Genomic DNA, 57,671 nt, shown 5'->3' on the forward strand with positions numbered 1-57,671 from the left:
GCCAAGCCAGTAGTAGACACCGGGATACTTCTGCAGGAAACGGCTGAAGTCCTCTCCTCCGAGGCTTGGTGTGAGACTCGGCAGCGCCGGTTCACCATACATGCGATGCACTGTGGAATGGACCTGTTCTGCCCATTGCTCATCATTGACGGTTGCAGGATAGCCATCCATATAATTGATTTCCACCGCCACACCCATGGCATCTGCGACATTTTCCACGACGTCGAAGAACCGCTTCTTCACTTTATCTTTCATCTCATCGCTCTGTGTACGGATGGTGCCTTCCAGTTCAGCGGTTTCGGCAATGACATTATACTGGAAGCCGGCATTGAACTTTCCGACAGTGACGACTGCTGGATCAAATGGATTGGCATTTCTGCTGACGATCGTCTGCAGTGTAGTGACGATCTGATTGGCTGCAACAATCGCATCCACCGTGTCATGCGGCATTGATGCATGGCCACCGGAACCTGTCACCGTGATTTTGAAACGATCGGAATTACCCATGATCGGTCCTGCCATGACACCAAACTGACCCACCGGCAGCTGCGGCCATACATGCTGGGCAATCAGCACTTCCGGTTCATGTTCATCGAATACACCATCTTCCATCATCTGTCTGGAACCACCGGTTGGCGACTGCTCTTCTGCCGGCTGGAAGATGAGCAGAATCTTCCCTTCGATTTCATCACGTCTTTCGAGAAGATATTTCGCTGTACCGAAAAGCATTGCTGTGTGGGCATCATGACCACAGGCATGCATCACGCCTTCTGTTTCAGATGAGAATACCTCTCCTGAACTTTCGGTGATGGGCAGCGCATCGATGTCGGCTCTGAGACCGATGGTCGGTCCTGGCTTGCTTCCTTCGATAATCCCAAGGATACCTGTTTCTGCAAACCCTGTCCTGTAAGGTATTCCAATGGCATCAAGCTTTTCCTGGATGTGTTTGGATGTATCATATTCTTCGCCGCTGAGTTCAGGATTTTTGTGCAGAAGTCTCCTGAATTCAACGACCTCTTCTATTATTTGAGAATCAAGTTTCATATCAAAACACCTTTCATGAGATATTTAATAAGGCACTTTTAAATATTAACATATCTCATGTCTGAATTTTCATAACTCGTAGAAATCATCTCTTCTTTTCCTGTACAAAGAATCCTGTATTCCTATTCCATTCTGCAAAATAGATATCTTCAAGATCGTATCCCGTATCTCCTTTGACCTGTTTTCTCAGCCACTGCTCATCAAAACCGGCATCATTCAGCACAGTATATTCCACTTTGCCACCATCGACAAAAAGGTAGGCCAATTTATTTTCCTCATAATCATGCTCGAGTTCCTTACGTGAAGGCGGTTCTTGATCAGCATACTGGATGACAGACAATCTACCACTATTCTCGAGAATTGCATATTTGACGCTTTTCAATGAAAACACATTCTGCATGCGCAGCAGTTCTCTAACCTCATCGACATCCATCATATTCTTCTTCATCACTTTGATATCCAGCTCACCGTCGGAGATCAGCATTTGAGGCGTACCTTTAGTGATTCTTCTGAAACGTTCGTTCTTAAGCGCGAATGTTTCGACGATGAAAATGAGGAGCCCCCAATAGGCAAGGGCAAAAAGCATTTCGTAGAAAGGCATCGTTGTCTCATAAAGCGCTTCTTCTATCACACTGCCCAGAATGAGTGCATAGACGAAATCCAGAGGTGTAATCTGAGCCATCTCCTTTTTCCCGAGCAGCCGAAGAACAATCATGACGCCGATCAGACCGGTGGTCAATTTCACAACATAAGTAAGCATGTCTTCCATATTTCTCACAACGCTTCCCATCCCCAAGGGATTATATTAAATTATCCCCTGCACATGCAGGTGCAGAGGATAATCATTGTTATGAAGTTTTCTCAGCCTTAGACTTTTCTGTCAGTTCTATGACGCGCTACTGGTCCACTCTTCAACAGATAGATATGGAAGAGATATTCTCCAACTGCGATAACCACGGCAGAAATGATTGCGGCGACGGCCACTTCGCCTCCGGAAAGATCCGTCAGCCATAGACCCATCAGCCATACTACAAGGAAAGTAAGCACCAGATCTGAAATTGTAGCCATCATATTACCTGCTGCAGGCAGAATTCCCATATCTCCGGCAAAGTATGAGAGGATACCAAGAACGACTGTCGTTCCGAGAATCATCGGCCAGAAATCCATGCCGTAGAACGCTCCAAGAACTATCCATAATACGGCAAGTGTCATGACGACTTTGATCAGCATTGCTTTTACATGTTCCATCGTTCATCCTCCATTTCGTCCTTTTATAGTGTCTCTTTTCCACTCTACCCGCAAGTCTATGCGTCAAACATATTGTTTGAACCGATACAATCAAGGTTATAAAAAAATAAAGAACGGAGGATTACCATGAAACAGGAGCTGTTGAAATATACTGAAGGAAGGAACGCGCCACTGCCTGAGGGTCCATGGAGCATGTATCAGAGATGGGAAGACCTGATGTGCATGCATATTCCGGTAGAGCCGGAAGTGCTTCTGCCCCATGTTCCTGACGAACTGGAACTTGACATTTATGATGGCTCGGCGTGGATTTCCATATTTTCATTCAACGTACGAAATATGCAGCTGCGGGGGATGCCGAGATTTCCATATGTGCATGAATTTCTGGAACTCAATGTCAGAACGTACGTCAGATATCAGAATATACCCGGCATCTATTTCTTCAGTTTGGATGCTGCCAAAGTCATTCCGGTCATTGGTGCACGATTGGGCAGCCTCCCCTATTTCAAAGCTGGTATGAAAGCGGCAAAGCGAAATGAATGGACACATTTTTCGAGCCACCGGCAGCACGGTGTCCCCGCCTATTTCAAAGGGAAATATAAATCTGTCTCAGAACCGGAAAAGCCGTTGCTTGGTACACTGGACTACTGGCTTCTCGAACGCTATTATCTGTTCAATACGATCAAAGGGGCCGTTGTACATATAGGTATCCATCATCTGCCATGGAAGCCTGCCTATTCTTCAGTGCACTATGAGAACGGCGGCATCAACTCTCTTCTACCGGGGGATATTGAAGGAGAACCGGTACTCGCACACTATATCGAAGCGCTCGATGTCATATTCTGGCCGGTCAAACAGTCGGATCAGCCCTAGTCTCCGAGCCACTCATATGCCTGCTCCTCCTGGGCCTTATCAAACTGCTTCACTTCTATGCCGGGCAGGAGACCAACCAGCTTTGCACCGCCTTCCTGCCATGCGGCATCAGTAACAACCGCAAACTTCTTATACTGGTTCCAATGGCTGATATCCATGATTGTCCCTTTTACCATGCCGACCGGCCCCACACCATCAAAATCCTTGATGTAGACAAGTGCGCTGAGTTCTTTGTCATCGCCGTAGTGTTCTTTTATGAATGAAGCGGATTTCTCTGCATCCTCTTTCGTGACAGCACCATCGACATCGATGCGAATGACATTATCCAGTTCAGTTTCTTTAAGTGTAAGCATAATGGAACCTCCATATTATTTTCTTATCCGCTACCCCTTTCACGCTGAAGGAAACATTCCAACGGATATATTTGTCCAGTTCGACGTACAGGCGATACCAAAAAGAGACATGGGAAAATTCCCATGTCTCTTCTATTTCCTGTAATAGTATATGAATTCACCATCAAAATTGTTGCCGACGAAAGTATCGCCGTGCACCATCATCCAGTCCGTGTCCCTGAAGTGGACCTTCTCCGGTTCACCTTCAGGCTCGAAGGGGCTCGTCAGACTCAAATGCATGATATGACGTTTCTTTCCATTATATTTATAGGTCGTTTTGCGGATTTTGAAACCGAGCCGGAACTTGTCTTTAAGACTCGGGATATTCGCCGGCATGACTGTCGTAAGTATATTTTCAAAACGGCCATCCTTACGTGCCATTTCAATCAGTTCCCGCCCCATCTCGGACTGCATCCCCCTGCCTCTCTTTGCAGGATCGATGAAACTGATTTCCGAGTAGATTACGCTCTCCTTATTTTCTATGCCTACATCATCAGCCAGATGTTCATCTTCTTCTACAGAAGGCACATACATGGAGCGTGAACCAATCAGTCTGCCATCTTCATATACTCCGATGATGAAGCCCTGGGCGATGATCCGCTTGAACTCTTTTTCAGTCAACGTCTGGAGTACTTCCTTGTCTTCGAGATTATCATATACCTTTTTCTGCAGTTCAACCAGTTCAGGCAGGTCTCCGAGGTGCAGTGTTCTGAAGTCCATGGTATCATCCTTTCAAATATAAATTGTGCACAATATATTACGTTTAAAGCCTCGAGATTCGGATATATATGAGTAGAGGAGTTGGTGCATATGGCGATCTTGGTAAAGGTTAAGGACAGCACGAACGACAGGACAGACTTCAAGTACATCCAGGGTGACAAGATGAAGGAATTTATCAAGTCGGAGTACATACTTCGAGAAATAACACCTGACGAAGATAAATTCATCCAATTCATCTATCCAGGGCATACGGAAACATTTACACAATTCAAGATTCATTATATAAGAAGACGCTGAATAGGCGTCTTCTTTTATTTAAGAACTTCTTCCAGCCAGCTGAACATGAGTGGTACCCACTGTGCTGCACGCGCGTCGGCCATCCCTGTCGTTTCCGTGGCCAGGCTCAGACCATGGCTGCCGCTTTTGAAAGTGTGAAGTTCCCATGACACTTGATGCGCTTCCAAAGCTTTGGCAAAGTCGAGGGAGTTTTCCACAAAGACGAGCTTATCCTCCACAGTATGCCAGATGAAAGTGGGCGGCGTATTTTCCGAGACGTGGGTCTTGATATGCGCGCGTTCAACCACGCCCTCTTTGATGGCAGGTCCGAATATCATTCTCGATGCAGTCGACATGTATCTCGGATCTCCGATGCCTCTTGCTTCTGCAATCTCCCTATTGAGCATGTAGTCCAGAATCGGATAGGCGAGAATCTGGAAGTTTGGCCGATACCATCTGGATTCCGTCCCTGCCAATTCACGCAACCATTGTGAATGCCAATGGACACCAAGGCTCGCTGCCAGATGACCACCGGCGGAAAAGCCCAGCACACCGATCCGGTCCGGGTCCACATTGAATTCATGACAGTTTTCGCGGATGAAGGTGATCGTCTCAGCCAGTTCGAGCAGTGGTCCTGGAAACTCGGAACCGAGTACCGTTTCATGTTCCACCATCGCAGCTTCCTGGTACAGCTCATCCCTATTGACCCTTCCCTTTTCTTTTCTCATTGCCGTACCGATTGTGGAATACCTGAGTATGAAAACATGATACCCTTTTGCCAGAAACTCATATCCAACAGGTTCTGCTTCCCGGTCCGATACATACATATAGCTGCCACCCGGACAGATTACGACTGCCGGTCTACCCTCTTTCTGATGGACTGCATCTTCTCCAAGCATCATGGTCACTTCAGCATGCCTGTCACCGATATTAAAGCTCTGCAGATTCATGATTACCCTCCATTCTTCTGATTGATCAACCTATAGAGATAGATTTCATTCCTGTAATCATCATCGATGAGCAGTGCATCGATCCGCTCCCCTTCCTTCAGAAAACCGAGTGCCTTATACAGTTCGATCATCACCTCAAAGTCATCACGGATGGATAGTTCCAAACGGTGGATACCGTTGTCTTCCGCCCATACGATACCGGAATTGAGCAGGTTTCTGCCGATGCTGTTCTGCTGATCTGTCGGCAATATGCCAAGTGATATGTTTGCCCGGTGCTTTATCATTTCACCCTGGTTGCCCGATAGGCTGATATAGCCCATCATCTCCTGCTGATCGAGGGCGATGAATATCTGTCTTTTGGCATTCTGGAGCACAGAAGTCAAAAGTGCTTCTGTGTATGAGGCGTTCAATATATGTGCTTCATGGAGTCCCGTTTCACTGCGTGTCTCAAGATTGATGAGCAGATTGAGGAACTGGTCGATATCTTTCATTTCAACTGGTCTTATTTCCATATTCTAGCCTCTCTCCTTAAGTAGTACATTCATAATGAAGTCCATCGCTGGTGGGTTTTCCTTCTTAAGACCTTCTACAAAACCGCTACGGTCGTAGGGGACCTTTCTATGAATAAAGTTTACATCATCTCCATCTATTTCCATAATGGTATAGGGTGCAAGCCCATTTGTCGTAATACCAAGCGGACCCGGGTTGATGAATATCTGCCGATCCGATTCAAAGTGGTGCTGCATATGATCATGTCCGAACATGATCATATCATAAGGTTCATCTTCATATATGGCACCGAGAGTTTCCACAGAAGGTGACATATCAATCGAACTGTATGTATCATCAGGATTCAGATGGTAATGAGTGAGCAGAACATCGAGGTCCATGATCTTTTTCTCCATGATTAACGGCATGGATTGGAGGAACGGCCTGAAACGAAGATCCAGATGTCCGGCCACCCACACATGATGATCATGCTCAGCACCTTTTATCTGTGTTGGCATGCCATCCAGCACTTTCAATACTTCCTCATCGTGATTGCCCCTTATTATGGAGAGGTGGTCGAGCCCATACAGCAGATCCAATACCTCATTTGTCTGATGTCCCATGGAGACGATATCCCCAAGACAGAAAATCCCATCCACTTCAAACTGTTCCATATCCTCCATCACCATGGACAGTGCGTTGAAATTGCCATGTATATCCGATATGATCGCAATTCTTCTACTCAATGACCCCTACCCCCATATACTTCATTTTATAATTCATTCTACCAAAAGTCCTCTGTTCCACCTATCAATTCAATCTCGTGGTATCATATATGTAAAATATGATTGAGGTGCATTATGACCAGACTTTGCCTAGTAAGACATGGATTGACAGAATTCAACCGATTGAAAAAACTCCAGGGTGCTTCAGACATCCCTCTGAATGAGGAAGGAGAATACCAGGCGGAATGTGCGGCAGACAAACTTAAAGATGAACAGTTTGATGCCATCGTTTCGAGTCCGCTTGGACGTGCCTACCGTACAGCTGAAATCATAAACAAATATCATGATCTCCCGATAGAGACGATGGATGAACTGAAAGAGCAGCATTTCGGTGAGCTGGAAGGCCACCATATCGATGATATCATGGAAAAGTATCCACACGGGGAGCTGCCCGGTGCCGAAACTTTCGAAGCACTGGCAGAGCGCGTTCAGATTGCGCTGGATCGTATACTGGAACAGCACGAAGGGCAGTATGTACTTTTGACGGCACACTCCCGTACAATCAAATCCATCCTGTCGCTGTTCAGCGATGAAATCGACATGCTCGGCACAAAGCTTGACAACTGCAGCGTGAGCTACATCGAATACGCTGAATCTAAGTGGCATGTACACGAGTATAATATACCCACTTTCATGGGTAATGAACAGAAATGAATATAGATAGAGCATACCGATCCGGTATGCTCTATCTTCTTCAAGGCCCAGATGATATACGCAGACAGTTCTACATTAAATGAGGAGAAGTCTATTGTGCAGAAAATAAATTCAGCAGTACAAACATTCAGAGGCAGCCATTACGACTACGGCATCGAACAGGGAAAACGGCTTCGTCAGACACACTATATGGATAACAGGAATTATGAATGGGTCAAGCGTCGCCCGAAATTCAGCCTGGACTTTGAAGAGACGAAAGCACTCTATATGCATTTCGCGCCGCACGTATGGGATGAAATCATGGGACTCCAGGACTCGCTTCAGATCACTGACGGGGATGTGCTGCTCAATCTTGCCCACTACCGTGTCTCGCCAAGGGATAGTGGATGCAGCGTCTACATGGATGATGATGTATTCATCAGAAATTATGACTATCATCCGAATACTTATGACGGCATGTACAAGCTTTTTCAGCCGGATCAGGGCTACGCACATATCGGACCGGCTTCAAGGGTAACAGGTAGAATGGATGGCATGAACGAGCATGGGCTGGTCATGGCCTACAACTTCATGAACAGGAAGCAGCCTTCAGATGGTTTTACATGCTTCATCATCGGGAGGTTCATCCTGGAATTATGCAGGACGGCTGATGAAGCTAGGCAGCTTCTCCAAGACCTCCCTCATCGCGGGGGCTTCAGCTATATCATCCAGGACAGGAATAACCATTCATTTCTGGCTGAAACTTCTGCCAGAGGCCTTGCATTCAGGGATGCTCATATATGTACGAACCACTATGAAAGTCTGGCGGATGAAAATAGAAGATACCTTGTCGATTCAAAGGAAAGGCTCGATATACTGGAGAATCTGAATGGACCGTCAAGGTCAGAACTGCTGGAGCTGTTTACAGATCGGCGCCACGGTCTCTTCGTGGACAACTATAAAAGCTGGGCAGGCACCATCCACACTTCCATGTACGACAGGCACGACCTCACGGCAATGATAAAGCTCGGTGAAAATGGACCGCTCCATGAATTCGACTTCTCAAGCTGGATCGGCGGGCAACCGGTCGATCACGATGCTGTTCACGGCTACCTGGACACAGAACTGAAGTTTACAAGTGCTGATTGGCAGCGTAAAACCAAAATTTAGAATCAGGTGGTGATAATGATGTCGTTCGATAATCTCATCTTCGACAATTTTAATGTCATTTTAAGAACCGTACTGATCGGTATCATGGCGTACCTTTCGCTCGTGATCATCCTCAGGGTAAGCGGCAAGCGGACACTGACAAAGATGAATGCATTCGATTTCATCGTAACAATCGCACTCGGTTCCATCCTTGCAAGTGTCATTACGAGCAAGGACATCACAATTGCCCAAGGTATAACTGCCTTTCTGGTACTGGTGATCATGCAGTACATTATTACGAAGCTGTCTGTAAAAAGCAGAACGGTGAGCAAGCTTGTCAAATCGCAGCCTGTACTACTCTACTACGATGGAGAATATCTGCTCGAGAATATGAAAAAGGCACGTGTGCTGGAAGCTGAAGTCAGGCAGGCGGCCCGCTCAGGCGGCAAGAGCGACCTCTCCCAGGTCATGGCAGTCGTCATGGAAACCGACGGCAGCATATCAATCATCAGTAAACAATCGAAAGAGCAGGATCTCGACAAGCTGTTCAGTGAAGTAAAAAAATAAGACCTTGCGGTCTTATTTTTTTATGCCAAGTATTCTGCCGTATGTCAGTGTCCGCCAGATCCATTCGAGTGGTCCAAACCGGAACTGTTTCATCCACAGGTGACTGATTGCAATCTGTATGATGAAAGTGGAAAGAACAATCCCCGGGAACCATACTGCATCTATTGTATTGAACAGATCAAAGCCGAAGAATAAAGTGATCATCAGTATACTCTGTCCGATATAATTGGATAAAGCCATCTGTCCGACCGGCTGCAGGAGAGCTTTCAGCCCTCTCACACGTTTCATGATGAGCAGCAGCAGTGCAACATAGCCCATGGACATGAGTGGTCCGCCTATCGTATAGGCAAGCATGGAGGCAATCGACCACATCGGGTCATCCATACCATAAGTCATGGCATATCCTGTCACTATCTTGATCGGCAGACCGACAAGGATGCCGATGAGAGCCACTTTCCATAAAAGGCCATTGATTGATGAGAGTCGTTCAAAATAACCTTTCTGGCCGACATACAGTCCAATAAGAAACATCGCCAGGACGAAGGGAGCCATCACGATATTACTCGTCACCATCAGCGAGAGTACGGAAATATTCAAGTTGACAATATCCATATAGGAGCCCCCGGCTACCGACATCATATCAAACCCACTACCCGGAGCAGCGATTTCACCCATGTCCATGTCGCGTACACTGAACATCAGAAGCGTCAGAAGCAGTACGAATACAGTGCCGATGAGCAGAAGAACGCCGGCAACGATGAGATTAACCACCGGTTTGAAACGATAGAAGAACAAGAGCATCAAACCGGTGATTGCATAGACTGTCAGTATATCCCCATACCAGATGAAAACGGCATGGGCGATGCCAAAGCAGAGCAGTACAATCATTCTTCTGACAAACAGCAAGTATGTAGATCCCGGTCTTTTCTCTGCTCTTGAAAGGAAGATATAGAAGCCAAGTCCAAAAAGGAAAGAGAACATCGTATAGAAGTTGGAAGTGACCAGTATATTGATCAGCAGAATGACGATGGCATTGCTGCCAGTATAGATGTCACTTGTCTCCATGGTCAGCTGTCCTTCGATCTGCGGCCCGGCGAAGCTCATGATATTCATCATCAGAATGCCGAGCAGTGCAAATCCACGCACCGCATCAATTTCAAATAACCTCTCAGGTGACTGGACCGGCGTATAGTTCTGTTGCATATAATGCCTCCTGAAATACATTTTTTTCTTATCATACCATAGAAGATACAGATGAAATCACCCTGAAATGATTTTATTCCTGATCAGACAGACAAAAAAATCCGCTGCCATATGGCAACGGATGCAGTGGTCTATCATGTAATATTTATCAGAGCAGCGGAGACAGCAGTCTGGACACATGCTCCTTGAATTTCTGATAGTAGGAGCGCCTGTCGTACATCTCTTTCGTCAGCTGTGTGGACTGTTCCATATCCGTTTCAAATGTGCTTTTCATTTCTTTTGCGAAATCTCCATCATAGATGAAAGTATTCATTTCGAAATTCAGCTCGGAACTCCGAACATCCACATTCGCTGTCCCGATGGATGAGACATTATCATCAATCACCATCGTTTTGGCATGCAGGAATCCATTATCATAAATATAGATCCTAGCCCCTGCTTTCATCATTTCGGCTGAAAAGGAGAACGTTACCGGATACACAAAAGGGTGATCCGGTTTGTTTGGAATCATGATGCGGACATCAATACCACTTAGCGCTGCAACACGCAGGGAAGCAAGCATCCCTGAAGAAGGCACAAAGTACGGGCTCTGGATATAGATATATTCCTTCGCCTCCTGGATTGCTTTGATGAATCCATGCATGATCTCCCCGCCATCAGAATCCGGACCGCTGGAAACAATCTGCAGGGGCATCTCTCCCGCTGTTCCCGGTGGCGGAAAGTACCGGGTTTCAAAAGGAATGCTGTCATTCCTGTCATACTTGTTCCAGTCGGAGATGAAACGCTCCTGGAGCAGATGGACAGATTGCCCTTCCATCCTGAGGTGCGTATCCCGCCAGAATCCAAACTTCGAATTGCGTCCCAGGTACTCATCTCCAATATTGTATCCACCCATATAGCCAATGGATCCGTCAATAACGACCAGTTTTCGGTGGTTGCGGAAATTGAGACGGAACCGCATCAGGGCTGACAGGATGGAAGAGAAAGGTTTTGTTTCTCCACCATGCGCACGAAGCTCTGAAAAGAATGCATTTCCGATCTTGCGCGAACCGAGTCCGTCGTACAGGAAACGCACCTTTACCCCCTCTTTTGCCTTCCTGGTCAGAAGATCACGGAGACGACGGCCAATCTGGTCATTGCGCAAGATGTAGTACTCAAGGTGGATATGGTGTTCAGCAGATTCAATATCGTTGAAAAGTGCTTTGAATTTATCTTCACCTGCTGTAAACATTTGGATGCTGTTATCCTGCGAGAAAACCGAGTTATCATTTCTCATCATCATTCCGATCAGTGCGTTGAACCTTTCAGGTACCGAATACGGAGTAAACAACTGACCATCATCAAATTGTGCCTTCTGTTCCTCGATGAGATCCTTGCTTGGCATATTGTCACTATCGGACCATTTCTGCTGTCCTGTCGATCTGCCGAATAGGAGGTAGAGAAAGAAGCCGATGACCGGAATGAAAAAGAGAACCATCAGCCACGCCCATATGGATGCAGCTTTTTTATCTTCAAAGGCAATCATGATGGCTGCCAGCACAATATTTATGATCAGTGCAATATTGCTTACAGTATTCCACCACTGCCAATCAAAGAAGAACATGCGATTCCTCCTCCCGGTATTATTTCATCATTATATTGTTTCCTGAAATGCATCCTTTGAAACCAGCCGAAATCACATGCAACACCTCCACCATTGATCAACAGAAACAAAAAAAGGCACTCAAAACCATTGAGCGCCTCTCCCGATCCAGTCCATATCGAAAAGTTCCATTGGAGTTCCTGTAAAAAAGGAATAGATATAATAGATGCCGAAAGCCACAAGCGGTAGAAATACGAATACGAACAGAATGACCTTCAGAAATTTCGTAAAGACCCGGTACAGCAGACCAAGCACTATGAGCGTGACTGCAGTGATTGCCACCGTCTGGAAACTGTAGCCCACATCTGCCAGATCGAGATAGTTGAGTCCATATATGACGAAGAAAGAGAGTGCAATGACCAGTATCAGTCTGATGAACATTTGATCTCACAACCTTTATATTGGCTTATTGATACGATTGTTCCGTTTCCTTGATGAACACAGTACAAAGAAGACCCATGGCGATGATGAAGACACTGAGCCAAGGTGCAAAGCTGATATCGAACCAGTTGATGTAGATGCCACCGATGACTGCACCGATACCGATACCAAGGTTCAGACCTGACATGTTCCAGCTGAAGACATTGGCTGCCGAGCCCTGGACATTTTCAACCAGTCCACTCTGCACGGTTGGACTTGTACTCCACTGGAACAGGCTCCAAAGGAAAAGATTGATGTAGAAGAGTGCTGGAATGCCATATAGAAGCGGCATGAGCGCCATCGTCACCATGAACAGTGACAGCATGATTCCCAGTGTCTTCCTAGTGCCCATCCGATCAACCATATTACCGCCGAGTATAGTACCGAGCATGCCGCCGGCACCCGCAATGAGAAGCGCGATGGAAACATCTCCGATAGTGTAGCCGTTCGATGTCATGAGCGGGGAAATATAGCCGATGACAATATAATTTCCGATCAGGACCGACATAGTTATACCAATATATAACGCGATATTTTTCATATTCAATATTTTATCAGGTACCGGATCACCCAGGTCGTCGCCCTTCTTGTTCGGTGTCAGTACCACAATGCCCAGACCGACAAGAACTGCGAGCAGTATGACGAGCCAGAAGATGACCCTCCAGCCGAACTGCTGTCCGACCAAGGTGCCGATTGGAATACCGAACACATTGGCTGCACTGAATCCCATATATACCAGTGCAATCATGCGCCCGCGGATGGCAGGTGTCGAAAGCAGTACGGTCATATCCATAATCTTGACGATGAACACAGCCGCTGCCAGTGCTGTTACAACACGTCCGACGGCGAGCATCAGAAATGTGCTGGAAAGTCCAAATATCAGATTTCCAAGTATGAAAATGACAAGAGATGCCAGAATGACAGGCTTGGGCCTGAAGTTTTCGGTCGCTTTGACAAGTATTGGTCCAAAAATGGCAAAGCTCACTGCGTAGACTGTAATCAGCTGTCCTGTAAGTGCGTTTGAGATGCCGAGGTCCGAACTCATGAGTTCAAGTATGCCTGAGATGATGAGTTCCATCATGCCAAGAAGAAAGACCCCGATAGTAAAGGTTAACAGTAATTTTCTATTCATTATAATCACCTATTCAAAAAAGTCAACTTGACCAGTATACATCATAACATGATGCATATAAACATATACGTGTTAAAATACTGGTGAGGTGGTATGATGAAGAAATTAATCCCGATACTGATATTTCTGCTTATGGCAGGCTGTGCCCAAGGTGATCAGCAGGCTCTGGATGACCTCTATGAAGCTTTTGAAAGAAATCATGAAGAACTTCAGACGGAGTTCACCGAACTGTTCAATGAGATGGAAGAAAGTGAAGACCGGGAAGCCAAACTCCGTTTAATCTATGAAGAGGCGCTTCCTAAAATTGAAGATTTAAGAAGAACCATCCATAATTACACTGTAACAGGCACAGAACATGAACAGCTTAAAGAAGAAATGCTGACATATACCAATTCATTGGAAAATCTCATCGAACTATATGGTGAATTCAACCGTACTTTTGTAAACTACAATCCCCTGGGTGATAGTGACTTCAGAGAAGAAGTGGATGAACAGCTTTCTGAAATCGAATCCCAGGAAGAACTGGTCCGGGAACGCTACCAGACCATCCAGGAAGATTATGATCAGCTGACTTCAGGAAACAGCTCATAAAAAGACTTGTCTATGACAAGTCTTTTTCTACATAATTTGATAGGAAATTCCCATGTGTCATCTTTCTGGCAAAGTCCTCTCCATAGCGTTCAATCAGTGCCTCTACAAGATTCTGATATGCTCCGGCATTCTCCAGCCCCTCTATATGTGAAGCGATACCGTCAAAGTCCGAGCCGAGACCGATGGCATCCTCCCCGACAAGGTCGACGATGTGGTCGATATGAGGAAACAGATCCTCTAATCGTACACTGCCTTCCGTAATGAACGGCGGGTTGAAAACAATATTGATCATCCCCCCTTTACTGACCAATGTTCTGATCTGATCATCACAGAGATTTCTTGGATGATCGAACACTTCTCTTGCATTGGAATGGGTAGCGATGACGCGGTTTGCACGCTCCATGACCACATCCACCCCTTCCGGGTTCAGATGACTGATGTCCAAGAGCACATCATGATTGTTGCAGCACTCGATGAACCCGAGACCAAATTCAGTCAATCCGGTATTCCGGGTCTCCCCCACGCCATCGGCTACAAGATTGCCATTATTCCACGTCAGTCCCACAGACAGTACACCCAACCTGAAAAGTGTACGCAATTTAACCAGATCATTTCCCACAGCATCCGCACCCTCAAGTGTCAGCACTGCACCAATCTTATTTTCATCGAGCTGACTGATTTCATCAAAACTTCTGATGTGGACAAAGTTCTCCTGACTGAGCACTTCATCATAGAAACAGTCCACCTGCTCGAGTGCATGCTGCCATTTTTCATTATCCGGCAGCAACGGTGGTATGAATATTGCGAAGAATTGCACTCTCACCTGTCCCTCCAATAACCTATCGGCGTTCGTTTCGATTCCGGCTCCGTCCTTGAATTCAAGCATCCGGTTTTCGAATGTATAAGTCCGTCTACGATCTGTCTGCAGCTTCAGCAATGCATCACAGTGTGTATCAATGATTTTCATCAAAACGCCTCCTTTTCCTGATTATACCAATCCTTTGACTGTCCTTGAAGTAAAAAAATGAAAATTAGTTTGCATAAGTATGAAGGGGAGTATAAAATATAAACAGCTAATGAAAACGCTTTCTATACATTTGTGATTTACAACAGTCGCCTAATATGTATAATTATTAAAGAAGGAGGTCTTTTTATGCATAGAACTGCAACTTTATTTAAATTCCTTATACCCTCGCTGATCGGGGTGCTGATGTTTCTTTTTCCGATACAGATTGATGGAGAAACGACCATTCCAGTCGCGTACCTTGCAGGTTTGCTCATCGATCTGATTGGTCCTGATAATGTCATTCTGATTGTTGTTCTTCTAATAAATCTTTCTGCACTGCTGACCATTCTATTCAGCTGGATAGTCAATCCTGGTCCGGAGTTTTTGAAAAATCTGTTCAGAACAAACACAATATGGGTCATTCTGCGAGCAGCAGGAGCTGTATTCGCGCTGATGGCCTATTATATGTTTGGTCCGGAGGCAGTCAATTCCGATGTCACTGGCGGAATGATACTTAACGACCTGCTACCTACGCTGTTCGCTGTATTCCTGTTTGCCGGCATTCTGCTGCCACTACTGCTCAACTACGGACTGCTTGAGTTCGTCGGCTCTATATTCGCCAAAATCATGCGTCCACTCTTTACACTGCCAGGCCGTTCCACAGTGGACAATCTTGCATCCTGGGTCGGAGACGGCACGGTTGGTGTGCTTCTGACGAGCAACCAATATGAAAAAGGCTACTATTCCAAACGGGAAGCATCGGTCATAGCGACTACATTCTCGGTCGTGTCCATTACGTTCTCCATCGTCATACTGGACTTGATCGGACTGATGAACTACTTCGGTCTGTTCTATATGACAATCATTATTGCAGGTGTTGCTGCTGCACTGATCATGCCGAGAATCCCACCACTATCCTGGATCAAGGATGACTACTACGTCGAAGGGGAAGAACTGGATGAAACCATTCCTTCGGGCTACAATCCTTTTAGTTGGGGCTATAAGAAAGCACTCGACCGCTCTGAAAAAGCGGAAGGGCTTGGAGGCTTCCTGAAAGACGGTGTCAAAACTGTTGCTGATATGTGGTTTGCGGTACTGCCGATTGTCATGGCCATCGGTACCCTCGGCACACTGCTTGCCGAATACACGCCGATATTCGCATGGATCGGTGCACCATTCGTTCCACTTCTGGAGCTGATGGGTATACCTGAAGCGCAAGCTGCTTCTGAAGCACTATTCATCGGATTCACCGACATGTTCCTCCCAGCTATACTGATCGAAGGCGTATCGGCAGATATGACCCGCTTCATCATCGGTGCACTGAGCATCACACAGCTGATCTATCTTTCAGAAGTGGGCGGTGTCATACTCGGTTCCAAAATACCGGTCGGGCTTGGAAAACTGTTCGTCATCTTCCTGCTCCGTACTGCCATTACACTTCCAATCATCACACTGATTGCGCATTTCATATTTTAAAAAAAGGTTCTGTGGAAAAATCCACAGAACCTTTTTTGACTTAAAGCTAGAATCCTCGACCTGCACCGCCACCGCCGCCGGAGCCGCCGCCAAATCCTCCAAATCCACCACCACCGAAGCCGCCCCCTCGGGAACCGCCACCGGATGGTGGGAAGAATACGACCGGGCCACCTCTACGGCGTCTACGACCGCCGCCTCTCGGTGGTCTGCCACCGCCTCCCATGATTTTGAACAGCAGGTAGATGACTGCCATCATGAACAGCAGCCTGAAGATGGAACCACCAGCACTGGTATTTTCACCTTCTGCCGACTGCATGTTCTCATCCGCTTCCGGTGTATCACGGGTGAATTCCCCATCCTCATATCCATATGCTTCAAGTGACTCCTGGTAGAGTGCTGCATAAAGATCGGACAGACCTTGTGCATAGTGGGCAGCTGCATCAGCAGAGCCATCCTCGGCTTCTGTTGCTGCGATGAAGTCCTCCATTGCCACGTTATCGATGATCCTGCCTATCTTGGCGTCATTCAGATACCCTTCGATGCCATAGCCTACCTGGACTTCCACACCCCGGTTATTATACTCGTTGCCGTTGTCCAGATTGAGCAGGATTACAATGCCATTATCCGCTTCGGATTTGCCGATACCATACTCGCGCAGTGCCTTGAGGGCATAGTCCTGCCGATGCTCCTGACCAGTCGAGGACATGGTAAGAAGCAGCATTTCAACGCCGGTACCTTCTTCAAGATAAGTACCCATTTCGTTGATTTCCTGAACCGCAGTATCACTCAGCACGCCAGCATTATCCTGCACAAAGTAATGAGAGGTATCAAGTGTTGGCAAAGCAACCCGTGCTTCAGCAGGAACGCTTGAAAACACGAACAGGATCAGCATGAGCGTGACCAGGCGTTTCATTACTCTCCATCCTGTTCAGTGTTGAATTCAACTTCAGGAACTTCCCTGCTTGATGCATCGGCTTCAAAGTATGCTTTTTCATCAAAGTTGAAAAGTCCTGCAATCACGTTGCCTGGGAATGTACGCGTATTCTCGTTGTATTCCTGGACAGATGTATTATAATCCTGGCGGGCGACCGCAATGCGGTTCTCAGCCCCTGCGAGCTCATCGCGGAGACCTGTAAACTGCTCACTCGCCTGAAGGTCCGGATAGTTTTCCGAAATCGCAAGAAGGCGGGATAGAGCTGAAGTGACTTCGCCATTCGCCTCTGCCATCTCCTCTACACCTTGTGCACCTGAGAGACGGCTTCTTGCTTCAGCGATGTCGGTGAATATTTCCTGTTCCTGTGAAGCATACCCCTGCACTGTGTTGACAAGGTTCGGAATCAGATCGCCCCTTCTCTGCAGCTGGGTCTCGATCTGTGACTCCCGCTGGTTCACTTCTTCTTCCAGGCCGACAAACTGGTTATACTTTGGAGCAAATATCATCGCAAGAATGATGAAAAACCCGATGATGACACCTAGAGGTATCAGTAATTTTTTCATTTTCCCTTCTCCTGTTCTAAACTTTTATTTCCTATATAATATCACGAATAGAAACGTTTAAACACTGAATACTATCCTTGAGATATGCAGATGGGGCTGATGCATTGCATCAGCCCCATTGTGTTCTATGAGTATTTGACTACGTGGTATTTTTTCTTGCCTCTTCTGATGATAGTGAACTCCCCATCGAGCTTATCTGATTCCCCGATTTCATAGTCCACATCCTGCTGGCGCTCACCATTGATGTAGATGGCTCCATTCTTGATGTCCTCCCTCGCCTGTCTGCGTGAAGACGAAATGCCGGTGTCGACGATCACTTTGACGATGTTCATATCCGCATCCGTGTAGCTTGCGGACGGCACGTCCTTGAACGCATCCCTGATCTGGTCCACCGAGAGTGATTTGATCTCGCCATTGAAAAGTGCCTCTGTGATATTTTGTGCTTCCTCCAATGCCTCTTCTCCATGGAGGAAGGTAGTGATTTCCTCAGCCAGGCGTTTCTGCGCCTTTCTTAGGTGCGGCTCGGTTTTGATGGATTCTTCCAAAGCCTCTATTTCATTCTTCTCCATGAACGTGAAGAGTTTAATGAATTTGATGACATCTGCATCACTCTGGTTGATCCAGAACTGGTAGAATTCGTATGGTGATGTACGCTTCGGATCAAGCCAGATATTACCGGATTCCGTCTTGCCGAATTTCTTCCCATCCGCCTTTGTAACAAGTGGAATGGTCATGCCTTCAGCTTCCGTTTCACCATAGACACGACGCATCAGATCGAGACCGCTTGTGATGTTTCCCCATTGGTCGGAGCCTCCGATCTGCATTTTCACTCCATGATTTTTGTTCAGGTGGCCGAAATCGATTGCCTGGAGGATCGTGTACGTGAATTCAGTATATGAGATGCCCGTTTCAAGCCTCGTCTGGATAGCATCCTTGGCAAGCATGTAGTTCAGGCTGACGTGCTTGCCGTAGTCTCTGAGAAAGTCGATCAGGCTGATTTCCTGCAGCCAGTCCTTGTTATTGACGAGCAATGCGCCATTTGCATCCGAGAAATCAAATATACGCTCCATCTGTTTTTTGATTCCCGCAACATTCGCCGCAATCTGTTCCTCTGTCTGAAGCTTCCGCTCATCACTTTTGAAAGATGGATCACCGATCATACCTGTACCGCCACCAATCAATACAACTGGACGGTGACCATGTTTTTGGAACCTTCTGAGGGTCAGGAAAGGTACAAGGTGGCCGATATGCAGACTATCAGCCGTCGGGTCCGCGCCACAGTATATGGAAACTTGTTCACGAGCGAGCAGTTCAGTAATCTTTTCCTCATCCGTTATCTGGTGGATGATCCCCCGGTATTTCAAATCTTCAAGCAATGCGTTCATTTCTCTTCCTCCTGGAATAGTATATAATATGAAAATTGATATAAAAAAGCACCCTTACATGAGTAAGGGTGCTGAATACACGGTACCACCAAACAGTTTATCTTTATGGGCAAAAACGTCCGCCCCGACGTACGAATGTCTGATGCAGTGTATTCACTTGGTCGCGTGCACTGATTCCCACCATCCATCAGCTCTCTGTATTCCGCCGCACCAGCTACTTGTCTGCCACTCGAATTATATCAATTTATAGAAATGATATAGTCTTGATGCCAAAAAGTCAAGGGCGGACCGACGGCTGTCCATTCCGGCAACCAATATATCCCCCCGGAACTCCTTCACAAAACAGCCATAGCCGCCCCTGAATCACTAACTCTAATTGTTTCGAATGTGATATAATGACCGATGATAGGAGGTAACAATGAAGAAGAACAACGACTTTTTAACTTATATTAAAAACCTATTTTCTCGCAGAGATACAGTAACGAAGCCGGATGCCATAGAAGGATCCACTTTCAAAGAGAAATACAATAGCGTCACTTCACGCTTCAGAAAGACCGGGTCCCCTCTCAGAATTTCATTTTTTACAGCCTATGATACCGTCTGGAATATAATACTATTCTCAGTGCTTACGTTTACACTGCTCGGCATACTTGGCCTCAGTATCGGCCTCGGCTACTTTGCCGCACTTGTGAATGACGAGGAGATCCAGCCGGTGGAAGAAGTGAGGACAGCTCTGACAGAGATGACGGAAAGTACGACCGTCGCTTTTGGCTCAGGTGAATCACTGGGTACATTGAGAGCCGATCTTATACGTGAGCGGGTCGACTACGATAGTATTTCACCCTACGTCTCCGAAGCCCTCATCGCTACTGAGGACGAGTACTTCTACGACCATAATGGTGTCGTACCAAAAGCCTTCCTGAGGGCCACCCTCCAGCAGGTTGCTGGTTCCAGTTCCGGTACAGGCGGAAGTACACTCACACAGCAGCTTGTCAAAAACCAGCTGTTGACGAATGAGACAACATTCGACCGCAAAGCGACAGAACTGCTGCTTGCTTTCCGTGTCGAAAAGATGCTCTCGAAAGAAGAAATACTGGAAGCATACTTGAATGCCGTATCATTCGGCCGTAACGCCAATGGCCAGAACATCGCCGGTATCCAGGCAGCCGCAGAAGGCATTTTCGGTAAGGATGCAGGCGATCTGAATCTTGCAGAAAGTGCATTCATCGCCGGTCTTCCTCAGAACCCTTACGCCTACACACCATTCCTGCAAGGGGGGACTGTAAAAGATCCGGAACTTCTTGAGGCGGGCCAGAACAGACAGAGGTTTGTCCTGGAAAGAATGCTTACAGAAGAAGCAATCACCCAGGAAGAGTATGAACAGGCACTCGATTACGATCTTTACGCCAACCTGGCAGAAAGCGTAACAGTGCCGAACCAGAACTATCCATTCCTGACGGATGAGATCGAAAGACGCAGCATTGATATACTCAAGTACCATCTTGCTGAGGAGGATGGCCTGACAAGAGAAGACGTCGACTCCACTCCTCTCATCAACCAGCAGTATACGAATGAAGCCAACACCGCATTGAGAAATCAAGGCTACCACATTGAAACGACAATCGATAAGACCATCTACGATACGATGCAGAATGTCAAAGACAATTCCAACTACTACTACGGATCAAGAAGTATTGCAGACGCAACGGATGCAACAGAAGAAGAGCAGGAAGAGGAAGATGAGATACTGGAGCATGAAATTGGTGCAGTGATGAAAGATAACCAGACCGGTAAGATTCTCGGCTTCATCGGCGGCCGTGATCATGATCGCTCTTCCATCAACCACGCCACCCAGACAAGCCGTCAGGCAGGTTCCACAATGAAACCACTGATCACATACGGTCCTGCCATCGATAAAGGCATCATTGCACCGGATACTGTACTGCTCGATGAAATCTTTACTATACCTGAAATTGACTATAGCCCACGTAACTATGATGTGGATGAAGAATTCGGCCTTGTATCTGCCAAGCATGCCTTAAGCAACTCCTACAACTTGAGCACACTGAGACTGTGGGCGGATGTAAGAAAGGAAAATCCACAGGAGTATTTTGAAAAGATGGGTATACCACTTGGTGAAAATGCCTATTCCGACGAAAATACACTGGTACCATCAACACCACTTGGTTCTCATACCATGTCAGTTGAGGATAATGCGAATGCATTCTCCACGTTCGCTAATAACGGCGAACTGGTGGATAGCTATATGATTGAATCCATCACAAGTCCTGAAGGTGAAACCATCTATGAACACGAAAGTGAATCCACTCAAATATTCAAGGATTCTACAGCATATCTGATGACGGATATGCTGAAAGAGACATTCCAGACCGGCTCCGCCTACTACATTCAGGACTACTACGACCAAGTCAGTGACACTTATGACTGGGCAGCGAAGACAGGTACGTCTAATGGATTCGTCGATTCCTGGTTTATGGGCTATAATCCAAAAGTCACTCTGGGTGTCTGGATGGGTTATGACCGTAACATCCCACAGGTTCAAAATCAGGATAGTGAACAGCATATGCACATTTACAACTGGCGTGCTCTGGCTCAGGCAATAAGCGAAGTGGCGCCAGAACAGCTCGGTGCCAATGAACGTTTCAGCCGGCCATCTTCAGTCAGGGAAGTCGAGTACTGTGCACTGACCATGGAGACTGAAGAGGATTGTGAGCTTGATCTTGATAATGTCGGAGAAGGTCTGATTGCAGAAGATACACGATTGACTGATAAAGATAGTCTCAACGACCCTGAAATCATGCAGAGAATGGGTGAAGATTTCGATTCCGAACTCAGCACTTCCGACTTGAGAGGCACTGTCACGAATTCCTATGACTACCGCTACAGCGTCGGCCAAGGAAGGTCCTCAAGCTCTGATGATGACGAGGACGAAGATGAAGACGAAGATTAAAAATTGAAGATGGCCGCCTTTCCATTCCAGGAAAGGCGGCCATCTTTTTATTTGTTTCAGAAAAGCCCTGTGGAACTACCATCGGCATCTACGTCCATATTTACAGCTGATGGGACCTTCGGCAATCCAGGCATTGTCATGATGTCTCCAGTCAGCGCGACCACGAATCCGGCCCCGGTTTTTGCGACCACTTCCCTGACGGTCACTTTGAAGCCTTTCGGCCGTCCAAGCAGTGCAGGATCGTCACTTAGTGAATACTGTGTTTTGGCCATACATACCGGGAAGTCGCCCCAGCCATGTCGATCGATTTCAGCAAGCTGCTTTTTAGCCTTGTCTGTAAAGATGACGCCGTCGCCACCGTATACTTCTGTAACGATCGTCTCGATCTTCTGATCGATTGGCAGTGCATCTTCATAGAGATGATGGAAGTTCTGAGGCATTTCGAGCACTTCAAGTACTTTTTCCGCCAGATCGGTTCCACCGGCACCACCGTGCTCCCATACTTTTGTAAGGGATACTCTTACACCCTGCTCTTTGCACCAGTCGAGTACAAAGTCTCTCTCTTCATCTGTGTCAGTCACGAAATCATTGAGCGCAACGACAGGTTCAACACCGAATTTGCGTGCATTTTCGATATGTTTGTCAAGATTCACGATGCCCAGCTTCAAAGCTTCCAGATTTGCTTCGCCAAGATCTTTTTTAGCTACACCACCATTCATCTTCAGTGCACGGATTGTTGCGACAAGCACGAGTGCATCAGGTGCAAAATTGCCTTTCCGAGCTTTGATGTTCATGAACTTCTCTCCGCCAAGATCAGAACCAAATCCGCATTCCGTCACTACAATATCGGCCAGTTTTCTTGCGGTATTTGTTGCGATAAGGGAATTGCACCCATGCGCGATGTTGGCGAACGGCCCGCCATGAATAAGAGCAGGTGTGCCTTCCATGGTCTGGACAAGGTTCGGCTTCACTGCTTCCTTGAGCAGCAGTGCGAGTGCCCCTTCCACTTCAAGCTGGCCGACAGTGACCGGTTCCCTGTCATAAGTATAGCCGATGACGATTTCGGCGAGCTTCTTCTTCAGGTCGATGAGATCGCTTGCCAGACATAGCACAGCCATGATCTCACTCGCGACCGTGATATCGAATCCATCTTCTCTTGGTACACCGCGTGTCACTCCGCCCAGTCCGACAACAACCTGGCGCAGCGCACGGTCGTTCATATCCATGACACGTTTCCATGTTACCCGTCTCGGGTCAATATCAAGCGCATTGCCATGATGGATGTGGTTATCAATGAATGCAGACAATGCATTGTTCGCTGTCGTGATGGCGTGGAGATCCCCATTGAAATGCAGGTTTATTTCTTCCATCGGAAGCACTTGCGCGCGTCCACCACCTGTCGCCCCGCCTTTGATTCCCATGACGGGTCCAAGGGAAGGCTCACGGAGGGCGACCATCACCTTCTTCTCGAGCTTGTTGAAAGCATCAGCGAGCCCGACTGTACAAGTGGATTTGCCTTCACCGGCTGGAGTCGGGTTCATTGCAGAGACAAGAACAACTTTGGAGTGCTGCTCATCTCCCTGTATTTTATGTATATCCACCTTCGCCTTGTACTTGCCGTACATCTCCAGAGCATCGTAGGGAATGCCCGCTTTTTCTGCAATCTCCTCAATCGGTCTGATGTCCGCCTGCGTCGCGATTTCCTGATCTGTCATATGTGCCACAATATCATCTCCTCAATAGCAATTCGATTATCCAATTCCATTATGCCATAATCGACAAAAAATTGCCCCCACGTATTACAGGGGCAATTCTTATAATCAGTACTATCTTCTAATCGTCATCCATCGAAGACAGGTCACCTGCCGGCAGATCGAGCTCCCATGCTTTCAGTACACGGCGCATGATCTTACCGCTTCTTGTTTTCGGCAGCTTTTCCTTGAACTCGATTTCTCTTGGTGCAGCGTGTGCTGCCAGTCCTTCTTTGACGAACTTGCGTATCTCTTCTTTCAGTTCGTCCGTGGCTTCATGGCCTTCCCTCAAGGAAATGAACGCCTTGACGATCTCTCCGCGTATCGGATCAGGCTTGCCGATGACACCGGCTTCCTGTACTGCCGGATGCTCCACAAGCTTGGATTCAATTTCAAATGGTCCGACACGTTCACCGGCTGTCATGATGACATCATCCACACGGCCCTGGAACCAGTAGTATCCATCTTCGTCCTTATAGGCGGAATCTCCCGAAACATACCAGTCACCGATGAAATAGGACTCGAACTTCGCATCGTTTTTCCATATTTTGCGCATCATGGACGGCCATCCACTCTTCATGGCCAGGTTGCCCATGCGGTTTGCTGGAAGTTCATTGCCTTCATCGTCGATGATGGCTGCTTCAACACCCGGCAGCGGTTTACCCATGGAACCGCCTTTAATGTCCATGGACGGCAGATTGACGATCATGTGGGCACCCGTTTCGGTCATCCACCACGTATCATGGATTCTCAGGTTGAACACCTTCATGCCCCATTTGACGACTTCAGGGTTCAACGGTTCACCGACGGACAGTACATGACGGAGGGATGACAGATCGAATTCATTTACAATCTCATCCCCTGCACCCATGAGCATGCGGAAAGCAGTTGGCGCGCTGTACCAGATTGTGACATCAAGATCCTGGATTGCACCATACCATGCTTCAGGAGAGAAACGTCCACCAACAACGACATTGGTCGCGCCATTGAGCCAAGGGGCGAAGATACCGTATGACGTTCCTGTCACCCAGCCCGGGTCAGCAGTACACCAGTAGACATCATCCTCCTTCAGATCGAGCACATATCTGCCTGAGATGTAATGCTGTACCATGGCATGCTGTACGTGCAGGACACCTTTCGGCTGACCTGTCGAACCACTTGTATAGTGCAGAATCAGACCATCTTCCTTTTCCAGCCATTCAATTTCAAATTCATCGGAAGCGCTCTCATAACTTTTATTGAAATCTATATGATCTGCTTCGACACCGTCTCCGACAACAACAACCTTTTCGAGACTTGGCAGCTCGTCCACCGGGATCCTCGGCAGCAGTTCCGGTGTGGTGATGATGACTTTCGCATCGCTGTTCTCCAGACGGTCCCTGACAGCCTTCTCCATGAACGCTTCGAAAAGCGGTCCGACGATTGCACCAATCTTCAATGCACCAAGCAGTGAGAAATACAGCTCCGGGCTTCTTGACATGAATATGAATACGCGGTCCCCTTTGACAACACCGGCTTCATCTTTCAGGACGTTGGCTGCTTTATTGGATGCCTTCTTCAAGTCCAGAAATGTATATGAACGCTTCTGATCTCCATTTTTATAATGCAGTGCAACCTTGTCTTCCTTTCCACTTTCGGCATGTCGGTCTATGCATTCATAAGCCATGTTGTATTTTCCTGTTTCATACCAGGAGAATTGCTTCTCGACTTCTCTCCAGTCATGGTGCTTTACCGCCTCGTCATAATCCTTCAGGTTAGGATTCTGATCCGTTGCTTCATAGAGTTCTACCTTCATAATGTAACTCCCCTTTTGTATTTTCTCTTTTACATCTATTATTATATAATAGAATAGAGCAATTTTTCAAAATAATTGAAATAAAATTCGGGAGGTCTTTTTTTGCATCATACGAAGACTTATTATAAAGAGGAGTTTGAGACGGAAAACCATTCTTTTATTGTAGAAGGGCCCTTGACCGCCGAAACGCTTTCCGCTTTCACATTTGATGATGGTCTTGATGCCTTTCGCCCGCCGAAAGAGCAGTTCGAAGCAGTCATGGAAATTGCGGATCTCGAGGAAGGCAGGATAATCATTGTTCGAACAGAATCCCATATCATCGGGTACGTGACCTTCCTGCACCCCGACCCCATGGAGCGCTGGTCCGATGGCAACCTGCCCTATATCATGGAACTCGGTGCTGTCGAAATCAGTCTCGACTACCGCAGTTTCGGTCTGGGCAAGCGACTGCTCAAGCTTGCAATGCAGGATGATCATATGGAGAACTACATCATCATTACAACCGAATACTATTGGCATTGGGATCTGAAGAACAGCGGTCTTGGTGTATACGAATATAAGGAACTGATGATCAGTCTGATGGCAAGTGCAGGATTTGAAGTCTTTCAGACGAATGATCCTGAAATCACAGGACATCCCGCCAACACACTGATGGCACGCATAGGCAGCAATATCGAAGAAGAACAGATGATGGCATTTGATGAACTCAGATTCAAAAACCGCTTTTTTATCTAGGAGGAATAGCATGCTGGTTGAAAGAATCATGACAACACCGGTCAAGACACTGACGCCTGAACATACGATTGAAGATGCGCTGAACATGATGGGGGAGAATGCATTCCGCCATATTCCGATTGTGGATCAAAACACGCGACTGGTCGGCATCATTTCAGACAGGGATATCAAATTGACCCTGCCTTCTGTACTCTCGGACGAAGATCCGGACTTTACCCTGAAGGTACCCATATCGAGAATCATGCGCAAGAGGGTGACCTACTGCCATCCGATGGATTTTGTAGAGGAGATTGCGCTCGATTTCTACCACTACTCCATCGGTGCCATACCTGTCTTGAGAGACGACAAGGTAGTCGGTATCGTCACACAGAAGGATATGCTGAACACCTATCTGGAACTCACCGGGATGACCGAGCCGGGGTCCATCATAGAAATCGATATAGAAGACCGTACCGGCGTCATCCATGATATCGGTAAAGTATTCAAGGAACTGAATATCAAGATCATCAGCATCTCCGTCTACAGGAACAAGGAGAAAAAAGGTTACAAGACCGTCCTGCTCAGGGTTCAGGCTATGAATCCAAGAAAAGCCATCGACATACTCAAAGATAGAGGGTTCACAGTACTCGAGCCTTCACAGATGGGCCAATGACAAAACCCGTCTACATCTACGATGAATCCCTGCTCAAGTACCGCTTCAACTCCACCCATCCTTTCAATCAGATGCGTCTGAAGATGACTACCGATCTGTTGATGGCGTCGGGTCATCTGGAGACAGCTGATATCATGAAGCCGCGCGAAGCGACTGATGAGGAACTTCAACTTGTTCATAAGAAGGATTATATCGAAGCAGTAAAACTAGCAGGCAAAGGTGAACTGCCACCGGATAAGCTGGAGAACTATGGCCTCGACACAGAGGATACGCCGAGTTTTGAGGATATGCATGATAAGAGCCGCATACTGGTCGGTGCGACGCTTACTGCCGTGGAGGCGGTGATGGAAGGCAGATGCAGCAAAGCGCTCAATCTTTCAGGTGGTCTGCACCATGGTTTCAGCGGACGGGCCGGTGGGTTCTGCATCTATAATGATACCGCGGTCGCCATAGAGTATCTTAGAACAAAGTATAATAAGCGCGTGCTCTACATTGATACCGATGCCCATCACGGAGACGGTGTGCAATGGATCTTCTATCATACGAACGAAGTGATGACCTACTCCATCCATGAGACGGGCCGATATCTTTTCCCCGGTACCGGGAGTCTGACAGAGCGCGGGACTGAGGAAGGGTTCGGCTATGCCGTCAACCTGCCGATTGATGCATTTACAGAAGATGATTCCTTCCTGTCGATTTTCAAGGAGACACTTGAAGCAGCCATTATAAAATTCAAGCCGGATGTCATATTCAGTCAGAATGGCGTCGACGCACACTTTCGCGATCCGATGACCCATCTTTCACTGACTTCCCGTACTTTCGAGGAGATTCCCCGCTTTGTCAACGAGATGGCCGACAAGTATACCGATGGAAAATGGATTGCTGTTGGCGGTGGCGGCTATAACATCTGGCAGGTCGTCCCCCGCATGTGGGCCCAGGTGTGGTTTGCAATGAATGGTCAGGAGGCACCTCGAGGCAAGCTTCCTGAATCATATGTCAAACAATATCAGGAAAAGTGTCCGGTCGACTTTCCTGTCAACTGGGAAGATACTCTGGATGACTATACGGATATACCGAGACGCCAGGAAATAAACGAGAAGAACCGCAGCATGATGTCACGCGCCATGCGCCACCTGGAGGATGAGTAGGTTTCACGTAAAGAAGCACCCTGATCGTATGATCAGGGTGCTTCTTTACATTGAGAAAGACATTACTTTGTTGTTGCACGATATTCGATACTATAGGGAAGGATGACATTAGCCTCTTCCACAGTCTCTTCATTCATATACTTTGTCAGCAGTCTCATGCCGACTGCACCAATATCATATAGCGGCAATGCGATGCTCGAAAGCGACGGACGCACCATATTGACAAGGCGCGTATTGCTGCAGCTCAGTATTTCCAGCTGATCAGGAATCGAAACACCGTTATCCATTGCCTTATGAAGCAGACCAATCGCTGTTTCATCACTCATTGTGATGACGACATCGGCATCAAGTTCCCTGATGGTATCATACAGCTCTGCACCGGACTGGTAGTCTGCACCGGTGGATATGATGTACTGCTCATCGAATGTCATGTCATGTTCATCATAAGCAGCTTTAAGACCATCTACAATATGGCGTTCCAACTGCTCTGAATAAGACCCTTCGACAAATGCAATCTGTTTTGCACCACCATCCAGAAACTTCGATGCCGCCTCTTTGATTGCCTCATTGTAGTCGATATTGACTGAAGGCATATTTTCATCCTTCTCACTCGTACCACATATGACGACAGGAAGATGCGATTTCTTGATGTCATTAAGTGTCTCCTCATTCAGTGCACCACCGAGGAATACGATGCCGTCTACCTGCTTGCTGATGAGACCGAGGAAAGCATCCCTTTCCTTACCCGGATCATTATCTGTATTCGTAATGATGATCTGATAATTGTACATTTCAGCAATATCATCAAGACCTCTTGCCAATGCAGAATAATACAGATTGGAAATATCTGGTATTATGACGCCGACAGTCGTCGTCTTCTTACTTGCCAGACCACGTGCTACGGCATTTGGACGATAGTCCAGCCTCTCTATTACATCTTTAACTTTTTTTCTTGTTTCGGGCTTAACATTAGGATTCCCGTTAAGCACTCTTGAGACGGTTGCCATGGAAACTTTAGCCTCTCTGGCAACATCATATATAGTAACCGTCATATTGCACCTCCACACGCTTCTGAAAACGCTTTTTGTACTATAATAACACGACCATGGGGTTTAGTCATGAAGAAATCATTCCAAGATTGAAATTATCCCTGCTCTGAGGGTCGCAATGACACATCCTGGTCAAAAAAATAACCACATGAGTGAACATGTGGTTATTTTAGCAAAACATACTATTATGACTTTTTGTCTGCTTCAGAGCTTTCAGAGAACTTGGACATATCTACAGTATTGGCATTTTCCGTACTCGGTTCATTGACTTCTTCGTGAATCGCGTCCTTCTGTGCTTTAACTGCAGATTCATCAAGAGATTTAACCCTTTTCTTCTCTTCCTTTTCGCCCTTCTTGGCAGCCACATCATCTTTCTTTTCTTCTACTTTGCCGCGAAGTTCATCCGTTTTTTCCTGAACTTTTTCCTTTAGACCTTTATCTTCTCCATCACTGCCACTATCATTGCTTGAGTTTTTGGAGAATTTCTGGGTCTGGTCTGAAATATCGTCTCTTAGAGCATCTCCGGATTTCGGTGCAAGCAGCAGACCGCCTACCGTACCTACAAGAAGGCCGATGATCAGACCGACGGAGAAATCTCTTCCAGTCGTCTGGTTGATCTGTTCTTCATATTCCTCAACTCCGTGGAGATGGCGATCACGATTATAGGTTTCCATATAAGAACCTCCTATTTATTTCTTTCGTCGTCAAGTCCAGCGTTTACGCGGTTTTCATCAAGATTATCAGTTGTTGTTACAGACTGGTTCACAGCAACCGGCAGATTTTCCGGATCGCTTTCAGCTGTTGTAGAATACTTTGTATTGAACGCGCTATTGCGTTTCTGACGCATCTGCCATTTATCTGCAACTTCCATTGCAACATTTGACCACTGGACAACCTGGGAAATCTTTTCTTCATTCTGTGATATGTTGTGGGTAATTGAATTTGTCACCCTATCCACTGAAGAATTCAGGTTATTCATTGACTGCCCGATACCTTGTACAGCATCCACTACAGAGTTCAGCTTCGCGGATTTGCCTTGTACATCTTCTGCCAGACGATTCGTCTTATGCAGCAGGTCAGTGGATTCTCTTGTAATACCCTGAATCTGTCCTTCTACTCCGTCAAGTGTCTTTGCAACATGGTCCAGATTCTTTTTGACTGAAAACAGTACAATTGCAATCGCAATACAAAGAATCAGAAAAGCAAGTGCTGCAACACCTGCGGCAATGTATAAAATAATTTGCCAATCCATCATAACGCCTCCATCTATATCTTTTTTGTTATTCACTCTTTAAAATAACCCAAATGCATGTGTCATAAACATCTTTCATGATTATCAGGATAATAACTCTGTAAATCTTTTTTCATACTTCTGGATATCGCCGGCGCCCATGAATATGATGACAGCTCCTTCATGCTTGTTGAGTTTCGCAATATCATCACTCTCATCCAGAAGCTCCGCATCAGGAATGAGTTCGACCAGATCCCGGCTTGAAAGTTCCCCTTCGTTCTCACGTGCCGACCCGAATATATCCACGATATATGCTTTATCGGAGGCGGACAGTGCATCCGCAAATTCGTTCAGGAACTTTTTGGTTCTTGAGAACGTATGCGGCTGGAAGACAGTGACTATATCACGGCCGCTATACTTTTTCCTGGCGGTTTCAAGCGTTGCACGGATCTCTTTCGGATGATGTGCGTAGTCGTCCACGATGACCATGCCATTTCTGAATGTTTCGCTGAAACGTCTTTTGACACCACCGAACGTCATGAATGCCTTTTTGATGTTTTCCATGTCGAGCGTCTCCAGATAGCCTACAGTAATGACAGCAAGAGAATTAAGCACATGATGATCTCCGTACATCGGAATCGTGAAAGTATCAAGAAACGCCTCACCGACATGCACATCAAAGCGTGTCCCATTGGAGACCGTCTCGATGTTTGAAGCCCTGACATCGAAATCACCGTCGATGCCGTAGAAGTAGACAGGCACCTTATAGTCGAGTTGCCTTGTATGCTCATCCCCTCCATAGGCAATGACCGCCTTTTTCACCTGATCCGCCATTTCCGAGAAGGCATTGACGACATCATCCAGATCCTTGAAGTAGTCCGGATGGTCGAAATCGATATTGGTGATGATTGCGTAATCGGGATGATAGCTCAGGAAGTGGCGCTTGTACTCACATGATTCGAATGTGAAATACTTGCTGTCTTCGAGGCCGAATCCGGTACCATCACCGATGAGGAACGTCGTATCGACATCTCCATTCATTACATGGCTGAGCAGACCGGTTGTTGATGTCTTGCCATGCGCACCGGTTACAGCGATTGAAGTGAACTGGTTCATGAACTGTGAAAGGAACTCATGGTAGCGGATGACCGGATACCCCTTTTCCAACGCTGTCCTGATCTCCACATGATTGTCATCGAAGGCATTTCCTGCGATATAAGTGAAGCCTTCCACTACATTGGCAAGATCGAAAGGCAGAATCCTGATGCCTTTGTCTCTGAGCTGATGCTCAGTGAAAACTTCCTTTTCTATGTCGGCTCCCTGCACTTCATGACCGAGATCATGGAGTACCTGGGCCAGGGCGCTCATGCCTGCCCCCTTAATTCCTATAAAATGATATTTTTCCATGCGCTCACCATACTTTCATAAATTGATTCATCGGGTCATGCCTTTCAGATGAGAAAGAACATTTTCCTTTATTTTCTGATCCAGTATACCGGCATTCACTCTGAGCGGCTTGTTGGATGTTGGAATCTGGATCAGCATATCATTGCCTTGGACCAGTTCATTGCTGTTATCCACTACGCGTGATTTCTCATCTTTGAATGAAATGCGGGTCTGCATCATCTGCAGCAGTTCAAATCGTATGCCGACATCTTTCCTGGAATGGTTCATTATCAGATGCATGCCGAGCGGCTTGCCTTTTTTCAGAATCTGTACAATGCTCCGGATCGCCTCTGGATTATTGTGCTCGAACAATTCCGACAGATCATCAATGACAATCACTACTACACTCTTTCTTGCATCGGTTCTGACCCGCTTGTTGTAGCTGTCCAGATTGCGTACATGCGCTCTTCTGAACTGGTTATGCCTATCATTCAGCTCTTCCAGTACATCATGCAGTACATGCTTGTCTGTCAGAGATACCGGCTCCCTGAACGCATAGGGAAGCGAACCATAAGCTCTATGGCTCTCCTTGTCGGAAGCCACCATGATTTCAAGCTCCCTTGGGCTGTGGTTCATCATCAGAGAAACGAGGATGTTATCGATGACTCTTGTCGAATGAAGCGATTCCCCGCCGTAGATGAGCATATGGCCGGCTTTCTGCAGTGGGAAGCTGAATATCTGATCATCCACCGTCTTGCCTATGACGAATTTGAAATCGTTCTTCCTTGTTCTGAGTGAACTTGATGCAAACAGTGTGCTGAATGGTATCGGGTGTACTACAGGCAGGGCAAACTCGACGCCTATATTACTTGTACCCACAATCGGCGCAATAATCTTGACATCTTCAAAAGGCAGCACTTCAATCAGGTGCTCCTTCAGCTTTCCGATGACGTTCAGTCTGAAGTTTCTTTCCAGGGAAAGCTCATAGCGTCCGATGATGCCATTCGTCCGGTAGGCGATGACTTTTGTCGGCACACCAATCGCATCAAACGCAGCAACCACCTCATCAGCAAATGATTCACCGGAAGTTTCATAGGCGCTGTCCTGACCTTCACCTAATATATGTAGGGGTGGCAATGTACTTTTAGGGCCACTCCGTTTAGCTGTATTCTGGTTTGATCTATGCTTTTTCTTATCGTAGGGTGTCATGATGACATTGAAAGGAGAAGTGGACTTCTGCCCTTCACGGCTGTCTTCGCCCTTATCCAGAGAAACCGGCTGCACCACTTCGGCAGACGTCGGCTCAAGATGTGTTGGATGGATCTGCATCTTTTTCTCGTTGTTCTGAAGACGCTTCTGCTGTCTTTTCTCACGATTCTGCCGATCCCTTTTCAGCTGCTCGACAATCGGGGAAACATACCCGGTTTTTTCACTTTCAGCAGACTCATCCTTCTGATCATGATCTCTCGAACCCGGATTCCCTTTTGAACCATGTATTGCCGATGGCACCGCGCGAGCTTTCGTAATGGTATGCTTTTTCGGACGCCTTCTCTGATAACGGCTGTCATCCAGCAGTGACTGCTGCTGCTCTCTTCTTATCGGGTCACCCTGATCTCTGGTTTCAGCAGCCGGCTCAGGCTCAGCCTGTTTACTGATTGCATCGTCCTGTGCCAAATCATCCATATCCAGAGGGAATCTGAACCTTTCCTTATCGGAATGGTTCTCATCCTGGTTATGACCAAATTGCCTTCTCCTTCTTGATCTGTTCATCCAATCACCCTTATTTCACTTCGAATGGTTGTGCGACTTCATAGCTGTCATCGAGGACGTAGATGCCTTTGCTGCCGTCATCCGGGAGGTTCAATTCCTTTTTGGAACAGATCATCCCCTTCGAATCGACACCTCTCAATGTCGAAGGTTTGATATACAGTCCGTCAGGCATGATGGCCCCCACCTTTGCCACAACAACATGCTGGCCTGAATCGACATTCGGTGCTCCACAGACGATCTGAAGCTCTTCGTCTCCGATATCCACCTTGCATACATTCAGCTTATCTGCATCCGGATGCTTCGATTTATCAAGCACCTTGCCTACTACAAACTTCGGCGACAGCTCCGGATTTATTGCATCAAGTCCTTTGGATCTCAATACTTCATTGATTTCACCGACAATCGATTCGTCCGGTCGTATATTTACGTCATCCGGCAGGGAAATCACTTTGGACGCATCAAATATGTTCAATCCGATGATCTCGTCACCATCTTTGATGACAGTCAGACCTTCGTGATAAGCATATGACGGATTTTCTGTTTTTTTCAAAGTTACAAGCAGTACATCTCCAACATGCTGATGATTATAAGTCAGTTTCATTCTTCTCTACCTCTTTTATGGTTCTTTTGTTTACCCAGTATGAAGACCGGTTCCAATTTCTTTTCACGATACGAAAATGACAGGGATGTGATCGGCGTCAGTCCTTCTGCAAAATACTGCATCATCATCTGTGCCATGATATCATATCCGACACTGTTTCTCACATTGGCGATGATCAGTACATCCTGGTGTGGAAGCCCTACAAGCATCTCACCGTCGAACTTTTCATGCATGTCATCGAGCATCTCCTCATTCAGAATCCGTGTGGCATCATAGCCGTCATTATGATTGATGAAATAAAAATCATTCTCCTGGATGGTTTCACCTTTATGGGAGATCGGCAGCTGTTTCATGTTGTGCTCCGCAAGCTTGCGCAATGCCTCCTTGTCGAGACCAAGCGTACTGATGAGCTTTTCGTCAATCAGCCTGTAGCTGTTTTTGAAATCCACTGCATAATAGATATTCGTTTCGTTCGTATGCGCATCAAAGATGAATGCATCACCGTTCTTGTTTTCCTTATGGAAGCTTGTAGAGCGTATGACCGGATAGATGCTCGCCTCGTCGAGGCTGATCTCCTCCTCTTTCATGCGTTCCAGTGTCTCATTTATATAATAAACGATTTCTTCAATAAAATTCTCGTCATTCTTTGCCTTGTCGACTGCTTTGGACAGTGCGATATCCAGACCTTTTCCATTATCTTTTCTTTCCACCCTGAGCATTTCCTCTTTGCGGTCGAAAGAAGTCAGGAAATCATTGCGTCTTTCTTCAAGTTTTTCCACAATTCTATTTTTTAGCTGGAAAATATTCATCAGATTTCCTCCGTTCTATTCTTTTGCACCCAGTTTGAGCCTCTGATCGCCTTCTTTGATCAGTCCTGTGCGTTTCAGCAAAGTATAGAATACCAAAGTTACCACAGCAGGTAAAACAATTTGGAATACAAGAATGAGTATCCATACTTCAGGTGACGGCCCCATGGTTTCGATGGTCATGATCTGACCGACCAGGCCGCTCGTTCCCATGCCAGCACCTGCTGCATTGTTCTCCATCGGAAAGAAGACCGTCATGACAGGCGCAATGATAGCGCTCGCCAGAACAGGCGGCAGCAGGATGAATGGATTAAGCAGAACATTCGGCACCTGGAGCATCGATGTACCAAGACCGATGGACAGTACTCCGGAAAAGCCATTATCCCTGTACCCGGTCACAGCAAGCCCTACCATATGGCAGCAGCAGCCGATGACAGCAGCACCTGCGGCCAGACCGCTGATATCGAGCATGAGGGCCAGTGCTGCACTGGAGAGGGGCGCAGTAAGCGTAATTCCGAATATGACCGCAACAAGCATCCCCATTATGAAGGGGCGCTGGTCTGTGGCGAACACGATGACTTCTCCCATGCTTGTCATGAAGTCACCGATGACCGGGCCGATGAAGCGCGCGATAAGATAGCCGAAAATGATTGTAAAAAGCGGTGTGATGATGATATCGATCTTGGTTCTGCCTGCATACAGTCTGGCGATTTCTATCGATATGATACTCGCGATATAACTGCCCGCGGCGCCTCCCATATCATAGGCTGCATAACTTACGACGACGACTGAGAATATGACGAGCGGCGGGGCTTTCAGGCCATACGCAATCGCGGCACCGATCGCAGCTCCGGTCATGGCCATGGCGACTGCTCCGATCTCTTTCAGACTTTCAAGATATGGCACGTAAGTTCCGATCGTATCAATGATCAGACCGATAATGAGCGAAGAAAACAGGCCGAGTGCCATGAAACTCATGCCATCAATGAACCATCTTCTAAGAAATCCTCTCATCTACTGTCCTCTCAGCTCTGTAACTTTATCATGATTGATGCCTCTGACCAGTTCCGTCAGCATCGTTTTGGCATGCAGATAGTCTTCTGCATTGATAATCGAGTGGGAAGTATGGATGTAGCGGGCAACGATGCCGACAACAGCACTGATGACTCCTTCATTCGATACATGGATGCTTCCGGCATCCGTACCTCCTGGAGACTGGTAGTACTGGAACTTGATATCGTGCTGCTCAGCTGTATGGAGCATATAGTCACGCATCGGCTTCGACAGGATCATTGTGCGGTCCATGATGCGGACCAGTGTGCCTTCACCGATTCTACCGATATCATCCTTGTTGCCAAGCATGTCATTTGCCGGTGAGCAGTCCACAGCAAAAGCAATATCCGGTCTGATCATGTTCGAACTCACTTTGGCACCGCGCAGGCCGACTTCCTCCTGCACATTGGCACCGACATACAGGTCGCAGTCAAGTTCCACATCAGCCAGAGCCTCAAGCGTCTCTATTGCGATCAGGCAGCCATATCGGTTATCCCAGGCTTTGGCAAGCAGTTTATTGTCCTGCTCAAGCACTTCGAAATTGACGTCAGGCACGATGGAATCACCCGGACGGATGCCCATCGACTCAAGGTCTTCCCTGCTGTCTGCACCGACATCAAGCAGCATATCGTCAAGCTGGACCGGTTTGCTGCCTTCCCCTTTTCTGAAGTGGACAGGGACGCTGCCGATGACGCCGGTAACTTCCTTATCTTCGGATGTCCGCACTTTGAACTTATGGCTCAGCAATACATCGTTCGACCAGCCACCAAGCGGAGTGAATTTGATCATTCCGTTTTCCGTAAGCTGTGTCACCATGAATCCGACTTCATCCATATGTCCCGCGATCATGACTTTTGGTGCATTCTCCACCTTCGACTTTTTAAGCGCAAAGATGCCACCCAGTCCGTCCTGCAGAATTTCATCAGCAGATGGTGCCATTTCATTTTTCATATAGCTGCGCACCTTATCTTCAAAACCGGGTGCACCATGCAGTTCCGTCAGTGTTTTCATTCTTTCGAGTGTCTTGTTTGTAATTTTCATCTATATTCCCCTTTTATAATCATGTGACTTGAAAAATATGCTAAACTGAGTGCGATGGGAGGTCATGTTCATGCTACAGAAAATCATCAGAATCACACTTCTTTTTGCCGTTATGATAGTGCCGGCATATATCTTGATCAGGCGGAACAGGCATATTCAGCCCGAGTCGATCATTGATGCGCTTCACAGGCAATATGAAGGCATTGCTTTCATTTCAATCGATCATAGAATAGCCAGAAGCAAATTCCTGGGCTTGGACCGCGATGTCTATAAAGGGCGCCTTCATATGAAAGACAGACGTGGCACGACACGCTACCAGTTCACTGCCGATGCCTATACAGGAGAAATCATGGAAACTACCGAGCTGTAGAATCTGTGATTTCTTTTATATGGTCATGGGATATCTCCCCGGACCTTAACCGTTTCTTTCCTCATTCTGAACACGCTATGTACCTTCTCCTGCCCTTTTCCCAATGAAATAGTAATGCCCAAATCATTTCCTCCAGACTTTAAAAGGATCCTTTAGTACGCAACACTATTTTATCATTCTTTCAGGATGAAATACATGGCATAAAAAAAAGCATCTTTAGAAAGATGCTCTGATTCTGTATATCTTATTCCCTTTTGCTGAAAACTTCTCTTCGTACTCAGTCCGGATGTTATCTTCCGGTTCATCAGCATGCAAATCGAGCTTTACTTCGTGAAAGTCCATACCGTAGCTGTTCAGGCTGATAAGACTGAATTCAAACAGACCTCTGTTATCCGTCTTGAACTGCAGCAGCCCCTCTTCATCCAGGATGGTGCTGTACTTCTCAAGAAATGACCGGGAGGTCAGACGTCGTTTCTCATGACGGCTCTTCGGCCATGGATCCGAGAAATTAAGATAGATCCGGGATACTTTGTCATTTCTGAAATATGCATCTATTGCATTCGCATCGAGCAGCACAAGTCTGACGTTCAGAAGACCTGACTCGAGTACTTTTTCAACGACACGGATCATTACGTTCTTATCCAGTTCTATCCCAACAAAGTTGATGTCCGGATACTTTTTGGCCAATTCGGTTATAAATGTACCCATGCCGGTACCCACTTCTACATGAAGTGGTCCTGTGTCGGGAAAGAACGCCCCTACCCTTCCGGAATAGGTGGAATCGATGTCCACAATACTATTGTTTTCCTGTAAAAAATCCATTGCCCAAGGCTTATTGCGCATTCTCATTTTCTTTCTCCACCTGCTTGATATCACTTGAAAATTTAAATATTAAATAAAACGGTCTCTCTGAATCACCTTGTTAAGGAAAATGATCCAGTCATTCATGTCCTTGAAACGCTTATGATCTTCGTACCATTGGATCATGGTGATGGCCTGGACAAGGGTATACCACTTCATCCGCTTCATCAGATCACGATCCAGAGGCTTGCCATATACACCAAGCCAGCTTTCCCAGTCATCCAGGTCCACGTACGTATAAAGAATCATGCCAAGATCAATTGCAGGATCTGCAATCATGGCACCTTCCCAGTCCACAAGATAAAGCTCATCCTGATCGGATAGAAGCCAGTTGTTATGATTGACGTCTCCATGGCACACTGTACAGAACGCCTCATCTATGACGGGCATTTCATTTTCCAGGTATTGGATTGCTGCACGCACAGTGTGGTGGGCATTAACCTTCGGGGATAATGACGTCTGTATCTTATTCAGCAGTAGATCAGGCAGCATAGGTTTCATGCCAAGCTTTTTCAGCATGGTGAGAAGCGGCCTTGATGAATGGATTTTTTTCATCAAAGAGGCCACCCTCTCCGAGCACATCTCTTCACGAGTCAGCTCCCGGCCATTTTTCCAATGCTGTGCTGTCACTACTTCTCCGGTCTCTATTCTTTTGGTCCAGACCAGTTTCGGTACAATACCTTCAGCGGACAGCGCTGCAAGGAAAGGGCTGGCGTTACGTTTCAGGAACAGCTTCCTGCCATCTTGCTCTGCCTTATAGGCTTCACCAGATGCTCCACCCACAGGGTCAAGTGTCCAGCCGAGCTGATAGAAATGCTCCAAATTCCACACCTCTTTTCATCGTCAAAGAAAAAAGCGCTAAATATTAGAAAATAAGATAGCGCCGGTTTCTGTTCGTAGTTATAAATTTTATAGGGTTTTATAGTTTATTTCAAGGACTATTATCCATCGATTTTATGACAACAGGGCGTTACGTGTCCACAAATCCATACACTGTAAGCGTTGAAGCGTCATAAATAAATTAGAGTAATTTTTCAGGTTAACATTATTTAACCAGGTTTAATTTATGGATCTCCTCGTCGAACCCTTCCTGAATGGCATGGGTGATCCTGCCTTTTGATCCATCGCCGACCACTTCACCGTCTACTTCAGTGACAGGTGTCACTTCCTGCGTGGTGCTCGTGATGAAGACTTCTTCCGCATTCATCAGGTCACCGACAGTGAATGCTTTCTCTTCATAAGGGATCTTCCGGTCTCTGGCTACTTTCAGTACCTCAAGCCTGGTAATGCCGTTCAATATCATATTATTTGCCGGATGGGTTCTGAGCACACCGTCTTTGACAATGAATACATTTGTTGAAGAACCTTCGGTGACGATGCCCTCGCGATTGAGGATTGTTTCATGGGCACCGGCACGAATAGCGCGCTCCTTCTCCATGACATTTGCGAGCAGATTCAGGCTCTTGACGTGGCATTTCAGCCATCTGTAGTCATCTGCTGTAATGACGCTGATACCTTCCTCCATCTGGGCGGTCGGACGTGAGATTTCATTCATGTATGCAAGTACAACCGGTTTCTTGTTTGCCAGGTAGGCATGATTTCTTTTCCCAATGCCTCTGGATACTTGTATATATACCGATCCATCATCAATATTGTTCTTCTCATTCAGCTCGGTGACAATCTCCACCATTCTGGCACGGTCAAGACCTTCGATTCCAATCTCGGATGCACTTCTGACCAGGCGATCCATATGTTCATCCAGTGTAAAGAATTCGTTATTGTAGACCCTTACGACTTCATAGACCCCGTCACCAAAATAGAAAGCCCGATCGTTGTAGTCTACTGTAATTTCGTCATCATTTTTGAATTGTCCATTATAATAGCTGATCTTCATCCATCTCACCCTTTATACAGATTCTATGAAGTGCTTCCAGATAAATTTCTGTCGCCTTCAGCAGTTCTTCGACCTTCATGCGTTCATTCTTCTGGTGCATCGTATCGGCAGTGTCTTTGAACATTGCTCCAAACGCAACCCCTTTTTCCAGAGTCCGTGCATAGGTGCCGCCTCCGATTGTGAATGGCTCAGTCTGGTCATCCACGTGGTTGCGGTATGCATCGGTCAGTATTTGAACCAGAGGGTCTTCCTTATCCACATAATGTGGCGGCTGGTAGTCCAGATCTTCAATGGTGAAGCCTTTTTCGGATACATCATTTTTCAGAGCATCCATTCTGGTGTCAAAATCAACACCTTCAGGATATCTGAGGTTGATGCCGAAAATCCCGCCGTCGACTTCCGTATAGTTGATCATGCCGACGTTTACTGACGTCTCACCCATCTCAGGATGTGAGTGGTCCATGTCGAGCTGGGAGCCATCTGTCCGGCCCACGAGTCTGTCTACTGCAAATTCAGCAAATGCCCTTGCATTATTATCCAGTTCAAGACGGGCGAGAAACTGGATCAGGATCAATCCGGCGTTCACACCGGATTCCGGAGTGGAACCATGGGCGCTTCTGCCCTGGATGCTCAATTTGAGAAAGCCATTATCCACTTCATATGATCCTTCCGCTTCTGTTTCCCTCAGAAAATCTTCGTACGACTGGATGACTTCACTCATATTCTGCTGGACCTTCAGTTTTGCTTCCGCATCTTCCGGCACCATATTATACCTTTCACCGGAGATGAGTGCTTTCAGCTCGATTCTCGGCTCATCTTCATCCAACGACGTCTGTTTCTGAACGAAATTGAATGTGGAAATACCTTTTTCCCCATGTATTATCGGAAAAGCAGCATCCGGCGCAAAGCCTGCATCCGGCATCTCTTCAGCCTTGAAATAGGCTTCAGTGCACTGCCAGTCGGATTCCTCGTCTGTACCTATGATCAGGCGTGTACGGTATTTGAATGGCGTTCCCTGGTCCTGAAGGATCTTTATGGCGTAATAGGCGGCGATGGTCGGTCCTTTATCGTCCTGGACCCCCCTCGCCACTATTTCGCCATTCCTGATTTCCGGAGTGAAAGGATCTGTATTCCAGCCTTTGCCGGGCGGGACCACATCGACATGCCCCAGTATGCCGAATATCTTTTCTCCTTGTCCTGCTTCGATGTGACCGGCGATGTTCTCTACATCCAGTGTGGAAAAGCCATCACGGCGGCCGAGTTCAAGCATATAGTCCAGTGCACGTCTCGGTCCTGTGCCCACCGGGGCATCCTTTGAAGGCTCTCCTTTGACACTTTCAATCTCAAGCAGCCCGAACAGGTCTTCCATCAGATCATCCTTGTAGGATTCAACCAGAGCTTTATAGTCCATCAGCATGTTCTCCCATCTTATGTACACAATCTTTTTTACAATGATAAAGAAAAAGAAATGCAAAAACAAGGGAACAGAGCAATAAATGCATCTGTTCCCTTAAAAAAACTGACTATTTCTTGTTGTTATTGCTGTTGCTGTTACCGGACTTGCTGTTCGACTTATTACTATTGCTGTTATTGGATTTGTTTTTATTACTGTTACTGGATTTATTGCCTTTATCATTGTCGTCATCAGTTACAACGTGGATGTTGTGATTTTCGTTCTTTTCACCCTGGTCATCCACTACGTCGACATCCGTAACATTGTCCTTGTTCAGACCACCGAAGGATACATCATCCTGCAGATTCTCCTGGGAATGGATGCCACCTTCTGAAATCCATTCATTGTTCATCTGCTCGGCAGTGAGCTGTCCTTCTGCGTCCATTCTGTCGGGCTTAGTAGTGTGCTCTTCACCGTTAGAATCTACGCTGCTCCTACCTTGACTAGGAGATTTCTTGTCATTCTGGTTGTTTTCGTCGTTCTCATCACTTGAGTTCTGACCGGAACTTTCAGAGTCTTGGTCAGATTCTTCACTGTTCATTCTGGATTTGACCTTGTCCTGCGCGTCGCGTGCATAACTCTTAGGATCTTCCTTGGCCTTGTTGAACTCCGATTTGGCCATTTCCTGATATTCACCAGCCTGCTTGGTAAATTTCTCCTGATAGCCTGAAGCCTGCTCAGTTACTTTACCCTGTACATTCTGGGCGTAGCCTTTAGGGTCTTCCTTTACTTTGCCATATTCGTTCTTGGCCATTTCCTGGTATTCGCCAGCCTGTTTGGACAGTTTATCCTGCACATTCTGGGCATAGCCTTTAGGGTCTTCTTTTACTTTATTATATTCATTCTTTACAACATCGCGGTTCTCTTTCTTGGATAATTGCTTTGCTGCCACTGCAATTCCAAGCATAGCTGCTAATTTCAGTAATCCTCCAGTTTTTCTAGCCATTTCCAACACCTCTTGTAAATTTTTATTTTTGATTATATTTTTCGATACCTGATTGATATTTACCCATTACTCCATGCACTAAACCTTTTTGATCAACTTGAATTCATTTTCATCCAATCTTCTGTAATGACCCTTAGGCAGCGTATCGTCAAGCCTCAGTCCCCCGATATGAGTTCGATGAAGATCAATCACTTCATTCTCTAAATACTGGAACATTCTTTTCACCTGATGGTATTTTCCTTCGGTGATTGTCAGTTCGACCTTTCTTGCGGCCAGTTTCATGGCTGCTGCAGGCGCAGTGGTGAAGTCTTTCAACGGAATGCCATGTTCGATCTTCTGAATATCAGATTGGGAGACCTCATCTCTGAGCTCCGCAATATAGGTCTTGCCGACCTTATGCTTTGGACTCATCAGCTCATGGGCAAACTTGCCGTCATTGGTGATCAGAAGCAGACCGGTCGTGTCCTTGTCCAATCTGCCCACCGGAAACAGCTCATCTTTTTGTGGATGGTCGATCAGATCGATTACAGTGCGAGCCTGTTCTTTCTCGGTGGAAGATATTACGCCTTTCGGTTTATTGAGCATAATGTATATATGACTCTCAAGTAATATGCGTACTCCATCGACCATGACCGTGCTATCATGGTCTGTTTCCAATTTCGGATCTGTCACAACTGTACCATCAACCTCGACCCGCTTCTTCTTGATCATTGCTTTGACCGCGCTGCGGCTGCCTGTGCCTGCATTCGCCAGGTATTTATCAAGTCTCATCTAGAGCACCTTCAGTTTCTTTCTGATCTTATCTGCCCGACTGCCGAGAATTTCATCCGCCAGTCCACTTTTGAACGACAGCATCATATAGACGAGTCCGCCTGCTGGTACAGCAACTGCCATGATGATGAGGGAATTGACCTTCTGATCGACTTCCAGATTGAAAATGAATGCATAGTAGATGAGCTCCACAACAAGCAGCATCGCCAGACTGAAGACGATAATCTGGATGAGCGGTTTCACCAAAGGTCTGAAATGGAATCTGCCATATCGTTTGATGATGAGGAAATTGATCAGTGCACCGATACTGAGTGCGATGCCTGTCCCCATCACGGCACCTACCGTACCGAACTGGATGATCAGCGGAATGTTGATGGCCGCTTTTATGGCAAGCATGGCAAGAACAACGTACAGCGTCAGGTTCTGCTTGTCTATCCCCTGGACGACAGAGCAAGTAATGGTGAACAGTGAAATCGCGATGCTTACAGGTGCATAGAACAGAAGGATCTTTATGCCCATCTCATTGAATTCATAGAATGATGTATAGAGTGGCGCCGACAGGATCATCATGCCGAGTGCAGCTGGAATGACGAAGAAGAGCAGCATGAGCACCATCATCTTGATCTGCTGGTGGACACCTTCCATGTTGCCTTTCTGGTAGTTCTTCGTAATGAACGGCAGTACCGTAATCGCAAAGGCGGAAGCGAAGGCAGTCGGAATCATGACGAGCTTATGAGTCGTCAGATTGAGCATGCCGAACCATGCATCATGATACTCCTCCGGCACCCCGCCGAGCGCGAGACCGTTGTTGTGCGTCAGCTGGTCGATGAACAGCGTCAGCGGAATGCTGATGCTGACGATGATGAATGGAATGCCGTAACGGATGATTTCCGAATACATCTCGCGATATGAAAAGTCATAATCGGTGTTATCCGACGCAATCATTTCATCGATATGCTTTTTCCTTTTCCTCCAGAAATAAAGGAGCGTCACCATGGAACCGAGTACACCGACGAAAGCGGCAAAAACTGCGACTTCATTCGCCGTCTGTACGGTGCCGCCCCACACATTGAGAACGAGGAACGCGCCGCCAAGCAGGAAGATGATTCTGATCCCCTGTTCGATGACTGCAGAGACACTTGTGGGGCCGAAGGATTCGAATCCTTGGAAGATACCCCGCCACGTCGCCATGAACGGCACGACGATGACTGCGACACTGACCACGCGGATGATCCGTGTAACGTCCTCAGCCGACCAGCGGTGTGCCCCTTCCCCAGCTGCAAGCATCTGCAGTTCTGCGATGAAGGGCGCGGCAATGAAGAGCGCGAGAAACGCAATGATACCTGAACCCATCATGACATACAGGCTTGAGCGGTACAGTTTCTGGCTGGTTGCATAGGCACCAAGCGCATTGTATTTGGAAACATATTTGGATACGGCACCCGGCACGCCAGCTGCCGCGATGGAAAGCATGATGGTATACGGTGTATACGCATAGCCGTACAGGGCAAGATTTTCTTCCCCGCCCATAATACTGTAAAATGGAATGAGATACAGCATTCCCAGAAGCTTGGTGATGAATGTAGCAATGGTGAGAAGGAATGTACCTCGTACCAAGTTATTCGAATCAGACATTTTATAACCCTCTTACATTAAGAATAATATCCATTATAATCGAAAGCATACCAGTTTTAAACAAAAAGGAGAACATCCCATGTACCATACCATTATCGTCGGTGGTGGTGTGAGTGGCCTCATGGCCGCCCATGCCGCTTCCGAGACCGGCAATCGTGTATTGCTCATAGAGAAGAACAAGTCGCTCGGAAAGAAGCTGCTGATCTCAGGCGGAGGACGCTGTAATGTGACGAACAGGCTGCCTTATGAAGAAATCATCAGCCACATACCGGGAAACGGAAAATTCCTGTATGGCCCCTTCAGCACCTTCGACAATGAAAGCATCATTCATTTCGTCGAATCACGCGGTGTCAGCCTCAAGGAGGAGGATCACGGCCGGATGTTTCCGGTTACGGACAAGGCGCAGGATATCCTGGATGTCTTCCTGGCATCACTTGAAAAGAACAATGTGGAGGTCAGGACCGAAACAATTGTCAAGGAGATCATGGTCGAAGGACCACAGGTGACAGGCGTCAGGCTGGAGGGGAACACCGTACTGGAAGCCGAAAATATCATCATTACCACCGGTGGAAAAAGTGTGCCACAGACCGGTTCGACTGGAGATGGACATCGCTTTGCAGCCTCTGCAGGACATACGATTACAGAACTTTTTCCGACCGAAGTCCCCATCACCTCTGCTGAACCTTTCATTAAAGAAGACAGGCTGAAGGGACTGAGCCTCTCTGATGTCGCGCTCTCTGTGCTGAAGAAAAATGGAAAGCCGAGGGTGACACATAGGATGGATATGATATTCACCCATTTCGGCATCAGTGGCCCGGCAGCACTCCGTTGCAGCCAGTTCGTCCATAAGGAAAAGAAGAGCCAGAAGAAGGACCGGATTCTCATGTCGCTTGATTTTTTCCCGGACAAAAGCACGGGACAGATGCGGGCAATGATCGAAGAGACCATTGCCGGCAATCGTGACCGTTCCTTGAAAAACACACTGAAGACGCTGCTGCAGGAGCGACTCGTCCTATTCCTGCTGGACTTCCTTGAAATAGATGGCTCAGCGAACGGCCATCACGTATCCAGAGAGAACATCGACAAGGTCGCCGCGTTCCTGAAAGGTTTTCGGTTCAATGTTGATGGCACCCAGTCCATCGAGAAGGCATTTGTCACCGGCGGTGGTGTATCACTCAAGGAGGTTACGCCACAGACGATGGAGAGCAGGAGGACAAAAGGTCTGTATTTTGCAGGAGAAGTGCTGGATATACACGGATATACAGGCGGCTATAACATTACCAGTGCACTCGTAACCGGCTATGTCGCCGGCCACAGCACGACCATATAAAAAACCTCCCGGAATTGTGAAGTACCACAATTCCGGGAGGTTTTTACTACTAGTTTGCAACAATATTGACGAGCTTACCTGGAACGACGATGACTTTCCTCACCGTCTTTTCCCGGATGGCCTCTTGTACACGATTCGACTCGATTGCGATGCGTTCGAGATCTTCCTTGCCGGCTTCAGCCGGTACATTCATTTTTTCTTTGACCTTGCCGTTGACCTGGATGACGATTTCGACTTCATCTTCTACAAGCTTGGACTCATCGAACGTCGGCCATGCTGCATAGGCGATTGTTTCACTGTGTCCGAGTTTTTCCCACAGCTCTTCAGCAACGTGTGGTGCGACAGGCGAAAGCAGTTTGACGAATCCTTCGATGAATTCCTGATTCATCTGATCCTGCTTGTAGCACTCATTGATGAATACCATGAGCTGTGAGATGGCCGTATTGAAGTTGAGGGACTCGAAGTCTTCAGTCACCTTCTTGACGGTTGCATGATAGACCTTGTCAAGTGCAGGTGTCGCGCTGTCGACGACACTGTCCTTCAGCTGCCCATTCTCATCGACAAGCAGTCTCCATACACGGTCGAGGAAGCGGCGTGCGCCATCAAGACCGTTGTCACTCCAGGCGATGGAGGCATCAAGTGGTCCCATGAACATCTCGTACAGCCTGAGTGTATCTGCCCCATGTGAGATGACGATATCGTCCGGATTGATGACGTTGCCTTTGGACTTGCTCATTTTCTCATTGCCTTCTCCAAGAATCATACCCTGATTGAACAGCTTCTGGAATGGCTCCTTAGTTTCCACCACACCGACATCATACAGCACCTTGTGCCAGAACCTGGCATATAGCAGGTGAAGTACGGCATGCTCTGCGCCACCGATGTATAGATCGACAGGCATCCAGTGCTGAAGTTTTTCCTTGGAAGCGAGCGCCTCGGTATTATGCGGATCGATGAATCTCAGATAATACCAGCAGCTGCCTGCCCATTGCGGCATCGTATTCGTTTCTCTGCGGCCTTTGACACCATCTCCCCTGACGACGGTGAGCCACTCCTCATTATTGGCAAGTGGAGATTCCCCTGTACCAGAAGGTTTGATTTCATCCATTTCAGGCAGCATGAGCGGCAGTTCTGCTTCATCAAGCACACTCATCGTTCCATCTTCCCAGTATACAACCGGAATCGGTTCGCCCCAGTAGCGCTGACGTGCAAACAGCCAGTCACGCAGCTTGTAGGTCGTCTTATGCTCTCCGGCACCTTGCGATTCAAGAATTTCAATCGCTTTTGCGATGGCTGTTTCCTTGTCGAGACCATCGAGTTCGCCTGAATTGATATGCACACCATCTCCAGTGTATGCTTCCTTCTCAATGTCGCCGCCTTCTACAACCGCCTTGATCGGGAGATCGTACGCATGTGCAAATTCGTAGTCACGTTCGTCGTGCGCCGGCACAGCCATGATTGCACCGGTACCATATGAAGCAAGTACATAATCCGCAATCCATATCGGCATCCTGTCACCGGACAATGGATTGGTGGCGTAGGCGCCAGTGAATGCACCCGACTTCTCCTTGGACAGGTCGGTACGCTCCAGTTCACTCTTTCTTGCAGCCTTCTCCTGGTACGCTTCAATCTGTGAGCGGTATTCATCTTTTGTAATGGCATCAATCAGTTCATGTTCCGGAGACAGTACAGCATATGTTGCGCCGTGAATTGTATCCGGACGCGTTGTGAAGGCAGTGAATGATTCATCTGTACCGTCGATTTGGAAGGTGATGTTCGCTCCTTCCGATCTGCCGATCCAGTTTCTCTGCATATCCTTGAGCGATTCCGGCCAGTCCAGGTCCTCCAGATCTTCAAGCAGACGATCGGCGTATGCTGTAATCTTGAGCATCCACTGCTTCATCGGCTTTCTGACGACCGGATGTCCACCGCGCTCCGATACACCATCGATGACCTCTTCATTGGCAAGTACCGTGCCCAGTGCTTCACACCAGTTCACCGGTACTTCGTCGACATAAGCCAACCCCTTGTTGTAGAGCTGGATGAAAATCCACTGTGTCCACTTGTAGTAGTCCGGATCTGTCGTATTGATTTCACGATCCCAGTCATAGCTGAAGCCGAGCTCCTTGATCTGACGACGGAAGGTGTCGATATTCTTTTCATTGAATGCACGTATGTCGTTACCCGTGTCGATGGCGTACTGTTCAGCCGGCAGACCGAACGCATCCCAGCCGATCGGATGCAGCACATTATAGCCCTGCATCCTTTTCATTCTTGAAATGATGTCTGTTGCCGTGTAGCCTTCCGGGTGCCCGACGTGAAGTCCGGCTCCTGATGGATATGGAAACATGTCGAGTGCGTAGAACTTCTTCTTGTCATACTCTTCCTCTGTCTTGAATATCTTGTCCTGTTCCCAGTGTGTCTGCCACTTCTTTTCAATATCCTGATGATTGAACGCCATAAAAATCCTCCTCGAATATAAATAATCCCATGCCTATATAAGCATGGGACGATCATATATCTATACGACCGCGGTACCACCCGCATTCACCGTTAAGTGCAACTTCATTTGATAAGATTAGTTTTGATCTGGACAAGTTCGTATACATCCACTACTGGTTCGCAGCACCCACCAGCTCTCTTGAAATGCATCCATATACTACTGACTCCAATACTTATAAATATAGATTATATTCATACAATTGGCAAGGTGTATGTTCAAGTGGCGTGGATATCGATGCCTTCCACCTGAAGCAGCCCGCGTTTTTTATGGAGCCCACCCGTGTATCCACCAAGCGTGCCATCCGAAGCGATGACACGGTGGCATGGTATGATGATTGAAATCGGATTTCTGCCATTGGCATTTGCGACCGCCCTCGAATGATTCGGTCCGCCGCAGTCCGAAGCCAGTGCCTTATAGCTTATTGTCTCACCATATGGGATTTCACTGAGACGCTGCCATACTTTCTGCTGGAAAGGCGTACCGACCGTAAATTTCACGTGCACATCAAAATGCGTGCGTTTCCCGCTGAAATATTCCCGAAGCTCACTTGCACACTGTCTGATGACCAGGGATGCACTGTCGTAATCATTCGATTCCACCACTTCTGCTTCGGCTGCATGATCCAGTTCAACAATCCGATCCGCTTCGGAACGGATTTTCAACCACCCGATCGGAGTTTCCATGTAATAGAGTTCTGTCATAACCATCAGTCCTTATAAGTGATTTTAAAACCTTCATCGTATCTTCCTGCAACTCTACCAAGTACAAACCAGGCGGCCACAGCGCATATGGCAAGGATATTGATGATAATCAGACCCTGCCGCACTCCCATGACATTTCCCTCGAGCCAGAAGGGAAGCATCGAAATCATCATGAAGACGACGAACATGATCATTGTAATGATGATATTGCTCGCGGTATCGAGCCGTCTTGATGGATTTTTCCGGCTTACCACCGGATTCGAGCTGCCGATCAGCATGCCGACCGGTACAGCAGCAAGACAGACAAGCAGGATGCAGGCAAGCATATACAGCAGTATGTCCACACCTGCTGTCGAAAAAAACCATGTGATTGTAAAGATGATCATGAGGAAAGGTACTGTTGCCAATATATTAAAAATGTATTTGGCAAATGCGAGCTGACTGCCTGGTACCGGCAGCACCTGCAGCATCTGGAAGTGTTCTGCGTCCCGTGCGGTATGGTGGGCACCAATATACAATGCGGTGACCAGTGCGCCTCCGGCAGCTGTCGAGACCAGCTGGCTGCCTTCCATGACTAAAAACTGCGCCCCTGCTTCTGCCGGCGAGGAGAAGTATACAAGCACGAGCGGCAGCACGTATATGGGGAGAAGGACAGCAAGTTCCCTGATATTACGGAACGACAGTTTCATATCCTTGCATGCCAGCATGATGACAGGATGGCTGATGCTGCTTCGACCGGCTTTTCTTCTCCCCGTAGAATGTCCCTCTGTGATACCTACTCTATCTATTGCACGTACTACGATGAATTTCGTCAATAAGATGATGGCGATTGCAGCCACGATCATGAGGATCGGCCCGAGTATGCCAGCGACAGGACTGTAATCGTATAGAATACCGCTGAATGATATCGGAATTTCAGGGAACATAGCCAGAATGCCGGTGAAAGAGTCGGCAACTATGAACATGATGATGTAGATCAGCAGAAATGACATGCCTCCAAGAAATGCCAGTATTTCACTGACCTTCTTGACCGGCATCATATTTGCGGTCAAGAATACAAGCCCGAACGAAATAGAAGTGAAAAACATGCCCAGCACAATAAAATAGATGATGCTGTTGAGCATCAGCATCCACTGGCCATCTCTCGCGGCCAATGCCGCACCCACTACTACTGAAAGTGGCAGCAGGATTGAAGTTGAATAAAATAGATTGTGCCTGATGAACTTCGCATAGAACAGTTCAGCAGCAGATATCGGATATGACATGTAGAGCGCTATGCTTCCGCTTAAAATCATATCCTTGATGATGAAATGAATCGACAGCAGGACAAGTATGATCGCACTGGCCAGAGACAGCATCAGAAGAAGCAGATCCAGATAGCCCTGGTCGATTGAAGCAGTGATCGAGAACAGCAGTGTCGTTACGAGTGGTAAAAGTATCAGCATAAGGAGGAGACCGATCAGTATATAGACGATCTTCCGCGATTCTCCCAGCACTCTCCAGTAGTTTAAGAGCGCGCGTCGCTCCGTATCAAGTATCAGACGGATCATTTCCGCTCACCTCTGTCAATTCCAGAAAAATATCTTCGAGCCCTGCTGTTTCATTGCCCGCCATTTTCCTAAGCTCCGCCAAGGTGCCCTGCGCGAGTTTTCTTCCATTATAGATGATGAGGATATCCGTAGCTATCTCTTCAGCCAGGGAAAGATTATGGGTGGTCAGGAAGACCGTCCTGCCCGATTCAGCATATTCCCTCAAATAGTTCTTGAGGTTCCTATTGCTTTTCGGATCAAGACCTACAGTCGGCTCATCAAGAAAAAGGATGTCCGGCTTGTGGATGAGCGCACCAATCAGCGCCACCTTCTGTTTCATGCCGTGGGAATACTCCTCTATCAGAGTATCCAGCTTTCCTTCAAGATCGAACAGTGCCAGAAGCTTCTGCTGCTCCTCCAGAAAGACCGCTTCGTCGATCTTATAGACGCTCGCAATGAAGTTCAGATATTCCCTGCCGGTCAGTTTACCCATCAGATCCGGCGTATCGGGAATAAAACTGAGCCTTGCCTTCAGATGGGTCTTACCTGGCCCCATCTCTTCCCCGAACATCTCCACCGAACCGCCCGATGCCTTGAGCAGACCGGTCAGCATACGTATTGTTGTGGATTTGCCTGAGCCATTCGGCCCGATGAAAGCAAACAGTTCCCCACTCCCTACTGTAAAGTTCAGATCCCTCACTGCGTAGCTGCTGCCATACTTCTTGTCCAACTTTTCAACCTTGAGCATAATTTCTCCTTAACCTTGTACATTTTGACGTCTTCATTCTCCTTCCATACTACAGCAAGTCGCACTCTTTATAAACTGCCCTCCCGTCGGCAGATCTTTCAATTAGTATACTGCCGGATTGTGAGGATATGGTACAATGCCAAATAGGAATAAGAGGTGACTATAATGACTGGTTTCGAATACAGTTTCAATGATAAGAGGTATCATACACTGAATTATCATCTTAAAAATACATTTGATGAAAAAATCTTCAAAGTGGCACTGGATGCCGGGTTCGACTGTCCGAACCGGGACGGCACCGTCGCCTATGGCGGCTGTACTTTCTGTTCCGTTGCCGGCAGCGGGGATTTCGCCGGCAGCCGCGTGGATCCGATTCCCGTCCAGTTTGAGAAGATCAGAGGACGCATGCAGCAGCAGAAATGGAAGAAAGGCAAGTATATCGCCTACTTCCAGTCGTTCACCAATACGCATGCACCTGTCCATGTTCTGCGTGAAAAGTTCGAAGCCGCCCTTGAAATAGAAGGCGTCGTCGGTCTTTCCATCGGTACCCGGCCCGACTGTCTGCCGGATGATGTCGTCGAATACCTTGTGGAGTTGAACGAACGTACCTATCTATGGGTCGAACTCGGTCTTCAGACCATCCATGACAGGACCAGCCGGCTGATCAACCGTGCCCATGATATGCAGTGCTACCATGACGGCGTGAACAAACTCAGACATCATGGCATCAACGTGTGCAGCCACATCATCAACGGCCTGCCCGAAGAGGACTACGATATGATGATGGAAACGGCACAGGCTGTTGCCGATATGGATGTGCAGGGCATCAAGATCCACCTTCTTCATCTGCTGAAGGGCACACCGATGGTCAAGCAGTACGAAAAAGGCAGGTTGTCGTTCCTGAGCCAGGAAGAGTATATAAAGCTTGTATGCGATCAGCTTGAGATACTGCCAAAAGAAATGGTCATCCACCGCATCACCGGCGATGGACCGATCGATCAGCTTATCGGTCCGATGTGGAGTACAGATAAATGGAATGTATTGAACAGCATCGATGACGAGCTAAAAAAGAGAGGCTCATATCAAGGATTCCATTACAAGGAGAAGGCCAATGCTTAGGCGTATACTGCCACAGGCCAAGCAGCTGGCTGAAGAAGTCATCCAGCTGGGTGACACTGTTGTCGATGCCACTTGCGGCAATGGCCATGATACGAAGTTTCTTTCCGAATGTACGGGAGAAACCGGCAAAGTATACAGTTTCGATGTCCAGGCTCAGGCACTCGATAATGCACGCGCGCTCTGTGAGAGCAAGAACAACATTGAATTCATACTGGATTCCCATGCGTTTGTCGACAGCTACATCAAAGATGCATCTGTAAAAGCAGCCATGTTCAACCTTGGCTATCTGCCTAAAGGCGATCATACGATTACAACAAGCCATGACTCCACGCTGCCTGCCATCGACAAGATTTTCAATCTGCTCGATGATGGTGGCAGAATCATAATCGTCGTCTACCATGGACACCCTGCTGGAAAAATAGAAAAAGATGCGCTGCTCGACGCCCTATCCAAGTGGCCCCAAAAAGAAGCACAGATACTCAAGTACCAGTTCATCAACCAGAAGAATGATGCCCCTTTCATCATCTGTATCGAAAAAAACAGGAACGCCTGAATGTCAGGCATTCCTGTTTTTCTATCCCATAAGACCGATTCTGAACAGTTGGGCATTCAGAAAACGCTCGAGGTGATAATAGGGTACATCAGTGTCATCCCTCTGAAAGATACTGTGCTCGATATTATCCAGCATATGCAGTGACAGTTCCTTTGTACGCATCTGTTTAATGTACTTTGCGGAGAGGAATGGTTCGATGATTTCATTTTCGCGGCTCAGCATTGCGAGCACAGGCACATCAGGAAAATCATCCATGAATTCCGTTGTCGTCTTCATCTGATTGATGACCGTCCGGTACCAGTGATAGCTCACTTTTCTTACAAGCAGCTCATCATTATCATACTGCTTCAGAAATCTCGCGTCCTCAGTGAACTGGCTGAAATGGATTCCCAGATCAAATCGTGTCGTATCGCTTGTTGTTCTGATGCTTGTGCGTATTGTATTTTTTCTGTTTATGAATGATTGCTTGAATGCCAGCGTGGGATTGAGCAGTATGATGCCATCGGCGCCTACCAGATTCTGGCGCAGCGCCTCTACAATGACAAGCCCTCCGAGTCCTTGCCCCAGCAGAAAGGTCGGCAGCCTGTAGGCACGCGCCGCCTCATGCCATTCGTGCACCCGATCCGTATACTGGGTGAAATCAGAAATATGCCCCTTGTTCATGCGTGTGGTCTGACCATGCCCCGGAAGGTCTCCGCTGACGACATGATATCCTGCATTTCTCAGCTGTGAGATCAGCTGTGTATAGTATTCGTGATGCTCGAGCATATCATGAACGACCACGATGACACCCTTCGGCTGTCTATCCGTTTCCCATTTCCACATTGCCATGCTCCTAACGTACTTTAATTCTTTTTTATATGATAGACTTATTATATCAATCTGATTGAAGAAAGGACATGAGAAATGATCATTGACTACAAGGGAACCAGTCCGAAAATTAATGAAAGCGCTTTTATAGCACCAAATGCAACCGTCATCGGTGATGTTGAACTTGGAGCTCATGCTTCGGTATGGTTCGGCACAGTGCTGAGAGGAGATATCGCACCAATCCGCATCGGCAGCCATACGAATATACAGGACCTCTCCATCCTACATGAAACGCCTGACATGCCGCTTGTCATAGGAGATCACGTGACGGTCGGCCATAAAGTCACGCTCCACAGCTGCACCATCAAAAAAGGGGCACTGATCGGCATGGATTCCACGATACTCGACGGTGCAGTCATCGGAGAGAATGCCTTCATCGGTGCCGGCAGCCTGGTTACACCGGGGACGGAAATCCCTGCCAATACCATGGCTTTCGGCAGACCTGCCAAAGTCGTCAGGGAACTGACAGAAGCAGACCTTGAAGATATGAAAAGAATAAATGCAACATATGTCGACCATATCCCACATTACAAATAACAAAATTTTTACACATTTGAGTTGTCAAAAAATTATGATCAGGAGTAGAATATAGATTGTACGAAGATCCAGGAGGTAGATTATGCCATTACTAAGAGATGTTTTCATCGCACTGTCAGAGAATGATGCACTGAATGATGCAAGTAAGAAAGTCGGCTTGAAGTTTGGAGCCAACAAGGTTGTTGGCGGTATTACGGTGGAGGAAACCATCGAAAGAATTAAAGATATCAATGCCCAGGGTATGAGCGTCAGTTTCGATAATCTTGGTGAATTCATCACTGAGAGGTCTGATGCGCTTGAAGAAAAAAAACTTATCCTGGAAATGATCCAGGCAATTGGAGATAACGATGTCGATGCCTCGGCATCCATCAAGCTGACTCAGATCGGGCTTCACATAGACTATGACTTCTGCCTGGAAAATGTCAGGGAAATTGTCCAGGCCGCAAAGGCACAGGGCATGTTTGTCAATATAGATATGGAAAACCAGGATTCCTACGATGACACCATCCGCATCGTCGATACATTGATCGAAGAATTTGATAATGTCGGGACAGTGCTCCAGTCCTACCTGTTCACTGCCAAGGATGATGTCTATAAATATAAGGACAACAGGATCCGTTTCGTCAAAGGGGCATACAAGGAATCCCCGCAGGTGGCACTGCAGGAGAAGCCGGATATCGACAAGGCGCTCGAACTGCTGATCAGGCTTCATCTGACCAATGGCAGCGGCTTTACATCCATCGCCACGCATGATCACAATATCATCGAGAAGATAATTGAATTCATCAAGGAAAATGATATTCCGAACGATCAGTTCGAGTTTCAGATGCTTTTCGGTTTCCGCAAAGAGCTGCAGAAGGAACTTGTAGAAAGAGGATATAACGTCTGTGTCTACATTCCCTTCGGCAGTGACTGGTACGCCTACTTCATGAGGAGGCTCGCAGAGCGTCCCCAGAACATCAATCTTGTTATCAAATCGATTACGAAAAGCCCAGCATTCACGACTGGGGCAGCTGCTGCAGGAACGATAGCTGCCGGATTCGCTTTATTGAAAGTATTTAAAAAATAAAAGGAAGCGCAACTAATGTTGCGCTTCCTTTTGCTTTCTCTCAGCATAGAACTGCTGCGCGATTTTCTTTGCATCACTATTGAGCAGATGAACAGATTGAGAGAGATAATTTGAACCATATGTCAGCGCACCAAGTACAAACATACCTTCAACTGTCCCCGTTTTTGCACTGATGACATGATTATTCTGGTCGACCAGAACACCTCCAAATTCATCAGGGGATGCGAGAAAATGCTCCAAGATTTTGCTGATGATACCACTATCGTTTTTCAGAACATCTCCAGAAGGCCCAGTAGCATTGATGAGTACATCCATAGCAAACCCTTTTCCATCCACTGTCGATATGTCGAAAAACTCTGATGTATCGATGCTGTCTATGCCTTCTATAATATGAAGCTTTCCTGAATTGGCCCACTCGATAATCTTTTCTGCTACAGGTATTGGCATCGGAGAATGATTTTCTTCGATAAAAGGATGGTATCTGTCCAGAAATCTACGTTTGTCTGAACGCGATAGATACTGGTAGATATCACTGAATATAGGATTCACTTTTGATATCACGTACTGCAGCTGGCCGACAGCTTCCGAATGTTCAAGATCATACGTCAAATCCTGTATCGTGTTTCCAGTTCGTCGATAGAACAGCCTCCAGTCAATGTTATGGCTCGCCAGTTCTTTCAGAAAGAGTGCTTTGACCTCTTTAAGGCTGATTTCATCATTGGATATCATTTTTTGCAGTGCATCTGAGGTAAAGTACCGCAACTCCAGTTCGCTGTGCGGCCCTCTTACCGATGGCATCTCCCCGCTTCTTGAAAACGCATGAACTTCTCGTGCATCCTTTTCAATTATCAGATAGCGTATGCAATCAATCGCAGAGAGTCCAGACCCGAGTATGCCTATTTTCATTCCTGCACATTGCGACAGTTTATCTTCTATAGGGTATGGATCGAAGATGTAGCTGCTACTGCCTTGCAACTGATAGGGATCATTATATCCAAGCTGTCCGACCGTCAGAAAGACATGTGTATATAAATGCCCTGTACCTTCTGAAAACAGTGTGAAGCATCTTTCTGATGCATCATATTGAAGATCATCAATCGTTGAATATTTCAGATTGATATTTTCATGTGCTGTACATAGTTCATGCAACCTGTCACGCAAATATCTGCCAAAAAGCGTTCTGCTCACATAAGTATCGGCAGTGTAACCATTTGATAAAAGCCAGCTTTCGAAATTGGGCTCAGTATTATCAAAAGACATATCATGCGTCGGTATGTTGAGCAGCAAGTGCATGCTATCTTCCTGATATGCATGACCG

Annotated in this window: 57 protein-coding genes (2 of these 57 cut by a window edge); 17 read left to right on the forward strand and 40 right to left on the reverse strand. The window is 47.0% G+C overall.

What is annotated here, in order from left to right; all coding sequences use genetic code 11:
- The 3 genes from GQ671_RS04055 to GQ671_RS04065 form a co-directional block, all read right to left on the reverse strand.
- Positions 1–1,044, reverse strand: the 5' portion of a protein-coding gene (locus tag GQ671_RS04055) for a M20 metallopeptidase family protein (RefSeq protein ID WP_160653037.1). It extends 135 nt beyond the left edge of the window; 1,044 of the gene's 1,179 nt are visible here — the first part of the coding sequence; the start codon lies at positions 1,042–1,044; its stop codon lies beyond the left edge, outside the window.
- A gap of 85 nt (positions 1,045–1,129) precedes the next feature.
- Positions 1,130–1,813 carry a DUF421 domain-containing protein gene (locus GQ671_RS04060; RefSeq protein WP_160653040.1) on the reverse strand — a complete coding sequence of 228 codons (684 nt, stop codon included), beginning with the start codon at positions 1,811–1,813 and terminating at the stop codon, positions 1,130–1,132.
- A 98-nt stretch (positions 1,814–1,911) separates the two neighbouring features.
- Positions 1,912–2,292: a YndM family protein gene (locus GQ671_RS04065; protein ID WP_160653043.1), complete on the reverse strand. Its 381-nt coding sequence runs from the start codon at positions 2,290–2,292 to the stop codon at positions 1,912–1,914.
- A gap of 126 nt (positions 2,293–2,418) precedes the next feature.
- Between GQ671_RS04065 and GQ671_RS04070 the strand changes: the two genes are divergently transcribed.
- Positions 2,419–3,162, forward strand: a complete 744-nt coding sequence (locus GQ671_RS04070; protein WP_160653046.1) for a YqjF family protein — start codon at positions 2,419–2,421, stop codon at positions 3,160–3,162.
- Here GQ671_RS04070 and GQ671_RS04075 read toward each other — a convergent pair.
- Both GQ671_RS04075 and GQ671_RS04080 read right to left on the reverse strand, forming a co-directional pair.
- Positions 3,159–3,515, reverse strand: a complete 357-nt coding sequence (locus GQ671_RS04075; RefSeq protein ID WP_160653049.1) for a SpoIIAA family protein — start codon at positions 3,513–3,515, stop codon at positions 3,159–3,161. The two genes, GQ671_RS04070 and GQ671_RS04075, sit on opposite strands and share 4 nt — an antisense overlap.
- Before the next feature lie 132 nt (positions 3,516–3,647).
- Positions 3,648–4,274, reverse strand: coding sequence for a GNAT family N-acetyltransferase (locus GQ671_RS04080; RefSeq protein ID WP_160653052.1), 627 nt, complete (start codon positions 4,272–4,274; stop codon positions 3,648–3,650).
- 90 nt (positions 4,275–4,364) lie between these two features.
- Between GQ671_RS04080 and GQ671_RS04085 the strand changes: the two genes are divergently transcribed.
- Positions 4,365–4,571 (forward strand): hypothetical protein, encoded by a 207-nt coding sequence (locus GQ671_RS04085; RefSeq protein ID WP_160653056.1) that lies wholly within the window; start codon positions 4,365–4,367, stop codon positions 4,569–4,571.
- 14 nt (positions 4,572–4,585) lie between these two features.
- Here the strand turns inward: GQ671_RS04085 and GQ671_RS04090 are convergent, their stop codons facing one another.
- The 3 genes from GQ671_RS04090 to GQ671_RS04100 are packed head-to-tail and all read right to left on the reverse strand — an operon-like array spanning position 4,586 to position 6,735.
- On the reverse strand, positions 4,586–5,500 hold the full coding sequence (locus tag GQ671_RS04090) for an alpha/beta hydrolase (protein WP_160653059.1): 915 nt from the start codon (positions 5,498–5,500) through the stop codon (positions 4,586–4,588).
- Between the two features lie 2 nt (positions 5,501–5,502).
- Positions 5,503–6,012 (reverse strand): GNAT family N-acetyltransferase, encoded by a 510-nt coding sequence (locus tag GQ671_RS04095; protein ID WP_246153152.1) that lies wholly within the window; start codon positions 6,010–6,012, stop codon positions 5,503–5,505.
- 3 nt (positions 6,013–6,015) lie between these two features.
- The gene (locus GQ671_RS04100) at positions 6,016–6,735 is read right to left on the reverse strand and encodes a metallophosphoesterase family protein (protein ID WP_160653061.1); all 720 of its coding nucleotides are present in this window, start codon (positions 6,733–6,735) and stop codon (positions 6,016–6,018) included.
- Between the two features lie 114 nt (positions 6,736–6,849).
- Between GQ671_RS04100 and GQ671_RS04105 the strand changes: the two genes are divergently transcribed.
- The 3 genes from GQ671_RS04105 (at position 6,850) to GQ671_RS04115 (ending at position 9,123) form a co-directional block, all read left to right on the forward strand.
- On the forward strand, positions 6,850–7,428 hold the full coding sequence (locus GQ671_RS04105; RefSeq protein ID WP_160653063.1) for a histidine phosphatase family protein: 579 nt from the start codon (positions 6,850–6,852) through the stop codon (positions 7,426–7,428).
- 96 nt (positions 7,429–7,524) lie between these two features.
- Positions 7,525–8,577, forward strand: a complete 1,053-nt coding sequence (locus tag GQ671_RS04110) for a C45 family autoproteolytic acyltransferase/hydolase (RefSeq protein ID WP_322789454.1) — start codon at positions 7,525–7,527, stop codon at positions 8,575–8,577.
- An 18-nt stretch (positions 8,578–8,595) separates the two neighbouring features.
- Complete coding sequence (locus GQ671_RS04115) at positions 8,596–9,123, forward strand: DUF421 domain-containing protein (protein ID WP_160653069.1); 528 nt, start codon at positions 8,596–8,598, stop codon at positions 9,121–9,123.
- Positions 9,124–9,135: 12 nt separating this feature from the next.
- On the opposite strand, the gene GQ671_RS04120 is transcribed toward GQ671_RS04115, so the two are convergent.
- The 4 genes from GQ671_RS04120 to GQ671_RS04135 form a co-directional block, all read right to left on the reverse strand.
- Positions 9,136–10,326, reverse strand: coding sequence for a DUF418 domain-containing protein (locus tag GQ671_RS04120; RefSeq protein ID WP_160653072.1), 1,191 nt, complete (start codon positions 10,324–10,326; stop codon positions 9,136–9,138).
- A 148-nt stretch (positions 10,327–10,474) separates the two neighbouring features.
- Entirely contained in the window at positions 10,475–11,929 is a 1,455-nt protein-coding gene (cls, locus tag GQ671_RS04125; protein WP_160653075.1) for a cardiolipin synthase, read from the reverse strand.
- A 120-nt stretch (positions 11,930–12,049) separates the two neighbouring features.
- A complete protein-coding gene (locus GQ671_RS04130) occupies positions 12,050–12,349 on the reverse strand; it encodes a hypothetical protein (protein ID WP_160653078.1) in 300 nt (99 codons plus the stop codon).
- 25 nt (positions 12,350–12,374) lie between these two features.
- Positions 12,375–13,520, reverse strand: a complete 1,146-nt coding sequence (locus tag GQ671_RS04135; RefSeq protein WP_160653082.1) for an MFS transporter — start codon at positions 13,518–13,520, stop codon at positions 12,375–12,377.
- 96 nt (positions 13,521–13,616) lie between these two features.
- Here GQ671_RS04135 and GQ671_RS04140 point away from each other — a divergent pair, with 96 nt between their 5' ends.
- Complete coding sequence (locus GQ671_RS04140) at positions 13,617–14,111, forward strand: hypothetical protein (RefSeq protein WP_160653086.1); 495 nt, start codon at positions 13,617–13,619, stop codon at positions 14,109–14,111.
- 10 nt (positions 14,112–14,121) lie between these two features.
- Here GQ671_RS04140 and GQ671_RS04145 read toward each other — a convergent pair whose 3' ends face one another.
- Entirely contained in the window at positions 14,122–15,078 is a 957-nt protein-coding gene (locus GQ671_RS04145; RefSeq protein ID WP_160653088.1) for a dipeptidase, read from the reverse strand.
- 186 nt (positions 15,079–15,264) lie between these two features.
- Between GQ671_RS04145 and GQ671_RS04150 the strand changes: the two genes are divergently transcribed.
- The gene (locus GQ671_RS04150) at positions 15,265–16,593 is read left to right on the forward strand and encodes a YjiH family protein (RefSeq protein WP_160653091.1); all 1,329 of its coding nucleotides are present in this window, start codon (positions 15,265–15,267) and stop codon (positions 16,591–16,593) included.
- 46 nt (positions 16,594–16,639) lie between these two features.
- On the opposite strand, the gene GQ671_RS04155 is transcribed toward GQ671_RS04150, so the two are convergent.
- From GQ671_RS04155 to tyrS, 3 genes are all read right to left on the reverse strand, one after another.
- Positions 16,640–17,506, reverse strand: a complete 867-nt coding sequence (locus GQ671_RS04155; protein WP_160653094.1) for a TPM domain-containing protein — start codon at positions 17,504–17,506, stop codon at positions 16,640–16,642.
- Positions 17,506–18,090, reverse strand: coding sequence for a LemA family protein (locus GQ671_RS04160; RefSeq protein ID WP_160653097.1), 585 nt, complete (start codon positions 18,088–18,090; stop codon positions 17,506–17,508). Before GQ671_RS04160 ends, GQ671_RS04155 begins: the two co-directional genes overlap by 1 nt.
- A 125-nt stretch (positions 18,091–18,215) precedes the next feature.
- Positions 18,216–19,475, reverse strand: a complete 1,260-nt coding sequence (gene tyrS, locus GQ671_RS04165; RefSeq protein ID WP_160653100.1) for a tyrosine--tRNA ligase — start codon at positions 19,473–19,475, stop codon at positions 18,216–18,218.
- A 418-nt stretch (positions 19,476–19,893) separates the two neighbouring features.
- On the opposite strand from tyrS, the gene GQ671_RS04170 reads away from it, so the two are divergent.
- Entirely contained in the window at positions 19,894–22,446 is a 2,553-nt protein-coding gene (locus GQ671_RS04170; protein ID WP_160653103.1) for a transglycosylase domain-containing protein, read from the forward strand.
- Positions 22,447–22,502: 56 nt separating this feature from the next.
- On the opposite strand, the gene GQ671_RS04175 is transcribed toward GQ671_RS04170, so the two are convergent.
- The gene (locus tag GQ671_RS04175; RefSeq protein ID WP_160653106.1) at positions 22,503–24,170 is read right to left on the reverse strand and encodes a formate--tetrahydrofolate ligase; all 1,668 of its coding nucleotides are present in this window, start codon (positions 24,168–24,170) and stop codon (positions 22,503–22,505) included.
- 109 nt (positions 24,171–24,279) lie between these two features.
- Entirely contained in the window at positions 24,280–25,992 is a 1,713-nt protein-coding gene (acsA, locus tag GQ671_RS04180) for an acetate--CoA ligase (protein ID WP_160653109.1), read from the reverse strand.
- 102 nt (positions 25,993–26,094) lie between these two features.
- On the opposite strand from acsA, the gene GQ671_RS04185 reads away from it, so the two are divergent.
- From GQ671_RS04185 to GQ671_RS04195, 3 genes are read left to right on the forward strand one after another with little or no spacing between them, the layout of a single operon-like run.
- Complete coding sequence (locus GQ671_RS04185; protein ID WP_160653112.1) at positions 26,095–26,727, forward strand: GNAT family N-acetyltransferase; 633 nt, start codon at positions 26,095–26,097, stop codon at positions 26,725–26,727.
- A 10-nt stretch (positions 26,728–26,737) separates the two neighbouring features.
- Positions 26,738–27,379, forward strand: a complete 642-nt coding sequence (locus GQ671_RS04190; RefSeq protein WP_160653115.1) for a CBS and ACT domain-containing protein — start codon at positions 26,738–26,740, stop codon at positions 27,377–27,379.
- Positions 27,376–28,527, forward strand: coding sequence for an acetoin utilization protein AcuC (locus GQ671_RS04195; protein ID WP_160653120.1), 1,152 nt, complete (start codon positions 27,376–27,378; stop codon positions 28,525–28,527). Before GQ671_RS04190 ends, GQ671_RS04195 begins: the two co-directional genes overlap by 4 nt.
- A gap of 62 nt (positions 28,528–28,589) precedes the next feature.
- On the opposite strand, the gene ccpA is transcribed toward GQ671_RS04195, so the two are convergent.
- The 9 genes from ccpA to GQ671_RS04240 all read right to left on the reverse strand — a co-directional run bounded on the left by ccpA (position 28,590) and on the right by GQ671_RS04240 (position 37,464).
- A complete protein-coding gene (ccpA, locus tag GQ671_RS04200) occupies positions 28,590–29,579 on the reverse strand; it encodes a catabolite control protein A (protein ID WP_160653123.1) in 990 nt (329 codons plus the stop codon).
- 182 nt (positions 29,580–29,761) lie between these two features.
- Positions 29,762–30,250, reverse strand: a complete 489-nt coding sequence (locus GQ671_RS04205) for a YtxH domain-containing protein (protein ID WP_160653125.1) — start codon at positions 30,248–30,250, stop codon at positions 29,762–29,764.
- An 11-nt stretch (positions 30,251–30,261) separates the two neighbouring features.
- Positions 30,262–30,828 carry a DUF948 domain-containing protein gene (locus tag GQ671_RS04210; RefSeq protein WP_160653128.1) on the reverse strand — a complete coding sequence of 189 codons (567 nt, stop codon included), beginning with the start codon at positions 30,826–30,828 and terminating at the stop codon, positions 30,262–30,264.
- Positions 30,829–30,912: 84 nt separating this feature from the next.
- Entirely contained in the window at positions 30,913–32,214 is a 1,302-nt protein-coding gene (murC, locus tag GQ671_RS04215; RefSeq protein WP_160653132.1) for a UDP-N-acetylmuramate--L-alanine ligase, read from the reverse strand.
- 27 nt (positions 32,215–32,241) lie between these two features.
- The gene (locus GQ671_RS04220; RefSeq protein WP_160653135.1) at positions 32,242–33,963 is read right to left on the reverse strand and encodes a DNA translocase FtsK; all 1,722 of its coding nucleotides are present in this window, start codon (positions 33,961–33,963) and stop codon (positions 32,242–32,244) included.
- Positions 33,964–33,973: 10 nt separating this feature from the next.
- Positions 33,974–34,564, reverse strand: a complete 591-nt coding sequence (ytpR, locus tag GQ671_RS04225; RefSeq protein WP_160653138.1) for a YtpR family tRNA-binding protein — start codon at positions 34,562–34,564, stop codon at positions 33,974–33,976.
- Positions 34,561–35,373, reverse strand: a complete 813-nt coding sequence (locus GQ671_RS04230; RefSeq protein ID WP_160653142.1) for a DUF1444 family protein — start codon at positions 35,371–35,373, stop codon at positions 34,561–34,563. The genes ytpR and GQ671_RS04230 overlap by 4 nt, the downstream gene beginning before the upstream one ends.
- Before the next feature lie 15 nt (positions 35,374–35,388).
- Positions 35,389–36,384 carry a PTS transporter subunit IIC gene (locus GQ671_RS04235; protein ID WP_160653145.1) on the reverse strand — a complete coding sequence of 332 codons (996 nt, stop codon included), beginning with the start codon at positions 36,382–36,384 and terminating at the stop codon, positions 35,389–35,391.
- The gene (locus tag GQ671_RS04240; RefSeq protein ID WP_160653148.1) at positions 36,385–37,464 is read right to left on the reverse strand and encodes a M42 family metallopeptidase; all 1,080 of its coding nucleotides are present in this window, start codon (positions 37,462–37,464) and stop codon (positions 36,385–36,387) included. It abuts the gene before it with no gap.
- A gap of 70 nt (positions 37,465–37,534) precedes the next feature.
- On the opposite strand from GQ671_RS04240, the gene GQ671_RS04245 reads away from it, so the two are divergent.
- Positions 37,535–37,834 (forward strand): PepSY domain-containing protein, encoded by a 300-nt coding sequence (locus GQ671_RS04245; RefSeq protein ID WP_160653151.1) that lies wholly within the window; start codon positions 37,535–37,537, stop codon positions 37,832–37,834.
- A gap of 216 nt (positions 37,835–38,050) precedes the next feature.
- On the opposite strand, the gene trmB is transcribed toward GQ671_RS04245, so the two are convergent.
- From trmB to GQ671_RS04280, 7 genes are all read right to left on the reverse strand, one after another.
- Complete coding sequence (gene trmB / locus GQ671_RS04250; protein ID WP_160653154.1) at positions 38,051–38,683, reverse strand: tRNA (guanosine(46)-N7)-methyltransferase TrmB; 633 nt, start codon at positions 38,681–38,683, stop codon at positions 38,051–38,053.
- Positions 38,684–38,725: 42 nt separating this feature from the next.
- Positions 38,726–39,517: a phosphotransferase family protein gene (locus GQ671_RS04255; protein WP_160653157.1), complete on the reverse strand. Its 792-nt coding sequence runs from the start codon at positions 39,515–39,517 to the stop codon at positions 38,726–38,728.
- A 223-nt stretch (positions 39,518–39,740) separates the two neighbouring features.
- Positions 39,741–40,589, reverse strand: coding sequence for a D-amino-acid transaminase (dat, locus tag GQ671_RS04260; protein ID WP_160653160.1), 849 nt, complete (start codon positions 40,587–40,589; stop codon positions 39,741–39,743).
- A complete protein-coding gene (gene pepV / locus GQ671_RS04265; protein WP_160653163.1) occupies positions 40,570–42,000 on the reverse strand; it encodes a dipeptidase PepV in 1,431 nt (476 codons plus the stop codon). Before pepV ends, dat begins: the two co-directional genes overlap by 20 nt.
- 112 nt (positions 42,001–42,112) lie before the next feature.
- Entirely contained in the window at positions 42,113–42,988 is an 876-nt protein-coding gene (locus GQ671_RS04270; protein ID WP_160653166.1) for a hypothetical protein, read from the reverse strand.
- A gap of 78 nt (positions 42,989–43,066) precedes the next feature.
- Positions 43,067–43,759, reverse strand: a complete 693-nt coding sequence (locus GQ671_RS04275) for a pseudouridine synthase (RefSeq protein ID WP_160653168.1) — start codon at positions 43,757–43,759, stop codon at positions 43,067–43,069.
- Positions 43,760–45,394 (reverse strand): putative polysaccharide biosynthesis protein, encoded by a 1,635-nt coding sequence (locus tag GQ671_RS04280; protein WP_160653171.1) that lies wholly within the window; start codon positions 45,392–45,394, stop codon positions 43,760–43,762.
- Between the two features lie 79 nt (positions 45,395–45,473).
- Between GQ671_RS04280 and GQ671_RS04285 the strand changes: the two genes are divergently transcribed.
- Entirely contained in the window at positions 45,474–46,724 is a 1,251-nt protein-coding gene (locus GQ671_RS04285; protein ID WP_160653174.1) for a BaiN/RdsA family NAD(P)/FAD-dependent oxidoreductase, read from the forward strand.
- A gap of 49 nt (positions 46,725–46,773) precedes the next feature.
- Here the strand turns inward: GQ671_RS04285 and leuS are convergent, their stop codons facing one another.
- The 4 genes from leuS to GQ671_RS04305 form a co-directional block, all read right to left on the reverse strand.
- Positions 46,774–49,185 (reverse strand): leucine--tRNA ligase, encoded by a 2,412-nt coding sequence (gene leuS / locus GQ671_RS04290; protein ID WP_160653176.1) that lies wholly within the window; start codon positions 49,183–49,185, stop codon positions 46,774–46,776.
- 257 nt (positions 49,186–49,442) lie between these two features.
- Positions 49,443–49,934: a methylated-DNA--[protein]-cysteine S-methyltransferase gene (locus tag GQ671_RS04295; protein ID WP_246153153.1), complete on the reverse strand. Its 492-nt coding sequence runs from the start codon at positions 49,932–49,934 to the stop codon at positions 49,443–49,445.
- A complete protein-coding gene (locus GQ671_RS04300) occupies positions 49,934–51,478 on the reverse strand; it encodes a hypothetical protein (protein ID WP_160653179.1) in 1,545 nt (514 codons plus the stop codon). The genes GQ671_RS04295 and GQ671_RS04300 overlap by 1 nt, the downstream gene beginning before the upstream one ends.
- Entirely contained in the window at positions 51,459–52,205 is a 747-nt protein-coding gene (locus tag GQ671_RS04305; RefSeq protein WP_160653182.1) for an ABC transporter ATP-binding protein, read from the reverse strand. Before GQ671_RS04305 ends, GQ671_RS04300 begins: the two co-directional genes overlap by 20 nt.
- A 165-nt stretch (positions 52,206–52,370) precedes the next feature.
- Between GQ671_RS04305 and GQ671_RS04310 the strand changes: the two genes are divergently transcribed.
- Together GQ671_RS04310 and GQ671_RS04315 are read left to right on the forward strand one after the other, a co-directional pair.
- Positions 52,371–53,324 (forward strand): TIGR01212 family radical SAM protein, encoded by a 954-nt coding sequence (locus tag GQ671_RS04310; RefSeq protein WP_160653185.1) that lies wholly within the window; start codon positions 52,371–52,373, stop codon positions 53,322–53,324.
- A complete protein-coding gene (locus GQ671_RS04315; protein ID WP_160653188.1) occupies positions 53,317–53,877 on the forward strand; it encodes a class I SAM-dependent methyltransferase in 561 nt (186 codons plus the stop codon). The genes GQ671_RS04310 and GQ671_RS04315 overlap by 8 nt, the downstream gene beginning before the upstream one ends.
- 21 nt (positions 53,878–53,898) lie before the next feature.
- Here GQ671_RS04315 and GQ671_RS04320 read toward each other — a convergent pair whose 3' ends face one another.
- A complete protein-coding gene (locus GQ671_RS04320; RefSeq protein ID WP_160653191.1) occupies positions 53,899–54,702 on the reverse strand; it encodes an alpha/beta hydrolase in 804 nt (267 codons plus the stop codon).
- A gap of 81 nt (positions 54,703–54,783) precedes the next feature.
- Here GQ671_RS04320 and GQ671_RS04325 point away from each other — a divergent pair, with 81 nt between their 5' ends.
- Both GQ671_RS04325 and GQ671_RS04330 read left to right on the forward strand, forming a co-directional pair.
- The gene (locus GQ671_RS04325) at positions 54,784–55,284 is read left to right on the forward strand and encodes a gamma carbonic anhydrase (protein WP_160653193.1); all 501 of its coding nucleotides are present in this window, start codon (positions 54,784–54,786) and stop codon (positions 55,282–55,284) included.
- A gap of 82 nt (positions 55,285–55,366) precedes the next feature.
- Positions 55,367–56,353 carry a proline dehydrogenase family protein gene (locus GQ671_RS04330; RefSeq protein ID WP_160653196.1) on the forward strand — a complete coding sequence of 329 codons (987 nt, stop codon included), beginning with the start codon at positions 55,367–55,369 and terminating at the stop codon, positions 56,351–56,353.
- 12 nt (positions 56,354–56,365) lie between these two features.
- Here the strand turns inward: GQ671_RS04330 and GQ671_RS04335 are convergent, their stop codons facing one another.
- Positions 56,366–57,671, reverse strand: partial view of an FAD/NAD(P)-binding protein gene (locus GQ671_RS04335; RefSeq protein WP_160653199.1) — the 3' portion only. 137 nt of this gene lie beyond the right edge of the window; 1,306 of the gene's 1,443 nt are visible here — the last part of the coding sequence; the start codon falls outside the window, past its right edge; it ends in the stop codon at positions 56,366–56,368.

Origin of the sequence: Salinicoccus hispanicus (assembly GCF_009831115.1) — a bacterium.
Classification (GTDB): domain Bacteria; phylum Bacillota; class Bacilli; order Staphylococcales; family Salinicoccaceae; genus Salinicoccus; species Salinicoccus hispanicus.

What these genes read in the sequence shown, in the direction of transcription:
- GQ671_RS04060 (WP_160653040.1), bottom strand. Translation starts at nt 1,813, where the DNA reads ATGGAAGACATGCTTACTTATGTTGTGAAATTGACCACCGGTCTGATC.
- GQ671_RS04065 (WP_160653043.1), bottom strand. Translation starts at nt 2,292, where the DNA reads ATGGAACATGTAAAAGCAATGCTGATCAAAGTCGTCATGACACTTGCC.
- GQ671_RS04070 (WP_160653046.1), top strand. Translation starts at nt 2,419, where the DNA reads ATGAAACAGGAGCTGTTGAAATATACTGAAGGAAGGAACGCGCCACTG.
- GQ671_RS04075 (WP_160653049.1), bottom strand. Translation starts at nt 3,515, where the DNA reads ATGCTTACACTTAAAGAAACTGAACTGGATAATGTCATTCGCATCGAT.
- GQ671_RS04080 (WP_160653052.1), bottom strand. Translation starts at nt 4,274, where the DNA reads ATGGACTTCAGAACACTGCACCTCGGAGACCTGCCTGAACTGGTTGAA.
- GQ671_RS04085 (WP_160653056.1), top strand. Translation starts at nt 4,365, where the DNA reads ATGGCGATCTTGGTAAAGGTTAAGGACAGCACGAACGACAGGACAGAC.
- GQ671_RS04090 (WP_160653059.1), bottom strand. Translation starts at nt 5,500, where the DNA reads ATGAATCTGCAGAGCTTTAATATCGGTGACAGGCATGCTGAAGTGACC.
- GQ671_RS04095 (WP_246153152.1), bottom strand. Translation starts at nt 6,012, where the DNA reads ATGGAAATAAGACCAGTTGAAATGAAAGATATCGACCAGTTCCTCAAT.
- GQ671_RS04105 (WP_160653063.1), top strand. Translation starts at nt 6,850, where the DNA reads ATGACCAGACTTTGCCTAGTAAGACATGGATTGACAGAATTCAACCGA.
- GQ671_RS04115 (WP_160653069.1), top strand. Translation starts at nt 8,596, where the DNA reads ATGTCGTTCGATAATCTCATCTTCGACAATTTTAATGTCATTTTAAGA.
- GQ671_RS04120 (WP_160653072.1), bottom strand. Translation starts at nt 10,326, where the DNA reads ATGCAACAGAACTATACGCCGGTCCAGTCACCTGAGAGGTTATTTGAA.
- cls (WP_160653075.1), bottom strand. Translation starts at nt 11,929, where the DNA reads ATGTTCTTCTTTGATTGGCAGTGGTGGAATACTGTAAGCAATATTGCA.
- GQ671_RS04130 (WP_160653078.1), bottom strand. Translation starts at nt 12,349, where the DNA reads ATGTTCATCAGACTGATACTGGTCATTGCACTCTCTTTCTTCGTCATA.
- GQ671_RS04135 (WP_160653082.1), bottom strand. Translation starts at nt 13,520, where the DNA reads ATGAATAGAAAATTACTGTTAACCTTTACTATCGGGGTCTTTCTTCTT.
- GQ671_RS04140 (WP_160653086.1), top strand. Translation starts at nt 13,617, where the DNA reads ATGAAGAAATTAATCCCGATACTGATATTTCTGCTTATGGCAGGCTGT.
- GQ671_RS04145 (WP_160653088.1), bottom strand. Translation starts at nt 15,078, where the DNA reads ATGAAAATCATTGATACACACTGTGATGCATTGCTGAAGCTGCAGACA.
- GQ671_RS04150 (WP_160653091.1), top strand. Translation starts at nt 15,265, where the DNA reads ATGCATAGAACTGCAACTTTATTTAAATTCCTTATACCCTCGCTGATC.
- GQ671_RS04155 (WP_160653094.1), bottom strand. Translation starts at nt 17,506, where the DNA reads ATGAAACGCCTGGTCACGCTCATGCTGATCCTGTTCGTGTTTTCAAGC.
- GQ671_RS04160 (WP_160653097.1), bottom strand. Translation starts at nt 18,090, where the DNA reads ATGAAAAAATTACTGATACCTCTAGGTGTCATCATCGGGTTTTTCATC.
- tyrS (WP_160653100.1), bottom strand. Translation starts at nt 19,475, where the DNA reads ATGAACGCATTGCTTGAAGATTTGAAATACCGGGGGATCATCCACCAG.
- GQ671_RS04170 (WP_160653103.1), top strand. Translation starts at nt 19,894, where the DNA reads ATGAAGAAGAACAACGACTTTTTAACTTATATTAAAAACCTATTTTCT.
- acsA (WP_160653109.1), bottom strand. Translation starts at nt 25,992, where the DNA reads ATGAAGGTAGAACTCTATGAAGCAACGGATCAGAATCCTAACCTGAAG.
- GQ671_RS04190 (WP_160653115.1), top strand. Translation starts at nt 26,738, where the DNA reads ATGCTGGTTGAAAGAATCATGACAACACCGGTCAAGACACTGACGCCT.
- GQ671_RS04195 (WP_160653120.1), top strand. Translation starts at nt 27,376, where the DNA reads ATGACAAAACCCGTCTACATCTACGATGAATCCCTGCTCAAGTACCGC.
- ccpA (WP_160653123.1), bottom strand. Translation starts at nt 29,579, where the DNA reads ATGACGGTTACTATATATGATGTTGCCAGAGAGGCTAAAGTTTCCATG.
- GQ671_RS04205 (WP_160653125.1), bottom strand. Translation starts at nt 30,250, where the DNA reads ATGGAAACCTATAATCGTGATCGCCATCTCCACGGAGTTGAGGAATAT.
- GQ671_RS04210 (WP_160653128.1), bottom strand. Translation starts at nt 30,828, where the DNA reads ATGGATTGGCAAATTATTTTATACATTGCCGCAGGTGTTGCAGCACTT.
- murC (WP_160653132.1), bottom strand. Translation starts at nt 32,214, where the DNA reads ATGGAAAAATATCATTTTATAGGAATTAAGGGGGCAGGCATGAGCGCC.
- GQ671_RS04220 (WP_160653135.1), bottom strand. Translation starts at nt 33,963, where the DNA reads ATGAACAGATCAAGAAGGAGAAGGCAATTTGGTCATAACCAGGATGAG.
- ytpR (WP_160653138.1), bottom strand. Translation starts at nt 34,564, where the DNA reads ATGAAACTGACTTATAATCATCAGCATGTTGGAGATGTACTGCTTGTA.
- GQ671_RS04230 (WP_160653142.1), bottom strand. Translation starts at nt 35,373, where the DNA reads ATGAATATTTTCCAGCTAAAAAATAGAATTGTGGAAAAACTTGAAGAA.
- GQ671_RS04235 (WP_160653145.1), bottom strand. Translation starts at nt 36,384, where the DNA reads ATGAGAGGATTTCTTAGAAGATGGTTCATTGATGGCATGAGTTTCATG.
- GQ671_RS04240 (WP_160653148.1), bottom strand. Translation starts at nt 37,464, where the DNA reads ATGAAAATTACAAACAAGACACTCGAAAGAATGAAAACACTGACGGAA.
- GQ671_RS04245 (WP_160653151.1), top strand. Translation starts at nt 37,535, where the DNA reads ATGCTACAGAAAATCATCAGAATCACACTTCTTTTTGCCGTTATGATA.
- trmB (WP_160653154.1), bottom strand. Translation starts at nt 38,683, where the DNA reads ATGAGAATGCGCAATAAGCCTTGGGCAATGGATTTTTTACAGGAAAAC.
- dat (WP_160653160.1), bottom strand. Translation starts at nt 40,589, where the DNA reads ATGAAGATCAGCTATTATAATGGACAATTCAAAAATGATGACGAAATT.
- pepV (WP_160653163.1), bottom strand. Translation starts at nt 42,000, where the DNA reads ATGGACTATAAAGCTCTGGTTGAATCCTACAAGGATGATCTGATGGAA.
- GQ671_RS04270 (WP_160653166.1), bottom strand. Translation starts at nt 42,988, where the DNA reads ATGGCTAGAAAAACTGGAGGATTACTGAAATTAGCAGCTATGCTTGGA.
- GQ671_RS04275 (WP_160653168.1), bottom strand. Translation starts at nt 43,759, where the DNA reads ATGAGACTTGATAAATACCTGGCGAATGCAGGCACAGGCAGCCGCAGC.
- GQ671_RS04280 (WP_160653171.1), bottom strand. Translation starts at nt 45,394, where the DNA reads ATGTCTGATTCGAATAACTTGGTACGAGGTACATTCCTTCTCACCATT.
- GQ671_RS04285 (WP_160653174.1), top strand. Translation starts at nt 45,474, where the DNA reads ATGTACCATACCATTATCGTCGGTGGTGGTGTGAGTGGCCTCATGGCC.
- leuS (WP_160653176.1), bottom strand. Translation starts at nt 49,185, where the DNA reads ATGGCGTTCAATCATCAGGATATTGAAAAGAAGTGGCAGACACACTGG.
- GQ671_RS04295 (WP_246153153.1), bottom strand. Translation starts at nt 49,934, where the DNA reads ATGGTTATGACAGAACTCTATTACATGGAAACTCCGATCGGGTGGTTG.
- GQ671_RS04300 (WP_160653179.1), bottom strand. Translation starts at nt 51,478, where the DNA reads ATGATCCGTCTGATACTTGATACGGAGCGACGCGCGCTCTTAAACTAC.
- GQ671_RS04305 (WP_160653182.1), bottom strand. Translation starts at nt 52,205, where the DNA reads ATGCTCAAGGTTGAAAAGTTGGACAAGAAGTATGGCAGCAGCTACGCA.
- GQ671_RS04310 (WP_160653185.1), top strand. Translation starts at nt 52,371, where the DNA reads ATGACTGGTTTCGAATACAGTTTCAATGATAAGAGGTATCATACACTG.
- GQ671_RS04315 (WP_160653188.1), top strand. Translation starts at nt 53,317, where the DNA reads ATGCTTAGGCGTATACTGCCACAGGCCAAGCAGCTGGCTGAAGAAGTC.
- GQ671_RS04320 (WP_160653191.1), bottom strand. Translation starts at nt 54,702, where the DNA reads ATGTGGAAATGGGAAACGGATAGACAGCCGAAGGGTGTCATCGTGGTC.
- GQ671_RS04325 (WP_160653193.1), top strand. Translation starts at nt 54,784, where the DNA reads ATGATCATTGACTACAAGGGAACCAGTCCGAAAATTAATGAAAGCGCT.
- GQ671_RS04330 (WP_160653196.1), top strand. Translation starts at nt 55,367, where the DNA reads ATGCCATTACTAAGAGATGTTTTCATCGCACTGTCAGAGAATGATGCA.